Annotated in this window: 31 protein-coding genes and 1 riboswitch; of the genes, 18 read left to right on the forward strand and 13 right to left on the reverse strand. The window is 57.5% G+C overall.

What is annotated here, in order from left to right; translation table 11 throughout:
• Positions 1–281, forward strand: a 281-nt coding sequence (locus GHO03_RS12235; protein ID WP_153399879.1) for a DUF1853 family protein, incomplete at its 5' end; no start/stop codon positions are given.
• A 94-nt stretch (positions 282–375) separates the two neighbouring features.
• A complete protein-coding gene (locus GHO03_RS12240; RefSeq protein WP_095000388.1) occupies positions 376–924 on the forward strand; it encodes a cytochrome b in 549 nt (182 codons plus the stop codon).
• On the opposite strand, the gene GHO03_RS12245 is transcribed toward GHO03_RS12240, so the two are convergent.
• Positions 921–1,844 carry a 1-aminocyclopropane-1-carboxylate deaminase/D-cysteine desulfhydrase gene (locus GHO03_RS12245; RefSeq protein ID WP_095000389.1) on the reverse strand — a complete coding sequence of 308 codons (924 nt, stop codon included), beginning with the start codon at positions 1,842–1,844 and terminating at the stop codon, positions 921–923. The genes GHO03_RS12240 and GHO03_RS12245 overlap by 4 nt on opposite strands.
• Positions 1,845–2,094: 250 nt before the next feature.
• Between GHO03_RS12245 and GHO03_RS12250 the strand changes: the two genes are divergently transcribed.
• From GHO03_RS12250 to GHO03_RS12260, 3 genes are all read left to right on the forward strand, one after another.
• Positions 2,095–4,026, forward strand: coding sequence for a M60 family metallopeptidase (locus GHO03_RS12250; RefSeq protein WP_176464262.1), 1,932 nt, complete (start codon positions 2,095–2,097; stop codon positions 4,024–4,026).
• Between the two features lie 274 nt (positions 4,027–4,300).
• Complete coding sequence (gene mrdA / locus GHO03_RS12255; protein WP_095000391.1) at positions 4,301–6,196, forward strand: penicillin-binding protein 2; 1,896 nt, start codon at positions 4,301–4,303, stop codon at positions 6,194–6,196.
• 106 nt (positions 6,197–6,302) lie between these two features.
• Positions 6,303–7,358 (forward strand): tetratricopeptide repeat protein, encoded by a 1,056-nt coding sequence (locus GHO03_RS12260; protein WP_095023583.1) that lies wholly within the window; start codon positions 6,303–6,305, stop codon positions 7,356–7,358.
• 120 nt (positions 7,359–7,478) lie between these two features.
• Here GHO03_RS12260 and GHO03_RS12265 read toward each other — a convergent pair whose 3' ends face one another.
• The 5 genes from GHO03_RS12265 to GHO03_RS12285 all read right to left on the reverse strand — a co-directional run bounded on the left by GHO03_RS12265 (position 7,479) and on the right by GHO03_RS12285 (position 14,007).
• Entirely contained in the window at positions 7,479–7,856 is a 378-nt protein-coding gene (locus GHO03_RS12265; RefSeq protein ID WP_095000393.1) for a response regulator, read from the reverse strand.
• A gap of 66 nt (positions 7,857–7,922) precedes the next feature.
• The gene (locus GHO03_RS12270; RefSeq protein WP_095000638.1) at positions 7,923–9,116 is read right to left on the reverse strand and encodes a hybrid sensor histidine kinase/response regulator; all 1,194 of its coding nucleotides are present in this window, start codon (positions 9,114–9,116) and stop codon (positions 7,923–7,925) included.
• A complete protein-coding gene (locus GHO03_RS12275) occupies positions 9,110–9,697 on the reverse strand; it encodes a chemotaxis protein CheB (RefSeq protein WP_095000639.1) in 588 nt (195 codons plus the stop codon). Before GHO03_RS12275 ends, GHO03_RS12270 begins: the two co-directional genes overlap by 7 nt.
• A gap of 17 nt (positions 9,698–9,714) precedes the next feature.
• Complete coding sequence (locus tag GHO03_RS12280) at positions 9,715–10,530, reverse strand: protein-glutamate O-methyltransferase CheR (RefSeq protein WP_095000394.1); 816 nt, start codon at positions 10,528–10,530, stop codon at positions 9,715–9,717.
• On the reverse strand, positions 10,531–14,007 hold the full coding sequence (locus GHO03_RS12285; protein ID WP_095026521.1) for a response regulator: 3,477 nt from the start codon (positions 14,005–14,007) through the stop codon (positions 10,531–10,533).
• Positions 14,008–14,171: 164 nt separating this feature from the next.
• Between GHO03_RS12285 and GHO03_RS12290 the strand changes: the two genes are divergently transcribed.
• From GHO03_RS12290 to cobM, 5 genes are all read left to right on the forward strand, one after another.
• Entirely contained in the window at positions 14,172–14,537 is a 366-nt protein-coding gene (locus tag GHO03_RS12290) for a response regulator (RefSeq protein WP_095024740.1), read from the forward strand.
• A gap of 147 nt (positions 14,538–14,684) precedes the next feature.
• Positions 14,685–14,896: riboswitch (cobalamin riboswitch) on the forward strand.
• A gap of 95 nt (positions 14,897–14,991) precedes the next feature.
• Positions 14,992–15,180, forward strand: coding sequence for a CbtB-domain containing protein (locus tag GHO03_RS12295; RefSeq protein WP_095000396.1), 189 nt, complete (start codon positions 14,992–14,994; stop codon positions 15,178–15,180).
• A gap of 11 nt (positions 15,181–15,191) precedes the next feature.
• Positions 15,192–15,893: a CbtA family protein gene (locus tag GHO03_RS12300; RefSeq protein ID WP_150629004.1), complete on the forward strand. Its 702-nt coding sequence runs from the start codon at positions 15,192–15,194 to the stop codon at positions 15,891–15,893.
• A complete protein-coding gene (locus GHO03_RS12305) occupies positions 15,890–16,303 on the forward strand; it encodes a cobalamin biosynthesis protein (protein WP_095000398.1) in 414 nt (137 codons plus the stop codon). The genes GHO03_RS12300 and GHO03_RS12305 overlap by 4 nt, the downstream gene beginning before the upstream one ends.
• Before the next feature lie 76 nt (positions 16,304–16,379).
• Entirely contained in the window at positions 16,380–17,126 is a 747-nt protein-coding gene (gene cobM, locus GHO03_RS12310; protein WP_153399881.1) for a precorrin-4 C(11)-methyltransferase, read from the forward strand.
• A gap of 86 nt (positions 17,127–17,212) precedes the next feature.
• Here cobM and nfuA read toward each other — a convergent pair whose 3' ends face one another.
• Positions 17,213–17,797 (reverse strand): Fe-S biogenesis protein NfuA, encoded by a 585-nt coding sequence (nfuA, locus tag GHO03_RS12315; protein WP_016781101.1) that lies wholly within the window; start codon positions 17,795–17,797, stop codon positions 17,213–17,215.
• A 112-nt stretch (positions 17,798–17,909) separates the two neighbouring features.
• On the reverse strand, positions 17,910–20,207 hold the full coding sequence (locus tag GHO03_RS12320; RefSeq protein ID WP_095023580.1) for a fatty acid cis/trans isomerase: 2,298 nt from the start codon (positions 20,205–20,207) through the stop codon (positions 17,910–17,912).
• Positions 20,208–20,361: 154 nt separating this feature from the next.
• Between GHO03_RS12320 and metH the strand changes: the two genes are divergently transcribed.
• Positions 20,362–24,072, forward strand: a complete 3,711-nt coding sequence (gene metH / locus GHO03_RS12325) for a methionine synthase (RefSeq protein WP_153399883.1) — start codon at positions 20,362–20,364, stop codon at positions 24,070–24,072.
• 95 nt (positions 24,073–24,167) lie between these two features.
• On the opposite strand, the gene GHO03_RS12330 is transcribed toward metH, so the two are convergent.
• Positions 24,168–30,689 (reverse strand): NEL-type E3 ubiquitin ligase domain-containing protein, encoded by a 6,522-nt coding sequence (locus GHO03_RS12330; protein ID WP_153399885.1) that lies wholly within the window; start codon positions 30,687–30,689, stop codon positions 24,168–24,170.
• 145 nt (positions 30,690–30,834) lie between these two features.
• Between GHO03_RS12330 and GHO03_RS12335 the strand changes: the two genes are divergently transcribed.
• The 3 genes from GHO03_RS12335 (at position 30,835) to GHO03_RS12345 (ending at position 33,717) form a co-directional block, all read left to right on the forward strand.
• Positions 30,835–31,053, forward strand: coding sequence for a DUF2970 domain-containing protein (locus tag GHO03_RS12335; protein ID WP_095000403.1), 219 nt, complete (start codon positions 30,835–30,837; stop codon positions 31,051–31,053).
• 527 nt (positions 31,054–31,580) lie between these two features.
• On the forward strand, positions 31,581–33,239 hold the full coding sequence (locus GHO03_RS12340; protein WP_016781107.1) for a nitrite/sulfite reductase: 1,659 nt from the start codon (positions 31,581–31,583) through the stop codon (positions 33,237–33,239).
• A complete protein-coding gene (locus GHO03_RS12345; protein WP_095000404.1) occupies positions 33,223–33,717 on the forward strand; it encodes a DUF934 domain-containing protein in 495 nt (164 codons plus the stop codon). The genes GHO03_RS12340 and GHO03_RS12345 overlap by 17 nt, the downstream gene beginning before the upstream one ends.
• A gap of 55 nt (positions 33,718–33,772) precedes the next feature.
• Here the strand turns inward: GHO03_RS12345 and GHO03_RS12350 are convergent, their stop codons facing one another.
• Complete coding sequence (locus GHO03_RS12350; protein WP_153399887.1) at positions 33,773–38,869, reverse strand: NEL-type E3 ubiquitin ligase domain-containing protein; 5,097 nt, start codon at positions 38,867–38,869, stop codon at positions 33,773–33,775.
• Positions 38,870–39,048: 179 nt separating this feature from the next.
• Entirely contained in the window at positions 39,049–40,068 is a 1,020-nt protein-coding gene (gene sohB, locus GHO03_RS12355; RefSeq protein WP_095000406.1) for a protease SohB, read from the reverse strand.
• Positions 40,069–40,275: 207 nt separating this feature from the next.
• Between sohB and GHO03_RS12360 the strand changes: the two genes are divergently transcribed.
• The 4 genes from GHO03_RS12360 to GHO03_RS12375 all read left to right on the forward strand — a co-directional run bounded on the left by GHO03_RS12360 (position 40,276) and on the right by GHO03_RS12375 (position 43,418).
• Positions 40,276–40,986, forward strand: coding sequence for a histidine phosphatase family protein (locus tag GHO03_RS12360; RefSeq protein ID WP_095000407.1), 711 nt, complete (start codon positions 40,276–40,278; stop codon positions 40,984–40,986).
• Between the two features lie 57 nt (positions 40,987–41,043).
• Entirely contained in the window at positions 41,044–41,358 is a 315-nt protein-coding gene (locus GHO03_RS12365; RefSeq protein ID WP_095000408.1) for an SCP2 sterol-binding domain-containing protein, read from the forward strand.
• 201 nt (positions 41,359–41,559) lie between these two features.
• A complete protein-coding gene (locus GHO03_RS12370) occupies positions 41,560–42,627 on the forward strand; it encodes a phosphotransferase family protein (protein WP_153399889.1) in 1,068 nt (355 codons plus the stop codon).
• A 23-nt stretch (positions 42,628–42,650) separates the two neighbouring features.
• Positions 42,651–43,418, forward strand: coding sequence for an SDR family oxidoreductase (locus tag GHO03_RS12375; RefSeq protein WP_095018034.1), 768 nt, complete (start codon positions 42,651–42,653; stop codon positions 43,416–43,418).
• A 140-nt stretch (positions 43,419–43,558) separates the two neighbouring features.
• Here the strand turns inward: GHO03_RS12375 and GHO03_RS12380 are convergent, their stop codons facing one another.
• Entirely contained in the window at positions 43,559–46,531 is a 2,973-nt protein-coding gene (locus tag GHO03_RS12380; protein ID WP_153399891.1) for an RHS repeat-associated core domain-containing protein, read from the reverse strand.
• Between the two features lie 120 nt (positions 46,532–46,651).
• The coding region (locus GHO03_RS12385) for a nitronate monooxygenase (RefSeq protein ID WP_178110309.1) at positions 46,652–47,201 on the reverse strand (550 nt) is incomplete at its 5' end.

A 47,201-nucleotide genomic window follows, 5' to 3' on the forward strand; every position in this document is an offset into this window, starting at 1 on the left:
GGTTGCATCAGCGCGACTGGCCGGCGTTTATCCGCCAGAGCGCCACCGGTTGCTGGCAACCCCTGCCCCGGCATGCCTGGCTGGCTCCGGCGCGCTATGGTCCTGAGGGGATATGGGCGGCACAACAGCTGGATATCTGGCTGGCAGAACTGCACCCGCAAGCACCGGCGCAGCTGCTGGTTCGCCTGACTGAAAACGATGAGGGCGACTGGGAAGAGGCTGAACGCCTGTTTCTGGTTTCCGATCTTTGGCCTAATGTGCCGGGAAGCCCTGAAAACTGACACATCTCAAGTGCAAGATTGCTCAAGCCACTTAGAGTAAAGGAACTCCGTCAACAAGAACGGGGGCTTTAGACCTGAACCGTGAGGAACCACCATGACCTGGAAAAGCACCGCCCATCACTACAGCCGGATGTCCATCGCCCTGCACTGGCTGATGGTGCTGCTGTTTATATTGATCTACGCCTCGATCGAGTTTCGCGGGATCTTCCCCAAGGACAGCGACGGGCGCAACCTGATGAAGGATGCGCACTTCATGCTCGGGTTGACGGTGTTTGCACTGGTCTGGCTAAGGCTGCTGGCCCGAACCCTGGGCGTTGCGCCGAAAATCACCCCGACACCACCCGCCTGGCAGACCGCTCTGGCCACTTTGATGCACTGGGCGTTGTACCTGTTCATGATCGCCATGCCGGTGCTGGGTTACCTGGTGCTGAGCTACAACGACAAGCCGGTGTACTTTTATGGTTTCGATATCCTGCCCCTGACCGCCAAGGACCCGGACTTCGCCAAGCAGATCAAGAGCTGGCATGAACTGGGCGGTACCATCGGTTACTGGCTGATCGGCCTGCATGCCGTGGCCGGTCTGGGGCATCACTACTTGATCAAGGACAACACTTTGCTGCGCATGTTGCCCGGGCGTTCTTAAAGCCCCAGGTCAAACCCCCGGCGGCCTTGCAGGCCGCCGGTGTGAACAAACACCACACGCATTCCCCGTGTAATGACCCCCTTTTCAACCGCCTGGGCCAGTGCCATCAAAGCCTTGGCCGTGTAAAGCGGCTCCAGTGGCATGCCACTGGCCACTTCATTGGCTCGCATAAACGCCAGCAAGGCGTCGTCCACCTTGGCAAAACCGCCACGACTGGCATCGACCAGCTCAAAATTTCGCTCCTGCAACCCGCCAGCCTGCAAAATGGCCTCAACCTGCGGGGCCACGCCGTGGTCCTCGGGAACCGCCAGCGCGCCATATACCCGACGCCTACCCTCCTCGCCCAGCACCAGCCCGGCCAGGGTGGTGCCGGTCCCCGCGGCCAGCCACCAAGCGTCGTAATCTTGCCAACCTATAGTCGCCAATTGCTCGCGCACCCTGCTTACCAACGGCATGCAACCCAGGGCACCCGCCAGCCCGCCGCCCCCCTCGGGCACCTGATGCAGGTTCGGGTACAGGGCCTGCCACGGTTGCCAAAAGTCCGGCTCATGCCGCGCCCGATACCCGGCAAATCCCAGCCAGTGCAGCTGCATGCCAAAGCGCTCAAGGTCGAGCGTGGTGGGGGTTTGTTGAGGGTGACCGCGCAACAGCCCCACGGTGGCAAAGCCAAAACGCTTGCCGGCAGCTGCCAGGGCATGCAAATGATTGGAATGGGCACCGCCCAGGCTGATCAGCCCGTCAGCCCCTGCTGCCCGTGCCCTGCGTAAATGGTCAGTGAGCTTGAACCACTTGTTGCCGCTGATCAGCGGGTCGATAAGGTCCAGCCGCAATACGGCTGCTTCGATCCCGGCCTGTTGCAGCCACTCTACGTTTAAAGGCTGCAAAGGTGCATGAGGGTACCAGTCGATCAGAGACAGCATTAAGGGTCGATTTCCTCTAAAAACAGGGATTTTACTTCATAGCCCCGTATTCAACATGCTTTTTGATACAGGCCGCTTACATATCAAGCCTGGCTAACTTTACCTACAACTTACGACTACAACATTAAAATGCCTACTAAATCACAAGAAAAAAACTCTATTTCCCAAGACCAAGCTCATGCAATCTGAGGGAGCTGGCAGACTACGCCGGTATCTTTCCCTACAAACAACTATGAAAAGACCGAAAGATATGAACATCAACTGTATTAGCGCAATGTTACTTGGCAGCCTATGTTCCTTGAGTGCATTCACCCCTGCTCTAGCGCAGGAGCAAACACTGTGGTGGAGAAGTCACGAGTCAAAGCCCGGATTCGTCGAAGCCCTGGCAGAATTCAACCTTTCTCCACAATTATTGAACAGCGATCCCGACAAGGCCCTCACAGACAGCAATGATCCTCTGACACCCCTCTACTGGATCCGCAAAACACTAGAGCAATATACTGGCGACACCTCAGGAAATTACAAAGTACCTGTAACCGAAGGTCATACTAATGGACGAAACAGGACAAGCATGCATGGCAGGCATGGTTTTTTTACTACCCCAGTATTTTTGAGCACCTCACAGTCTGTAGAAATCACAAGAACCCCATCCGACAGCAATATAACTTGCAGTGCCTGGACCATCCCAGACTTCAATGTGCCTTCAAGTTTACATGATGAGCTCAGGCTCCCTGCTGCCCCGACCGAGTACACGGTCACTTACACAGCCTCCAGAAATGGGACTCTGCTGCTTTCGTGCCAAGACCCGACACGCGACATGCAGAACGCCGGAAAAATGATTCCCCTACACGTCAACAAGGGCAATGCACAACATGTACCGATGTTTATTTTTGGCATAACAACAAAAGAAGAATGGAAAACAACCCTCAGCCAACAGCCCAATCCATCAGGAGAGGTGCTGTTATTCGACGGGCGGACCCGCTTCTACATGCCAGCTAAAGTCGCTAACCGCAACAAGAACATTGACATTATGCGGTTAATGCGCGAGCACCTGCTCATGACACTGGTAAACGACCGGCTCAATGGATTTGACAGTCAGTCGATAGCGGCCCCGCTCGACTTGCCCACGCCAGGCTTGATCAATGCTTCTTATGCTGCATGTTGCAGTGCATCAGGTGGCCAGGGACTCATCAAGATCAACTTTGGCGGAGCTGCCGTTCCCACCTCATGGGGTTACTGGCATGAATACGGCCACATGAATCAGGTCGGATGGACGTGGGGGGGGCTCTCGGAAGTCACGGTCAACCTTTACTCAGTCGCCGCTTGCCGTCGCCTTCAAGGGTCGTATGAATTGAAGGACTGTCATCCGGGCGCTGCCTACTCGGACAAAACCTGGGATCGGGAATCCGTGGGCAACTATTTAAAATCAGGCAAGGCTTATAACTTTGACGGCGCAATTGAAGGAGGAGACTTTAATCGCTCGGTCATGTTCAACCAATTGGCGGCCTCCTATGAGAACCTTTACCCCCAACTTGGAAAAGCTTTTCGTAAAGAGTTCAACTATGCAGACAACGCGACTGCTTTCAATACCAACGCCAAGAAAAAAGATTGGTTCGTTGTCAATGCCAGTCGTTTTTCCGGCCGTGACTTAAGAAGCTTTTTCGATAAATGGGGGGTGGCTTACTCAGCCGAAGCCAGCAAGACCATCGCAAACATGGAACTGGCACAACCTTTACAACCTGTAGGAGCTGACACCCGCAATAACTGGGCTATCGCGGCAAACAGTGCAAGTTCAACACATGGTCAGATGCAGGATGGTAGTGCAAAAAATATTGCATACGTCGCATACAACATCAATGAAGGCCCTGTGGACTTGACATGGGCAGACTCCAACTACACGAAACTGATCGTGCCTGCCTGGGATCAATCAAATAAAATCAGTTACCTCACCTTCCGGGGCACACGAAGCAACGGGGGCTGTGCAAAACGCTCTTTAAACTCCGCGACTGGCTGTGCTCAACCGGGTTACAGCTATTGGAACATCGAATACCACCCTCAAGACAATCCTGGGCTTAAAGGCAACCTAAGAGGCCGTATTCAACTCGCTGCAAGGGATTGGAAGTTACCTGCCTGGGGCGCCCAACTGGATATCCCGTTTACAGTGGCTGATACATTTCAATAAATGCATTAACAGTCTACGGGCACGTGTATCCCTGCCAGCTTAAGCGTGGCTTGGCTGTAGTCCTTTTCGCTCGAAGGGAGGAGAGGACTACACGCTTTCTTGGTCGGAGTCCAAAGCCACTCAGCAGGCCCACTGCCCGTCGGCTTTCATCCACATTTCGGCCAATAAACTGACTCAAGCACAGGCTTCTTGGTAAGGTGTGCGCCGAATTTCGTAGCCAGCTAACGACCTGCTGGCTGCTGCTATCTGTTTTCTGACGCGAGACACCCCGGATATGCCTGAGCCGATCCCTCTTAAAGATCACGATTCCGAAAAACGGCTGGTCAATAAAAGACTGATCGCCTGTGCGGCGCTGGTGCTGGCTATCAGCTGCGCCCTGATCGGTCGCATGTATTTTCTGCAAGTCACCGAGTTCGACTACAACTCCACGGTCTCCGAGAACAACCGGGTGCACGTGTTGCCCATCCCCCCGGAGCGCGGTTTTATCTATGACCGCAACGGCGTGCTGCTGGCCGATAACCAGCCCAGCTTCAATATGACCATCACCCGCGAGCGGGCTGGCGATACCGCCAAGGTGCTGGATTCGGTGATCAGCATCCTGCACTTGCCCGAAGAAGATCGCGCCGTATTTGCCAAGGCGATGAAACAGGCGCGCCATCCGTTTGACCCTTCAACCCTGCTGTACGAGCTGACGGAAGATCAGATCGCCCTGCTGGCCGTCAACCAGTTCCGCCTGCCGGGTATCGATGTCGAGGCGCAATTTGTACGCCACTATCCGCAGGGCGATCACTTTGCCCACTCAGTCGGTTATGTCGGGCGCATCAACGAGAAAGAAGCCAAGCAGCTGAATGCCACTCAATACCGTGGCACCCAATCGATCGGCAAAACCGGCATCGAACGCTTCTATGAGAACGAACTGCACGGTCAGGTCGGTTTTGAAGAAGTCGAAACCAATGCACAGGGCCGGGTCATGCGCGTGCTGCGCCACACCGATGCGGTGGCGGGCAAGAACATCGTGCTGAGCCTGGATATCAAATTGCAGGAAGCCGCCGAGGATGCCCTGGGCGACCGCCGTGGCTCGATCATTGCCCTGGACCCGAAAACCGGCGAGGTGCTGGCGATGGTCAGCAAACCGAGTTTCGACCCCAACCTGTTCGTGACCGGTATCAGCTCCAGGGACTACTCGGGCTTGCGCGATTCCATCGACAAACCGCTGTTCAACCGGGCCCTGCGCGGGCTGTATGCACCGGGATCGACCATCAAGCCCGAAGTGGCGATTGCAGGGCTGGACAGCGGCGTAATTTCCGCCTCGACCCGGGTGTTTGACCCCGGCTATTTCCAGTTGCCCAATGTCGACCACAAATACCGCAACTGGAACCACAGTGGTGACGGCTGGGTGGATTTGAACGCGGCGATCATGCGCTCCAACGACACCTACTTTTACGACCTGGCATCCAAGCTGGGCATTGACCGCATGCACGATTACATGGCCGAATTCGGGCTGGGGCAAAAAGTCTCGCTGGACATGTTTGAAGAGTCATCTGGCCTGATGCCGTCCCGCGAGTGGAAGCGCAGCACCCGCCGTCAAGCATGGTTCCCTGGCGAAACAGTGATCCTGGGCATCGGCCAGGGTTATATGCAGGTTACCCCGCTGCAACTGGCCCAGGCCACCGCGCTGATTGCCAACAAGGGCGTATGGAACCGTCCGCACCTGGCCAGGACCGTGGACGGTACGCCGCCGGTGGATGAACACCCGATCCCCAATCTGGTGCTGCGTGATCCGCGGGACTGGGATCAGGTCAATCACGCCATGCAGTTGGTGATGCACGACCCGCGCGGTATTGCCCGGGCAGCAGCCCAGGGCGTGCAATACCGGATTGCCGGCAAAAGCGGTACGGCGCAGGTGGTGGCAATCAAGCAGGGCGAGCGTTACAACCGCCTCAAGACCGCCGAGCGCAATCGGGACAACGCCCTGTTTGTTGGCTTTGCCCCGGCGGAAGATCCGCAGATCGTGATTTCGGTGATGATCGAGAACGGAGAAGCCGGTGGCCGGGTGGCCGGCCCGGTGGTGCGCAAGGTGATGGATGCCTGGTTGCTGGACAACCAGGGCCTGCTCAAGCCGCAGTACGCCAGCCCGCAGGTCAAGGGCCATGCCACGCCGCATGTTTGAAAGCCGCACCCTCGCCCTCAGGGTGAGGGTGGCCATGGCGATTTGACTCAAGCTCGCGAGTCACCCACTCTTGCACCCCATATGCATGCCTGTTTCTGGATATTGGATGACCCAGCCCCGCCGTTACCTCGTAATCAGCCTTGTGTCAGCACTTGTTGCCGGCGGCCTCTGGTATTCGATGCGCCCTGATCCTGCCGCCCCTACTCCTTCGGTAAACCAGCGCTACTCCATCGCACTGGATATGGCCCATAACGGCAAACCCGGTGCCGCCCGCGTGCTTTACCAGCAACTGGCTCGCACCGACTTGACCGATACCCGCCGCGCGGGCCTGCATGCCGAACTGCCCAACTACCCGAGCCCGCAAGCGCTCAAGCTGGCCGACGCCGATTTGCATAATCCTTCACCCCTGGTACGCAAAGCCGCGATCCAGAGCATAGTCGGGCTGGTGCCCAACGCCCAGCGCACGCTATTGCTGGGACCATTGCTCGATGACAGTGAACAGAGTGTGCGTTTTGCGGCTGCCAATGCCCTGCTTGGTCTGTCGCCAGATGAACAGGGGCTGTACTTCGGCCCCTTGCAGCAAGTGGTCGACGAATTCGAACGCGACCTCAAGACCCGCCCCGATGATCCGCAGGCTCAAGGCCAACTTGCCCGGCTGTACCTGCATGAAGGCCAGCTGGACGACGCCCAGGCTGCACTGGAACAAGTCACCCGCCTGGACCCCGACAACCTCAAGGCCGTCGTCGCGCAAATCGAACTGCTGGACAAGCGCGGTAAAGCCGACCAGGCCCGGCAATTGCTGGCCAGACAACTTCAAGCCCATCCTGACTCAGCCTATCTGCAGCATGCCCTGGGCATCTGGCTGCTCAATCACGGCCAGACCGAGTACGCCCTGCTTGGCCTTGCCAGGGCCGTTGAGCTGGAGCCCGACAACAGTGATTACCGTTACAAACTGGCCACAGCCCTGCACGACCTCGACCAACTGGAAGCCGCGCAACGTCAGCTCGAAGAGCTGCTGCAACGCCAGCCTGCCAATCGCAAGGCACGCGTGTTGTTGATTCGCTATTGGAAGGAGGCCGGGCAATTGCAGAATGTGCAGGTGCTGCTCGCGCAACTGGAGCAGCAAAACCCGGATGACCCGGCGTTGCAGCAGGGCTTGTGAAGCACTGAACCTGCAGTGGCGGGCTTGCTCGCAATGCAGGCAAGCCGGCCTGTCTGAGGGGCGCGGGTGATGCCATCGCGAGCAAGCCCGCTCCCACAGGTTTCGGCATGAATCAGATGCTCAGGCCAGCAGCTTCTGGATCTGCGCCTGCAAGGTATCGAGGTCGAACGGCTTGGCCAGGATCGGCGCCGTCAGGGTAATGGGGCTGCCCGTGTCGCGGATCTCGGCCGGGTAACCGCTGATAAAAATGACTTTCAGGTCCGGGCGCAGCTTGAGCGCAGGCTCGGCGATCTGTACCCCGGAAATCCCCCCCGGCAAACGGAAGTCGGTAACCATAAGGTCCAGATGCGGCTTGCTCGCCAGGATCTCGAACGCCTGTTCGCCGTTTTCGGCCTGCAAGACCCTGTAGCCCTCGCCCGACAGATAGGCGCTCAGGACCATCAGGATTGAAGGATCGTCTTCGACAATCAAAACAACATCTTGCGCATCTTCACTCATAGGAAACCTTAATTCATGCCATCGCTGCCAGTATGACCCCAGGCGCGGTCATAGGTTGCGCCCAATTTATGTCTTTTGTACCAACGGCAAGCAAACCCTGAATAATGCCCCCTCACCCAATGTACTCTGCACGCTGATGGTGCCGCTGTGCGCAGCCACAATCTGCTCCGAGATAAACAGCCCCAGGCCTAGACCTGCAGTGACATGGCTGGCTGAAACCCGTTCGAATTGCTGAAAAACCCGCTGCTGGTTTGCTTCGCTGATACCGATGCCCTGATCGCGCACATCGACCACGGCTTGATCGTCGTCAATGTAAACAGATACCTCAATGGGCTTTTTCGCACCATAACGTAGGGCATTAGTTAGCAGGTTGCTGATTACCTGCTCGATCCGGAACTCATCCCACTGCCCCACCACCGGCTGCACCGCCGTGAAGTTGACGCTTGATTGCGCTGCGCTGATCTGTGCGGAGAAGCTCTCCAGCAACTGTGCAACGACCTGGGCCAAATCAACCGGCGCAGGGCGGATAGACAGCTTGCCGGTGCGAATACGCGACACATCGAGCATGTCTTCAATCAAGCGAATCAGGCTCTGGATCTGGCGTTCGTCACGCTCGACCATGGCCTGCATTTTGTCCAGGGTAAATGCCGCGGCGTTGTCGCGGGCCAGGTGCATCTTGCGCAGCTGGGTCTCGAGAATCAGCCCGTTGAGCGGCGTTCGCACCTCATGGGAGACGATCGACATAAAGTCATCACGCATTCGCACAGCATGCTCCAGCTCCACCTGGGTCAACTGGAGCTGCGCCAGCAGGGTCTCCTGCTCGCGGCGGCTCTGCTCCAGCGCTTCGACCTGCTGCTTCATGGCCTTGCTCTGACGATACAGCTCAACGAACACGCTGACCTTGCTTTTGACCGCATGGATATCCAGCGGCTTGTGCAGAAAGTCTACCGCACCGCTTTCGTAGCCCTTGAAGGCATAGTTCATCTCACGGCCGGCGGCACTGACAAACACGATGGGGATGTTTTTGGTCTTGGCCGTACCACGCATCATCTCGGCCAGTTCAAAACCGTTCATCCCGGGCATCTGCACATCCAGAATGGCCATTGCGAACTCGTGCTGCAACAGCAGCGACAACGCCTCGTCGGCAGACAGGGCCTTGTAGACGAGGCGATCCTCACGCTTGATCAGCGCTTCAAGGGCCAGCAGGTTTTCCGGCAGATCATCGACGATCAGCAGTTTGGCTTGAATATCATTTAGCAGCATTGGATATGTTCCAGCTCGACAAGCAGACGGCCAATGCCGCGCAAGGGAAGGATGCAGTCCGGTTGAAAAAGCTCCAGGGCTGCGCGGGGCATGGTCGATACATGGGCTTCGTCCGGGTCCTGGATAATGGTCAGGCCGCCCGCCTGCTTGACCTGGCTCAGCCCCAGCGCACCATCGCGATTGGCACCTGTGAGCAATATCGCGGCCAGGCGTTGTTGATACACGTCGGCCGCAGACTCAAAAAGGTAATCAATCGCAGGTCGCGAAAAATGCACCCTCTCCTCCTGGCTCAGGGAAAAACTCTGATCCTGCTCCACCGAGACATGGTAGCCGGGCGCGGCAAAATACAAGGTACCCGGCTCGATCGGCTGCTTGTCCTGAACCTCCCGCACCGGCAGGGCCACGCGCTTGGCAAACACTTCTGCCAGCTGGCTGCGGCGCTCGTCAGGCAAGTGCAACACCACGATGATCGGCAGACAATAGCCAGGTCGCAAATCGCCCAGCAGGGCCAGCAAGGCTTCGACCCCGCCCGCCGAGGCACCGATCACCACGGCTTCTACTGGTCTGTGTGCAGCCATCAGGCTGTACCGGGCTGTCATAGCTTGCGGTAGATCCGTTCTTGCTTGAGCACCGGGGTGAACTGTTTGCTGTAGTTCGAAAAATCCAGGGTTTCCTTGCTGCCCAGCATCAGAAAGCCACGGTGGCAGAGCGATTCATGAAACAGGCCAAAGGCTCTGTTTTGTAAATCTTTATTGAAGTAAATCAATACATTACGGCATGAAATTAAATTGGTTTCTGAAAACACGCTGTCCGTTGCCAGACTGTGGTCGGCAAAGGTCACGTTCTCACGCAGCGTCTTGTCAAAAATCGCGTAGTCGTAGGCGGCGGTGTAGTAATCGGCAAACGAACGCTGACCACCGGCCTTCTGGTAGTTGTGGGTATAGGCGCGAATGTTCTCCAGGGAAAAAATCCCCTGCTTGGCTTTTTCCAGAGACCGCGGGTTGATATCAGTGGCGTAAATGATAGTGCGATCCAGCAAGCCTTCTTCGCGCAACAGGATGGCCATGGAGTAAACCTCCTCACCGGTGCTGCACCCCGCAATCCAGATTTTCAGCGACGGGTAGGTCTTGAGGATGGGCACCACCTCCTGGCGAATGGCCAGGAAGTGTTCCGGATCGCGAAACATCTCGCTCACTGGAATGGTCAGGAACTGCAATAACTGCATAAAGGCCGTAGGGTCATGCAGGATGCGCTCCTGCAAGGCCGAAATGGTCTGGCAATCGAACTGACGCAATGCATGATTGACCCGGCGCTTGATCGAAGCGCCGGAGTAATCGCGAAAGTCGTAACTGTATTTGAGATAGATCGCTTCAATCAGCAACCGTAACTCGATATCGGTGTTTCGTTGCACTTAGAGTCGTTCCATTTTCGGTAGCCAGACCCGGATCAACGAAAACAGTCGATCCAGATCGATAGGTTTGGCCAGGTAATCATTGGCGCCTGCCTGCAGGCAACGCTCCTGATCGTCCTTCATCGCCTTGGCCGTCACCGCAATGATTGGCAGCTTGCGCCAGCGCGGGTTCTTGCGAATTTCGACGGTGGCCTCGTAGCCATCCATTTCCGGCATCATCACGTCCATCAACACCAGGTCGATGTCTTCAACTTCATCCAGGCGTTCGATGGCTTCGCGGCCATTACGGCCGATCACCACAATGGCGCCTTTTTGTTCCAGTGCGCTGGTCAGGGCAAAGATATTGCGGACATCGTCATCCACCAACAGAATCTTGCGCCCTTCGAACACCTTGTCGCGACTGCGGGCGGTCTTGAGCATTGTTTGCCGCTCATGGGACAACTGAGATTCAACTTTGTGCAGAAATAATGTCACTTCATCGAGCAAGCGCTCCGGTGAGCGGGCGCCCTTGATGATGATCGAGCGCGAATACTTGCGCAGTTCAGCCTCTTCATCGCGGGTCAGGTTACGCCCCGTATAAACAATAACCGGCGGGAACGAGCAGATTTCCTCGGTGGACATGCGCTTGAGCAAGTCGTTGCCGAGCATGTCCGGCAGTTTGAGGTCGATGATCATGCAGTCGTAGATCGTGTCGCGCAGCAGGTCCAGTGCCTCCTGGGCAAAACCTACGGCGGTGATTTCAATGTCATCGTCGCCGATCAGGCGGGCAATGCTGTCACGCTGCAGGTCGTCGTCTTCTACCAGCAGCACGCGCTTGACCTTCTGGGTCAGCTTGGCTTCCAGGCGGGCGAAGACGTTTTTCAGCTCTTCACGGGTGGTCGGCTTGACCGCGTAGCCCACCGCGCCCATATGCATCGCGGCCTCGACCCGATCCTCGACGGAAATCACATGCACCGGTATATGCCGGGTCGGCGCAAGGGCCTTGAGGCGCTGCAACACGGTGAGCCCCGAGTGGTCCGGCAGGCGCATGTCCAGCAGGATGGCATCGGGAATAAACTGTGCGGCCAGGCTGAAACCTTCGTCGGCACCGTGGGCGACCAGGCAACGATAGCCAAGTTCATGTGCAAGATCGAAGAGGATATGCGCAAAGTTGGGCTCATCTTCAATCACCAGGATGCAACGCGTGGCAAACGGCGCCTGCTCGCGATCATCCATAAAGCGCGCAATCTCTACCGGTGGCACAACGACGGGTAACGGCTGAGACCTGAGGGCCGCGGGTGCTGGCCGTGGCGCGGCAGTGGCGGACAGTTGCGCCAACTCCTCGGCCGACTCCACATATTGCTCCGGCAGCACCAGGGTAAAAGTGCTGCCCTGCCCCGGCTCGCTGCTGACCGTGATCGAACCACCGAGCAAGGTCGCCAGGTCGCGGGAAATCGACAGGCCCAGGCCAGTTCCGCCGTAGCGGCGGTTGCTGGTGCCATCAGCCTGGCGGAAGGCTTCGAAAATGCTTTCCTGCTGATCCGCGGCGATGCCTATGCCCGAATCGGTCACAGCAAAGGCCACTCCTTCTCCCGGCTCACGGGACACGACCAGGCTGACCTGGCCTTTCTCGGTGAATTTGACCGCATTGGACAGCAGGTTTTTCAGGATTTGCTCCAGACGCTGACTGTCGGTGTAGATCATCGGCGGCGTGCCGGGTTGAACTTGCACGTCAAAGCCCAGGGACTTTTCACCTGCCAGTGGCTGAAACATCCCGCGCAAGCCTTCAACCACACGCCCGACGCTGGTGTTCTCGGGGCGCACTTCAAGCTTGCCGGCTTCGACCTTGGAAATATCCAGAATGTCGTTGATCAGGTTGAGCAGGTCATTGCCCGCCGAGTAAATCGACTCGGCAAACTTCACCTGCTCTGCGCTAAGGTTTTGCTGCGGGTTCTCGGACAGCAGCTTGGCCAGAATCAGCGAGCTGTTCAACGGCGTGCGCAGCTCGTGGGACATGTTGGCGAGGAACTCCGACTTGTACTTGCTGGAGCGCTGCAACTCATCCGCGCGGTCTTCAAGCTGGATCTGGACCCGATTCAGCTCGGTGTTCTTGCGATCCATCGCGTCACGCTGGCCAGCCAGCTCTTCGTTGGTCTGCTCAAGTTCGGCCTGCTGGGTTTCGAGGCTGGTTTGCGACTCTTTGAGGATGCGCGACTGCTCTTCGAGTTCTTCGTTGGCGGTTTTCAATTCTTCCTGCTGGACTTGCAGCTCCTCGTTGAGCTGCTGGGTTTCGGCCAGCACTTCCTGCAGGCGCTGACGATAGCGGGCAGCTTCGATCGAGGTGCCGATATTGTCGGCAATCAGTTCGAACAGCTCGATATCGCGCGCGCTCAGCGGGCGCAGAAACCCCAGCTCAATCACCCCGTTGACCCGGTCATCATCACTGGTCGGTATCACCAGCACACTGTGCGGGCTGCCCTGGCCCAGCCCGGAGGTTACTTTGAGGCTGTAGTCGGCAGGCACATTGTCCAGACGAATCAGCTTGTCCTGCTGCGCGGCCTGCCCGACGATGCCTTCGTCGTTGTGAATCAGCTGGTCCTGTACCTCTTGCTCACGGGAAAAACCGTAGCTGGCCACACGTTTCAGGCCGCCATGATCTTCACGCACGTAAACCGCCGCCACCACCGACCCCAGATACTGGGCGCAGAATTGCAGGATATTGCGCCCCAGCATATTCAGGGTCAGACGCCCCAGCACCTGTTCGGCCAGTTCAGTCTGACCGTTGCGTAACCACGCCTGCTGCTCCAGGCGCTGCGCAGTCTTGATCTGCGACTCGAAGACATTGTTGTAACTATTTGAAAGCTCTATTAAATCTCGACGCCCTACATAGGCCAGAAAGCCGCTCAAGCCCAGTACAAAACACAGGTACAGGGCGATACAGATAATCGTGGTACGGCTGACGTCTTCACTGCGCGCCATGCGCAGCTGCTGCTCCATTTGAATAAAATCGTCATATTCCTTACGGATTTCATCACTCAGGCGCTTGCCGCGTCCGGCCTGCACTGCCGAACGGTAGTCACCGTCCTGGCGGCGCAGGTCGACCATCGACTGTGCGTAGACATTCCACTCATCCTGCAACGCTTCAAGACGCTTGAGGCGGTCAATCTGCTGGGGGTTATCGCTGACCAGCTCCTGCAAACCTTTTAATTGCACATTGATTTGCGGCTTGGCGACGGCATAGGGGTCGAGGAAATGCTCATCACCGGTGATGAGAAAACCGCGCATGCCGGTTTCGAGGTCGACCGTCAGGCGCACCGCGTCATTGGCATTGCTGATGACCCGATCACTGTGCTCGACCCACCTGATCACCGACAGCAAATAGCTGACCATAACCACAAACAATGCAGCACTGAGCACACCGACGGCCAAAGGCAAACCGACGTTGCGACTCAGGAGCTTGCGAAAGCTTCGCTCGTCGATTGATGCAGGTGCGTTCATTTTCAGGCCCGTGACAGTCATAAAAAACTGGAGTTTGCCGGATTATCGAGCAATAGTTCTAATTTCTTACCTTTAAATACGTTTTTACACACATAGGGAGGCAGGTGAAGGCTATGCTTACTCGCTGTGGCAACTGCGCTTAAATTTTTATCGAGATCATGATTATGTCCGCAACACCCTCCACCATCCTTGTGGTCGAAGACGACGCCATTGTTCGCATGCTGATCGTTGATGTACTGCAAGAACTGGAGTTCAGCGTGCTTGAAGCCGATGGCAGCGAGCGCGCTCTGGAACTGCTTGAGGACACAGCCCGTAACATTGACCTGCTGATGACCGACGTTGGCCTGCCGGGAATGGACGGCCGCACATTGGCTGCCAAGGCCCGCGAACTGCGCCAGACATTGCCAGTGCTGTTTGCCAGCGGCTACGCCGAGACCCTGGAGATTGCAGAAGGCATGGCGGTGATCGGCAAGCCTTTCTCCATTGACCAACTGCGCGCAAAAGTCAAAAGCATGCTGATCAATGCATGAGAAGTCTGTGGGAGCGGGCTTGCTCGCGATCGCGTCACTGCGGTGCCCCTGAAAGACCGCGTTACCCGCATCGCAGGCAAGCCACACACATGAAAATCAAAAGCCAGGCATACCTCTGCAATTGACGGCCCCACAGGGCTGTGGTTTCCTACACATCTTGTATCAGGTGCCCTTCACAGGGTGAAACGGGAAACCGGTGCGTCAGGCTTTTGCCCTGACAAGTCCGGCGCTGCCCCCGCAACGGTAAGCGAGAGAAACATCACGTCCACTGTGCCACTGGCATGGGAAGGAGATGTTTGCAGGTTCAGCCCATGAGCCCCTCGCAAGCCCGGAGACCGGCCTGATTATTTCGAATAACAAACCCGCGGTGGGCGGGCGCTGTTAAACCCTGCGAGCTTCGTTCGCGGGGTTTTCTTGCGCTTTGCTGCCCGTCGTCCGACCCGAGGCAAGCGCCATGTCCATCAGCACCAGCCGTACCCACTCCGCTGCAAGTAGCACCACCCAAAGCCAACGTATCGTGGCCGCTGTCGGCGCTGCCGTACTGGGCGCTTTCCTCGTTTACTTCGCCGGTTTTTCGCATATCGATGCCGTGCACAACGCAGCTCATGACACCCGTCACAGCTCCGCCTTTCCGTGCCATTGAGACTGCCTGCCATGATCACGCGTATCGCTCGAACGGCAGGCTTTACCGGCCTGCTGGCCGCCCTGCTGCTGACCCTGCTGCAAAGCTTTTGGGTTGCCCCGCTGATTCTGCAGGCCGAAACCTACGAAAAACCCGCTGCTAGCGAAGTGCACGAACATGCCGACATGGCCATGCCTGCACATGAGCATGACGCCGAGGCCTGGGAGCCGGAAGATGGCTGGCAGCGCGTGCTGTCCACCACCGGTGGCAACCTGGTGGTCGCGGTGGGTTTTGCCCTGATGCTGGCGGGCCTGTACACCCTGCGCGCACCCGCCCGCACATCCCAGGGCCTGCTCTGGGGCCTGGCCGGCTATGCCGTGTTCTGCCTGGCGCCGACCATGGGCTTGCCGCCTGAACTGCCGGGCACTGCCGCGGCGGATCTGTTGCAACGCCAGCTCTGGTGGGTCAGCACTGCAGCCTCGACGGCCGTGGCCATTGCCCTGCTGGTATTTGGCAAGCATTGGGCACTCAAAGTGCTGGGGGTGGCGATTGTGCTGGTGCCGCATCTCTTTGGCGCGCCGCAGCCGCTGGTGCATTCAAGCCTGGCACCTGAAGCACTGGAGTCGCAGTTCAAGCTTGCCGCACAACTGACCAACCTGGCTTTCTGGCTGGCACTGGGCGTGATCAGCGCCTGGCTGTTCCGGCGCAATCCTGCAGGTCAGTACTCTGCATGACAGCGACCGGCGCAGCGCCAAGCCTGGTGATTGGCCTGGGTTGTCGCCGGGGTTGCAGCGCACAAGCGTTATTGGCGTTGATCGAAGACAGCCTGAGCCAGGCCGGCATTGCACTGAGTGCGATCCGTGCCCTGGCCAGTATTGACCTCAAGCGCCACGAGCCCGGGCTGCTGCAACTGGCAACAGAGCTAAACCTCGAACTGGAACTGTTCAGCGCCGCGCAAATGGCCGAGTTTTCACCCCGGCTCAGCCATCACTCGGCTACCGCGTTCGCTCAAACCGGTTGTTTTGGCATTGCCGAAAGTGCTGCCCTGGCCCTGGCCACACAGCTGGCCGGGGCACCGGCGACTTTGTTGATCACACGTAAAAAAACCTCCATGGCCACCTTTGCGTTAGCCTGCGCCCGGTAAAACCCGCGATAATCCCCCGCCTCACTATGAGCGTTGTTCACGAACAGCTCTATCTCGACCTTTTCAAGAGACTGCCATGACCGTTTATTTCATCGGCGCCGGGCCCGGCGATCCAGAGCTGATTACTGTCAAGGGCCAGCGCCTGATTCGCAGCTGCCCGCTGATCATTTATGCAGGTTCACTGGTGCCGCAAGCGGTCCTGACAGGCCACCAGGCCGAGCAAGTGATCAATAGCGCCGAGCTACACCTTGAACAGATCATCGAGCTGATCAAGGTGGCCGACGCCAAGGGTCACGACGTGGCCCGCGTGCACTCCGGCGACCCGAGCCTGTATGGCGCGATTGGTGAACAGATACGTTGCCTGCGCGAGCTGGGCATCGCTTTTGAAATCATTCCGGGAGTGACAGCCACGGCGGCCTGCGCAGCCATTTTGGGGGCGGAACTGACCCTGCCTGATATTTCCCAGACCGTGATCCTGACCCGCTATGCGGAGAAAACCGTGATGCCCGCCGGCGAAGAACTGGCCAGCCTGGCACAGCACAAGGCAACCATGGCGATTCATCTGGGGGTCAAGAATCTGGACAAAATCGTTGCCGAGCTGATTCCGCACTACGGTAGCGACTGCCCTATTGCCGTGATTCACCGTGCCAGTTGGCCAGATCAGGACTGGGTGCAAGGTACGCTGGCGGATATTGCGGCCAAGGTTCAGGCCAAGGGCTTCCGCCGTACCGCGCTGATTCTGGTGGGCCGGGTGCTGGCCAATGACAGTTTCGCCGAGTCGTCGCTGTACCGGGCGGGGCATGCACACTTGTATCGACCTTGAGTGCGGCCTGAGGGCTTTTAAACAACCATAAAAAAACGGTGCTCACGGGGCACCGTTTTTTCTTCAGCTTCGCAGCGAACGCCCTGTTAGTAGTAGGCGTTTTCTTTCTGCGAGTGGTCGGTTACGTCACGTACGCCTTTGAGCTCCGGCACACGCTCCAGCAAGGTGCGCTCGATGCCTTCACGCAAGGTCACGTCCGCCTGGCCGCAGCCCTGGCAACCGCCACCGAACTTGAGCACCGCGATACCGTCTTCAACCACTTCGATCAGGCTGACCTGACCACCGTGGCTGGCCAAACCGGGATTGATCTCGGTTTGCAGGTAGTAGTTGATGCGCTCGTTGATCGGGCTGTCAGCGTTGACCATCGGCACTTTGGCGTTTGGCGCCTTGATGGTCAGCTGACCACCCATACGGTCCGTTGCGTAGTCCACCACGGCATCGTCCAGGAACGGCTCACTGAAAGAATCGATCCAGGCCGTGAAGCTTTTCAGGCCAATGGCGGTGTCTTCAGGTTTGACTTCAGCCGGCTTGCAGTAGGCAATGCAGGTTTCAGCGTACTGAGTACCGGGTTGGGTGATAAAAACGCGGATACCGATACCCGGGGTGTTCTGCTTGGACAGCAGATCAGCCAGGTAATCGTGGGCAGCGTCGGTAATCGTTATGGCGCTCATGGAATCTCCTCGCAGACATGGGACGCAGTTTACGCCAATCGGCGCGCCTGACAAAGTCCTAGTATTTTTGTCAGGAAAGCTGCGTCCCATTCGTTCAATTTCAACCGCCCCTTTACAGGTTTTCGTAGCGGTTCATGTCCAGTACGCCCGCTTCAACCGGGTCGGTTTCATTGATGTACTGGCCTATATCATGGAAGTACTGCCAAAACTGCGGGTGGCTGCGGCGGATGCCCCAACGCTCGACGATGGTGTCGAACGTTGCCTGATCCTTGCATTGCTCCATGGCCTCGACAAAGGCTTCGACCTGATCCGCAGGGATGTTGAACATGAAATTGGGGTAGCTGCTCAGCACTCCCGGGTAGATGGTCAAGGTGTCCAGCCCCGGCTCCAGGCGGTATTCCTCGCCCAGCATAAAGGCCACGTTGGTGTGAGCACGGTTGCGCAACATGCTGTACATCTCGCGCTTGCCGTCTGCAGCTTCGATACGCAGCATGGTGGCTTCAGGCAATTGATTGATCACGTCCAGCCCGGCAGCAGGCCGCGAGGTCAAACGGCTGAGCGCTTGCTCGGCGTATTTGAATTCCTGCGCAATATTGGGCCGTGAGCAGTATGCACCCGAGCAGCGGTTGATCGGGTCGGGGCGCGCATTCAGGGTGCCGGTGCGCTCAATCAGCTTGAGGGCGAAGTCACGCTTGGGGTCGGCCGGGTCGAGCTTCATGCCGGTCGGGGTGTCTGTGTCAATTTTCTGGTAGTCCATCCACATCTTCAGCTTGCCGCTGTTCTGATACCAGTCGCTGAGGATCGACGCTCTGGAATCGGCGGGCATCAGGCGCAGGAAGTTGACTTCGGCACCGTTGCGGATCAAGTCAAAGTACAGACGGGTCTGAGCCTGGTGCGAGACATTGCCGAATACGTCGAAGTTGACTGCCAACTGGTAGTAGGTGCGCTCCAGCAACGGGTAGTCGAACAGCCACATGGTTTGCGGGATCTCGCCGATCAGGCCCTTGCTGACACTGGCGCTGTCAAAGTGGCGGAATACCGTCAGCAAAGCGTTGTCGTTGCCCGCCCACAGGGTCGACCAGCTTGGAGGCGGCATATCGGCATAGGCCTTTTGCCGCAGCTTTTCATAGTCGTTACGCTTGTCGCGGTAGTTGTGCCACAGCGAAATAACGCTGCCAACGTCGTCGATCTGCCCGGGCATTGCCAGCAAGGGCGTTGCCAGACCGCGATACACCGCGTCGGTGACATAACGGTCGCGGGCAGGCTCCTGAAACACGGTCCAGAAGTTGTCGCGGATTACATCAGTAGCAATTTGCCCACGGCATACCGGCCCGCGGATAAAGGTGCGCACAAAGTATTCAGCGTTATCGAGCATAAATTGATAGCGCGCGACTGCCGGGATAGCCTCAAAGGTTTCAAACGGATTGGCACGCCCGCGTGGCCCGTAACCCGGCAGTTTGGTGGCATGCCAGTCGCCGCTGTAGAACAGCTGCTTGACCCGCGCCAGCTTATGCGCCCCCATCGGGTAGGTGATATGGGTCTTGTGCACGATCACGCCCTGCACCGGCTGCAAGCGATAGTAAAACGCCGTGCCCGGGTCATCGTTGGGGCGACGGGTGGCGATCAGGTCGACAGGTTGCCCGCTGGGCGTGCGCGAGCGCACCCATTGGAAATAATGCCCCGGCACACCGTTGTCAAAATAGGTATGGGCAAGAAACAGATGCTCGTACAACCAGCGCGCCACCAGTGCTTCGGTAGAACCCGGACGGTTGAACAGCTCTTCCCACTCGGCAATTTGCGCAGCCTCGACCGCTGTGGGCTTGATGGCCTGCTGATCAACTTTAGCGCCCTGCGCCAGCCAGGTCTGCACGGTGCTGTATTGCTGGTCGGTCAGGCCGGTAACGGCCAGCGGCATACCCTCCCTGGGATGGCTCTGGGCATAGGCATTGAACTCACCGGGCGCGGGGCAGACGTTTTCGCGGTTCAGGCCCAGGACGATGTCTTCGGGCAATTTGGCATTCGGGGTCAACGGCGTGCTATGCCCCAGCTCCAGCATGCGGGCCATCAGGGCTGCTTGAGCGCCCTGGGCGTCGAGTACCGAGTAAAAGCCCTTGTTGCGCCATTCATTGGGGCCGCTGGCATCGTAGAAAATCCGCGTTGGTGCCACGGCATCCACCCGGTCGCCCTTGTAGACCGGTACCTTGCTCGCACCGCGGGTCGCGCCCTCTGCACTGCCGAGGTTGAGCTGGCAGGCCGCATCATTGCAAGCGTGGCAGGCAACGCATTTTTCGGTGAGGATCGGCTGGATATCCCGCGTATAGGAAATAGCCGGGCTGACCAACGGGGCCTGTGCCAACGCTGTACTGCACACCACCAGCGTCACGGCGCTGGTGAGTAGGCGAAAAAACATGTGCCATTGTCCTGATATCAAAAATATGTCGCGATTCTACCTGTCGAACAAACGTCGGAACATGAATCAAATTCATGTAAAACAGCAGACGCTCAAATCCCACGCAGGTTTGTTATGATTTCGCATCTTTTGCATGGCTCTAACAGGTAGTCCTATGTCTGACCGCAGCGCTCGTCTCCAAGCACTTCAGCAAGCCCTCAAAGAGCGCATTCTGATTCTCGATGGCGGCATGGGCACTATGATCCAAAGCTACCGTCTAGAGGAACACGACTATCGTGGCACACGCTTCGCCGACTGGCCGAGCGACGTCAAGGGTAACAACGACCTTCTGGTGCTCACCCGCCCCGACGTGATCGGCTCGATTGAAAAGGCCTATCTGGATGCCGGTGCCGATATTCTCGAAACCAACACCTTCAATGCTACCCAGGTTTCCCAGGCCGACTACGGCATGCAGGCACTGGCCTACGAGCTAAACGTAGAAGGCGCCCGCCTGGCGCGCAAGGTGGCTGATGCCAAAACGCTGGAAACCCCGGACAAACCACGCTTTGTTGCCGGTGTACTGGGCCCGACCAGCCGCACCTGCTCGCTGTCCCCGGACGTAAACAACCCCGGCTACCGCAACGTGACTTTCGATGAACTGGTGGAGAACTACACCGAAGCCACCAAAGGCCTGATCGAAGGCGGCGCCGACCTGATCCTGATCGAGACCATCTTCGACACCCTCAATGCCAAGGCCGCGATTTTCGCCGTACAGGGCGTTTTCGAAGAGCTGGGTGTCGAGTTGCCGATCATGATTTCCGGCACCATTACCGACGCCTCCGGGCGTACCCTGTCGGGCCAGACCACCGAAGCATTCTGGAACTCGGTGGCCCACGCCAAACCGATTTCCGTGGGTTTGAACTGCGCCCTGGGTGCCAGCGAACTGCGTCCGTACCTCGAAGAGCTGTCGAACAAGGCCAGCACCTACGTCTCGGCGCACCCCAACGCCGGCCTGCCCAACGAATTCGGCGAGTACGACGAACTGCCGGCGGAAACCGCCAAGGTCATTGAAGAGTTCGCCCAGAGCGGTTTCCTCAACATTGTCGGCGGTTGCTGCGGCACCACGCCGGGGCATATCCAGGCCATCGCCAACGCCGTAGCCGGTTATGCTCCGCGCCCGATCCCGGACATTCCAAAGGCCTGCCGTCTCTCCGGGCTTGAACCGTTCACCATCGATCGCAGCTCGTTGTTCGTCAACGTCGGCGAGCGAACCAACATCACCGGTTCTGCCCGCTTCGCCCGGCTGATTCGCGAAGACAACTACACCGAAGCCCTGGAAGTGGCCCTGCAACAGGTTGAAGCCGGTGCGCAGATCATCGACATCAACATGGACGAGGGCATGCTGGACTCGAAGAAGGCCATGGTGACCTTCCTCAACCTGATCGCCGGCGAGCCGGATATCAGCCGCGTACCGATCATGATCGACTCCTCCAAGTGGGAAGTGATCGAAGCGGGCCTCAAGTGCATCCAGGGCAAGGGCATCGTCAACTCGATCAGCATGAAAGAAGGCGTCGAGCAGTTCATTCATCACGCCAAACTGTGCAAGCGCTATGGTGCCGCCGTGGTGGTGATGGCTTTCGACGAAGCCGGCCAGGCCGACACCGAGGCGCGCAAAAAAGAAATCTGCAAACGCTCCTACGACATTCTGGTCAACGAAGTGGGCTTCCCGCCGGAAGACATCATTTTCGACCCGAACATCTTTGCCGTGGCCACCGGCATTGAAGAACACAACAACTACGCTGTGGACTTCATCAATGCCTGTGCCTATATCCGCGACGAACTGCCCTATGCCCTGACCTCGGGCGGTGTATCCAACGTGTCGTTCTCGTTCCGTGGCAACAACCCGGTTCGTGAGGCGATCCACTCGGTGTTCCTGCTGTATGCGATCCGCAACGGCCTGACCATGGGTATCGTCAACGCCGGCCAGCTGGAAATCTATGACCAGATCCCGGCCGAGTTGCGCGATGCCGTGGAAGACGTGGTGCTCAACCGCACCCCCGATGCCACCGACAATCTGCTGGCAATTGCCGACAAGTACAAGGGCGATGGCAGCGTCAAGGAAGCCGAAACCGAAGAGTGGCGCAGCTGGGACGTCAACAAGCGTCTGGAACATGCACTGGTCAAGGGCATTACTACCCATATCGTTGAAGACACCGAAGAGTCGCGCCTGTCGTTCAAGCGCCCGATCGAAGTGATCGAAGGCCCGCTGATGTCGGGCATGAACATTGTCGGCGACCTGTTCGGTGCGGGCAAAATGTTCCTGCCCCAGGTGGTCAAGTCTGCCCGCGTGATGAAACAGGCCGTGGCCCACTTGATCCCGTTTATCGAACTGGAAAAAGGCGACAAACCGGAAGCCAAGGGCAAGATCCTGATGGCCACGGTCAAGGGCGACGTGCATGACATCGGCAAGAACATTGTCGGCGTGGTGCTTGGCTGTAACGGCTACGACATCGTTGACCTGGGCGTGATGGTGCCGGCAGAGAAAATCCTGCAGGTAGCCAAAGAGCAGAAGTGCGACATTATCGGCCTTTCCGGCCTGATCACGCCGTCGCTGGATGAAATGGTGCATGTTGCCCGCGAGATGCAGCGTCAGAACTTCCACCTGCCACTGATGATCGGCGGTGCGACTACATCCAAGGCGCACACCGCAGTCAAGATCGAACCCAAGTATCAGAACGATGCCGTGATCTATGTCACCGACGCTTCTCGCGCCGTGGGCGTGGCCACGCAATTGCTGTCCAAGGAACTGAAACCGGCCTTTGTTCAGAAAACCCGCGAAGAGTACGTTGAGGTCCGCGAACGCACCGCCAATCGTAGTGCCCGCACCGAGCGCCTGAGCTACCCGGCATCGATCGCCAAAAAACCGCAGTTCGACTGGGCCGGCTACCAGCCGGTCAAACCGACCTTCACCGGCGCCAAGGTACTGGACAATATCGACCTCAAGGTACTGGCCGAGTACATCGACTGGACGCCGTTCTTTATTTCCTGGGACCTGGCTGGAAAATTCCCGCGCATCCTCACCGACGAAGTCGTCGGCGAAGCGGCCACGGCGCTGTATGCCGATGCCCAGGAAATGCTCAAAAAACTGATCGACGAGAAGCTGATCAGCGCCCGGGCAGTGTTCGGTTTCTGGCCGGCCAATCAGGTTAACGATGACGACCTGGAACTGTACGGTGACGATGGCCAGCCATTGGCCAAACTGCATCACTTGCGCCAGCAGATCATCAAGACCGACGGCAAGCCGAACTTCTCCCTGGCCGACTTTGTCGCGCCCAAGGACAGCGGCGTGACCGACTACGTGGGCGGTTTTATCACTACCGCAGGCATCGGTGCCGAAGAAGTGGCCAAGGCGTATCAGGACGCGGGGGACGACTACAACTCGATCATGGTCAAGGCCCTGGCCGATCGTCTCGCCGAGGCCTGCGCAGAGTGGCTGCACCAGCAGGTGCGGACCCACTACTGGGGCTACGTCAAGGATGAGCAGTTGGCCAATGAAGAGCTGATCAAGGAGCAATACAGCGGTATCCGCCCTGCTCCCGGCTACCCGGCTTGCCCGGACCACACCGAGAAAGCCACCCTGTTCAAGCTGCTGGATCCGGAGACCGAAGAGATGCGTGCGGGCAAAAGCGGCGTGTTCCTGACCGAGCACTACGCCATGTTCCCGGCGGCAGCGGTTAGCGGCTGGTACTTCGCACATCCGCAAGCGCAGTACTTTGCGGTGGGCAAGGTCGACAAGGACCAGATCGAAAGCTACACGGCGCGCAAAGGGCAAGATTTGAGCGTGACCGAGCGCTGGCTGGCGCCAAACCTGGGGTATGACAACTAACAGGTAGCAACGCTCCCGACACCCTGCAGTCGCTGCCGGATGCGATCGATGACCAATCGATCGCAATGTCCGGCAACGACGACAGTCACTATGGGTTAATCAGGCTGCGTGGACAGCGTTGCGAGAACCTCTCCCGAGAGACGTTCACGCAAAAGTTGCTCTTCGCTGCGCTTGCGCTCATCCAGAGCGCCAAGCTCCTGTTGATACACCTCCCCGAGATCGGCATGTCGGTCTTCCAGCGCTTTATGCTCCACTTCAAAACGTTCCTCCAGGGCCAGGAATTCCTCTGGATACTGGCGCTTGAGGTAATTGATCCAGTAGCCCTGCAGGATCAACTGCTCCATAAAGGCCGGCGAATTTTCGGCTGCCTTTATTTTCAAATAAGCACTTTCAATCTCTTGCTCAGTGACTTTCGCCGCATGGCTGTATTGCATGCCCCTGGGCTGCGCAGGCAGGTCGAGGCGCTCGCTCAGGCTAATGCGATAGGCCAGTCGAACCTCCGCAGCGTCCGCTCCACGGCGTGATTGATAGGCAAATTGCGCGACCTCCTCCACTTGCCCCAAGCGAAACAGGCGCCGGCCCAGCCCGAGCAACGCAGGCCCTTCCTGGCCAGCCACCACTGAGCGCAGGGCATTGAACTCAAACACCTTCACTTCCAGATCGCTGAACAGCAGGATTCGACCATCGCCACAGGTCACATCGGAATGACCGATGATAAATAGCTCGTCGCGTAACTGGCTATCGGATGCAGCTGCCTGCAGCACATTCCAGACCCGCCGGGTCAGGCCCGGTCTGTCCTGGATATAGTCCTGGGTGAATTGCAGCTGATCCAGCAAATAGAACAGCCCCCTGCTCTCCTTTTGCGCCAGCAGGTCGTCCCAGATCACTGGCCTCGGCGAGCCTTGCGGCTCCCCCACACACCAGCGGGCCTTTTGCTCGACCAGTTGCTCGGGTGTCAGGTGCTCCAGATGATCGAGGTTTTCGTCGACACCAGCGGCCCCGTACTCAGGCTCATCACTGCTGAGCGAAGCGTTATCGGAGAAGGCCAGGCCGTCTTCAATGTCCTCAAGGGAGCATCCGAGGTCATTGCCCGAAAAGCTCCTGTAGTCTCTTAAGGTTGCATAGCCTGATGTGGAGAGCAGGTTATGGGACAAATCAGTATGAGCCATCAATGCGTCGTTATCGCCCTCAAACAGCTCAACAGGGATCGTATCGATCTGGTTGTTGCTCAGGTTGAGGGTTCTGAGGGTCGGGGTTGTGAGTACCCGGGTCGGCCAGCGCATCAGCCTGTTCCCCCTCAGGTTCAGGGTTTGCAATTCGCTCATGCCAGTAAGGTCAAATGTGTCGAGCCTGTTGTAGCTCAGATCCAGCCATTCCAGGTGCGCCAGTGATTGCAACTGGCGACTCAAGCCCTCCTCGTCCTGCAAGCGGTTGTGGGCAGCCTCCAGCCGGGTGAGGTTTTCAAGCGAGCCGATACCCTCCGGCAAACGGGTCAGCTCATTATTGTTGAGGTGCAAGGTGCGCAAGCCGGGAAATTCGCGGATAAACCCTTGCGAGCCCCCGGCAGTAATGCGTACACCGCTGAGGTTCAGTGTGGTGATATGCGTCTGGAACACATTCAGCGGCGGTATATCCCCTAGGCACAGGTCCGAGAAGTCCAGGGTATGCACAGACTCGGGCTGCGCCGTTGTGACGGCCTCCAGCCCATCGCGCCAGGCCTGCATGATCCTGTCAGCCGCACGCCTGCGATCGACGGCACTGACCCAGCGTCCGCTTTCCCTGTGGCCCGGAATATTGATCCAGCTATTCAGGCGCTGGACCAGAGCGTCGTATTGGTGATTCCACTCGGCAAGCCGGGAGTCGATTTCCAGCACACCCATGCCACGGGCCTGCATCTGTTCAAGGCATTGCACTGCATCATGCAGGCTCAGATCGGGATGGACCCTTTGCAGCAGCGTGGTGCGGTTCAATTCCGGGGCACCGGGCTGAAATATCGGTGCGGGGGTCAACAAGACTTCATCCGTCTTCAACACTGGAGCGGCCGCCAACAACAGGTCCGGCCTGTCAGCGACAATGGCAGGGAAAAACTCGGGCGTTCCCCCGGTCCTGCGTGCTGCCAGTAATCCGATCGCTATATTGCCTGCCGTGTCGCGTCCCGAACGCTGGGCATAAGCCCGCAAATCGGCACAGCTTTGCGCATCCAGCTGGCAACCATTCAACTTCACCCCCTGCATCAGTGCCTCATGACCCACGAGAGCCGTCGCAGGGACCGTCCTGATTGCGCTGTTGCTCATATCCAGAAACCGCAACCTGGGCAGATCAAAAACCCCGGCTGGCCAGCTGCGAATGGCTGTATGACTGAGATCAAGCGACTCCAGCTTGGTCAGCGCCCCGATATCCAGCGCTGTCACCCGGTTGCCATGCAGATTCAAGCGCACGAGCCCACGCAGGCCACTCAACTGCATCTGCAACGAGGGGCTCATCACCAACTCGTTGTGCGCCAGGTTGAGGTCAGTGAGCTGGCGCAAATCACCCAGAGCATTTGGCAGCAAATCCAGGCCGTTGCGGCTCAGGTCCAACTCCCGGAGCTGGCCGAACGCCTGCAGAAATCGATCCACTTCCTCGACAGCCACCCCCAGATCGCTCAAGTTGAGGCGATGGACATGGGCAAACGCCTGCCCCCCCGGCACAGGTGGCAGGGAACTGATTATTTCGTCTGCCAGATCCAGCTCCTGATTTACAGTACTGACCCGCCAGGAAGGCCCGGCGCCAGCATCCTCCAACCCCAGTCGGGGTGAAATTCCAGCACGCCAGCAGCGCTGAATCTTGTCAGCCGCTTGCCTGCGCAACAGCGTTTGCGTCGTCTCAGGATCCTGAGATACCCAGGCCTCCAGAGCCTCGGCAAACCTGTAGTGCTCTTCATGCAAGCCGTTAACGCGCCGCATCAGCTCAGCCACGGCTTGTTCGCCAAGGGACCAACGCGTAATTACCGTACTGGCAAACAGTCGGTCATGGGGCATGAAACGGGTCAGGCAACCTGTGCAGTAAGCGATTGTCCATTTCTCCAGATCCACCGTTCGCACAGGATGGGTACGCAGGCGCTCGTAGGCTCTTATGGCCGTTGACGGCTCAATGCCTGACCAATCCAGAAGCAAGCCCGCCCATAACTGCTGATGTCCGGTGAACAGCTCATCGGGCAACGTTGTTATCGAGGTTCCAAACAGGTCCAGGGTTTCAAGATCAGTGAGATCGAACAGGCCTGCTGGCCACTGAACAAGTCGTCCTTTGACCTGCAATTGCCGCAGCCGCGGCCAGCCACTGACATCCAGCGTTTCCAGTGCCCCCTGCACAGACAGGCATTCGATCTGCCCAAGGGTTGTCAGCCGGTCCATGAACTCACGGGTCAAGCCCTGCCAGTCGGCTTCCAGTGACAGCTCGCTGACCGTGGGCAACTGCGCCAATGCATCGGCAACGGGCATCATCTGTGATCGCTGAAGGCTTATTTCCAGGCGCTCCACGCTGGGGAAGCGCTTGACAAATCCGGCATCGGGCTCGCTCACCATCAGGTCGGCGCTCAGCCGCAATGTCCGCACATGGGAAAAGTCAGCGTCCAGTACAGGAAATTCACTCGCCCAGCTAAGGTCAAATTCAAGATCCAGATAAGCAAAAGGTTCAATACGACTCAGTACACCCTCCCGCCAACAACCTACCAGCCGGTCAGCCGTCAAGCGCCGCATCCGTTGGTTAAAGGGCCCGCTGGCTGTGCTCGACCACAGTTCCAGTGTGCTACGCAATGTGTCCAGCTCACGTTGGCGACGGGCTAGAAAGTCGAATATATGCTGGGCAGACTCTCCGTCGTCGATGCGCTTGCGCACATAGGCCTCGGCCTGTTCGTCGCTGATTTGCGGGCAAATATCGCGCACACGGCTAATCAACGACGGACTCACGTCAAAGGCTGCCCCTTTGCCCGACAAGGCATAGCCGATCCGACCATTGATTCTCTGCAAGGCGGGTCTTGCTGCCACAGGATGCAATTTCAGCGTGCGGGCCATTTCCCTGCGATGCGAAGTGGCGTAGCGAGCCACTGCAGCCGGGCTGACGACGTTTTGACTGGCGCTCAGGTGCAACATTGCCTCAATGGCCAGACGCTCACTGTCGACATTCGCCAGCCCCGGCACATACAGGCCGGCCAGCGCACGGTTCAAACGGCCCTGTTGCGCGTACTCACGCGCCAGCCGGTCCAGCCGCCTCGACCCCCGACCTGTCCGGCGCAGGCGTGCCACATCATTCTCACCGGCAAGCTCAAGCACTTCCTGAGCCGCAGACTCAGACAGCATGGGAAATCGTCGACGTACTAATTCGACATTCGCTTGAGCCGTCCGGCCTGTGCCGGTCAGTCGGGCAAGCAGTGCGTGCTTGCCCGCTCTTGTGCCATCGACCAGCATGCCCAGCTCCCGCTCAACCCGCCATTGTTGCAATGTGTCCCTCAACAAAGCAGGCACGGGCAGGCAGTCCACATGCACCCTGCGCAAGGTTTCGTCACTGACCGCACTGATGTCGCCGATCTGCCCCAGTTCTTCATCATCGAACATGCGGGTCACGTGCCCCAGTCGACGCAGCAAGGTCGGGCGCTCCCATTGCAAGGGCTGTTCATGCTCGAGACGCCAGGCTCCTTCATGGTTATGCATGAGGATTGGCTGATAAGCATTTTCGTCGCTCGGATGCTTTATCCTCCAGGCATTAAGCTGCTGATCGAAGGCCTGCTCGTAGAACTGTCGGCCCACCTGGACCCAGGTTTTGCCGTCTGCCCGATACTGGCCCAGAGCAGTGGGCTCAAGCCGGGTATTGAGCGGCAACTGGCATTGATAGGCCTCGATTTCGGGCCGCCACAGACGGGTTTCACCGTTGGGCAGGACGATTTGCCTGAACCTGTCGATCCCGGCGGGGTCAGTCGCCAACCTGCCACTGGCTACGTGGCCTGCAACCCCAGTTGCACCACTCAGCACGATATTCAGCGCAACGGACTCCACATGCGACCAGGCATCCTCGACATCGCCTGCCTGCCACGACTCAATGCCTTGGTAGATGTCCATACTCATCTGTAGAGCCATCACTGCCATCATGACCTCCCCTGCACCGGGGATTAAAAACGCTGCCACGTTCAACACATCAAGACCAAGGCCAAGGTAGTCATCAAGACGCTGCTGCAAGCGCTTGCTGTCGGCATCGGCTGTGGGCACTGCAAGTGCCCGGGCATTGGCTTTGAGCCTGTCCAGATGAAGGGTATTGAGGGCCGTGAACAGCCCTGCTGATGACGTTTCGATGCTTACCAGCTCCAGCTTCAGGTCCACCTCATCAACATAATCTGCTGGCTCGATACCTCTCGGATCAGGCATGGTCTTGTACAACTGATGATTCAATCGCTGCATAAAAAGTGCGGCGTTCCCTTGGGGGACCAGACTGGCAAACAGCTGCTGATACGCAGGCAGACGCAAATTCAGACCCAGCTCATACTGAAATGCTTCCAGCGAGGGGTATTCTTTGAGTGCCGAGAACGGTGCCCCCGGGATATAGACCACCACGGGTTCAACCTCAGGTTTTTTCATCAGCGGCACACCGCTCAATCCGGTGCGCTCCCATTCCAGAACCGGCCACCTGGAACGATCGGGGCCGATAATCAACACCTCGTCCAAGACCTGGCCATAGAGCTGGAGCTGGCTGAACACTACAGGTTTTGCATATAACGACACGCGCGGTTGCTCCTCCAGCAACGCACTGATCATGGCAAAACCAGAGTCAGTGATATGCCGTTGCAGCAGTGCCCGATGCAAGCGTACGGCCAGCAGTGCTTTTTGCGCCCGGATCATAAGGGCGCGCACCGCTGGCGGGGCAAAAACCGCCTGCAGATGGGCCTGGTACTGCTGCCCCAAATCCAGGGATCTGCACAGCTGTGAGAACACTTCGGGTGACATGGGTAATGTTTCGCGGTAAGCAAAACCGGGAACCGGCCGAAGACTTTCCCACTCCTGTCGGAATCTGTGTGCCACAACCCCAGAACCATGCACCAGGGTGTCCGACACAATGGCCAGTTGATCAGGGCCCTTGTCTGGCTGGAACCGTTCGACAGGTAAAGCGCCCTGCGGCGCCAACGCGCTAAGTTGTCCTGCGACCCTTTGGGAAAAATCTTCACTGGCGTCAAAGTTGAGCAGCGCAGCCTGTAACAGGCTGTGTTGGCGCACGGGCTGATTGCGACGCAGATAAAACAGCCGGTCTGTATTGACGTCCATTGCCCGGCCTTGGCCAAGGTGACTGTGCAATGCCTCCTGCAAGCGGGGCTCGGCAAACTGGGTGATCCCCTGCAGGCCTTTCAGTGCCCTGGCCAAGGCCTGATTGGCAGCCCGGCTGCGAGCCTGGCTGTCGAGCAGGGCCTGACGCAGCCACCGTGGTGCGCGGCCGAGCCCATCGGCTGCTCCAGCCTCTGAAGCATGCGCCGGAAACAATCCCGGCTTGAGGCGTTTGATATCTGCCACAGCGCTGTGTTTGACCCAGGCGGGTATTCTGGATTTTATGAAGGCTGCGTGGGGCCCCGGCCCCGAGACAATGTACGAACTTTCCATGACCGGCTTCTTCCTGAAACGCGTGTGAATGAGCGCCTCAGTACAACCGACAGTGCCCGGGCATGGGTGGTAGATAGTTAATGGGCCTTGAAGTTGACTACGCTATGGGATGTAGCCGTTCCAACCTCAGACAGCCGAGGCATCTATGAACGATCCTGCCGACAACAAGCCGCCGAGCTTCTGGCAAATGCTGCACAGCGTCATGGCCGCTGCCTTTGGCGTGCAAAGCGGAAAAAACAGGACTCGGGATTTTTCCCACGGAAAAGCCTCCCACTTCCTTATCATGGGGCTGCTATTTACCTTGGTGTTTGCCTTAACCCTGTACGGGATCGTCACGCTGGTGGTTCATCTGGCGGGGGTTTAGGGACGCAAATTGGCAGCGCGTACCTGAGTGCCGGGCACGCAAAGGCCTGGGGGGGCCATGCACAACGTTGGCATTGTTGAGCATGCCAACGGCAGCGAGGGCGGCACCAGGTAATGTCGACAAGCTCTTTAGCGGCTACATCCGCCTGATCAGCCTCGACCTTGCACGCTTGCTACTGGTGGCTGACCCAGTACACGGCAGTAGAAACCACCAGAATGATCAGAAAGAAAATGGCCCATGCATCGACCTTGCTGTCGCTTTTACGCGCTTTGACTGGAGTACTCATCGCATCGCCTTTTTTCGGTTTTATGGGTGATTGCTTGAAGTCCTTAAAACAGTTAAGTCCAGCAATGCCCTTCCCACAAGTAAGGGATTGAGAATCAAACGCTTATAGTCGTTTTGGTTCTTTGCATATGCTTAAACATCACTTTTGCGCATAACTACAAACTGGTATCGTGCCCCGCTCCTTGGGGAGTGCGCGGCCGTGCGCGCAGATAAGCTGTTAGCAGCCTGAGAACAGGACCTATATGTACGTATATGACGAGTACGATCAGCAGATCATCGAGGACCGCGTCAAGCAGTTCCGGGATCAGACCCGACGCTATCTGGCAGGTGAGCTGAGCGAAGAAGAGTTCCGCCCCCTGCGCCTGCAAAATGGCCTTTATGTTCAACGCTTTGCCCCAATGCTGCGGGTCGCTGTGCCTTATGGCCAGTTGACTTCGCGTCAGGCGCGAATGATGGCCAAAATCGCTCGTGACTATGACAAGGGCTATGCCCACATCAGTACCCGCCAGAACGTGCAATTCAACTGGCCTGCGCTGGAAGACATCCCGGACATCCTGGAAGAACTGGCCACCGTGCAGATGCACGCCATTCAGACCAGCGGCAACTGCCTGCGCAACGTCACCACCGACCAGTTCGCCGGTGTTGCTGCGGATGAACTGATCGATTCGCGCCCTTGGTGCGAAATCGTGCGTCAGTGGACGACTTTCCATCCGGAATTCGCCTACCTGCCACGCAAATTCAAAATTGCAATCAACGGTTCGACATCTGACCGTGCAGCCATTGAAGTGCATGACATCGGCCTGGAGCCGGTGCTCAACGACGCCGGCGAAGTGGGCTTCCGTGTACTGGTAGGTGGCGGCCTGGGCCGTACCCCGGTAATCGGTGCCTTCATCAATGAGTTCTTGCCGTGGCAAGACCTGTTGAGCTACCTCGAGGCCATCCTGCGTGTCTACAACCGCTATGGCCGTCGTGACAACAAGTACAAGGCGCGGATCAAGATTCTGGTCAAGGCGCTGACGCCTGAAGTGTTCGCCGAGCGTGTTGAGGCCGAAATGGTTCACTTGCGCGGCGGTTCGAACACCCTGACCGAAGCCGAAGTGCAGCGTATCGCCAAGCACTTCGTCGATCCTGACTACAAAGCCCTGCCCGACTTCGGCGCCGAACTGGCCGAACTCGACAAGCAGCATCCGGGTTTTGCCCGTTGGCGCGTACGCAACACGTTGGCCCACAAAAAACCGGGCTATGTCGCCGTTACTTTGTCGCTCAAACCTACAGGTGTAGCCCCGGGCGATGTGACCGACAAGCAGTGGGATGCCATCGCCGACATGGCCGACCGTTACAGCTTTGGCCAACTGCGTACTTCCCACGAGCAGAACATTATCCTGGCCGATGTCGAAGAGAGCCAGCTGTTCACCATGTGGGGCGAGTTGCGCGAAAATGGGTTCGCCACGCCCAACATCGGTTTGCTGACCGACATGATCTGCTGCCCTGGTGGTGACTTCTGCTCCCTGGCCAACGCCAAGTCGATCCCGATTGCCGAATCGATCCAGCGCCGCTTTGAAAACCTGGACTACCTGTTCGATATTGGCGAACTGGATCTGAACATTTCCGGTTGCATGAACGCCTGTGGTCACCACCACGTCGGGCATATCGGTATTCTCGGCGTAGATAAAAAAGGCGCCGAGTTCTATCAGGTATCCCTGGGTGGCAGTGCCAGCCGTGATGCCAGTCTCGGCAAGATTCTGGGCCCGTCCTTTGCCCAGGACGCCATGCCGGATGTGATTGAAAAGCTGATCGACGTCTATGTTGAAAAACGTACCGAAGACGAACGTTTTATCGATACCTACCAGCGTATCGGCATTGACCCTTTCAAGGAGCGCGTCTATGCAGCGAATAATTAAGAACAACCAGGTCATCGATGAAACCTGGCACTTGCTGCCCAAGGAAACCAGCTTTGACGAAATCTCCAACTGCGACGACTTGATCGTACCGTTGGTAATGTGGCGCGAACACGGCCACGCACTCAAGGCCCGCGACGGCGGCCTGGGCGTGTGGCTGGACAGCGACGAAGAAGCTGAAGAGCTGGGCGAGGACGTGGCGAACTTTCAGGTTATTGCCCTGAACTTCCCGGCTTTCACTGATGGCCGCAGTTATTCCAACGCCCGTTTGCTGCGTGACCGCTATGGTTATAAAGGCGAACTTCGCGCCATTGGCGATGTTCTGCGCGACCAGTTGTTCTATCTGCATCGCTGTGGCTTTGACGCATTCGCCATCCGTGCCGATAAAGACCCTTACGAAGCGCTGGAAGGCCTCAAGGACTTCTCGGTGACCTACCAGTCTTCAACCGACGAGCCGATGCCGCTGTTCCGTCGTCGCTGATGCTGCGGCTGGCCCTGGTTACCCAGGGCCAGCGCCTGCATAACCCTGCGCAGGGTCAAGATTGCTCCTGCTCGAAAGGGTGTTTTTCAACTTCTTCACGGGTCAACTGGCTGATCAGTTCTTGCCTGGCCAGCAAACGACTTTCCCCTACAGCTTGGGTTTTCGACACATACTCCTGACTGGACAGCCTCTCCCTAGCCAGGTAAAGCCCCTGCATGCGTTCATGCAGCGGTGAGTCAACCGACTGAAAATGCTCGGGGTATTTCTTCTCCAGAAAGCGCTCCCAGAACCCCTGCTTTTCAATGTAAGCAATCCTCGCTTGCGCTGTATCCTCAGTCAAAACATACAGCTTGGCGGCTTCAAGCTGCTCGAGCGTGACATTGGCGACTCTTTCAAAAATCATGCTCTTGGGCCGCGCCGGCAAGCCAAGGTCAGCAGCCAGTTTGACCTGATAAAACATCTGTATCTCCAGCGGATCAACCTTTGCAATTCGCGCCTGCAAATCAGCCGGGCTGAGCCTCTGCGCCAGACGCAGCGCTTGTGCCGAACCCAAACGATAAGCCACTCCCTGCTGTTCCTCCGCCGTCATGTTCGCCAAGGGCTCAGATGCAAAATCCGGGCTGACCTCATCGATCAAGCCCTGCAATTGGCGCACGTACTCTGATTGCTCGGCATGGACTGCAGCAATTCGCGCCTCAACAACCCCCTGTACATGTTTATCCAGCAGTTCGATCCGCAGAAGTCCTTGTGCCAGTTGCAGCAGCTCTGCTTCGGCATTGACCGAGCTTTGCGCAATAAAGATCCGGTAACGAAGTTCAAGATCCGAAAAAATCATGGGAATCCCATCGGCGCAGGTATTGGGATTGGCTGAAACCTCAAACAGCTGGTTACGTAATTCGCTGAAATCGTGCATGGCATTGAGAACTTGCCAGACCCGTTGGCTTAAACTTTCACGTCCATGCAAATACTGGGAGGACGCACTGAGGTCTTCCAGCACGCGAAAAAAATCACTCGACCCGGCGATATCCCTCAAGCTGTTCCATACACGCGTCTCTGTGAACGTTGGCCGGGACGCCCAGTGAAAGATGCCGCGTACCTGGTCAACATGCCGACGTCGCGGAGCAATACCAAAACTGATGCCGTACTCTCGCCGATAATTATCAAGGCGGCGTAACGAGTCGGCACTCAAAGGATTGTCATGCAGGTGAGTAACACTATTGATCGCTGTTCTGCCAGGTGACAAAACCTCCAGTGGAATGCGACTAATATTGTTGTCACGCATATCCAGGGTCTGCAGGTGGCTGAGCGACTCAACCCCTTCAGGCCAAGTCAGCAGACCACTGTAGCGTAGATACAAACGCTCAAGGTCAACCATGCGAGTCACCGAAATACGCCTGCCCAAGGGATTTCCCGTTAAATTCAAAGATTTCAACCGGGTCAGTCCCGCCAGAGCCGAAGCGGTTCGCCCGCTCAATACAATATGATTGTCCTGCAAGTTCAAGTTGACCAATTCGGACATACCGGCAATTTCCACGGGCAACTCACTGAGCTGGTTACTTTTCAGGGACAGGATGCGTAAGTTGGGAAACTTTTCCAAAAATGAACCGGGAAACTTTCCATTGGGTGAGTTGCTCAAGTGCAGTGCACTGACATGGGAAAAATCTGCCGATATCTCAGGCAAGCAATCAACTGGCCAACTATTGAGGTTCAGCACATATCCGGTGTGCTCACCCACGCTCACGGTTGCGGTCTGTCGGCGCCAGACATGGAGCAAAGCCTGGCTGATTGCACGCTTGTCCTGGGTCGTCACCAGTACCCGCGGGCCATTGCGCCGCTGACTCCAGACCGGCGAGTCCACCCAGCGCTCAAGATCGCTACGCAAGGTTTGAAGCTCGGCCTTGAACCTGGCCAGTACCCGGGTTGTCAACGCAGGTGAAAGTTCAAGATGGTATAAAAACTGGCTGACCGTTTCCTCACTCATTAACGGAAAAAGATCCATCACAAGATCCTTTATCACCAATGGCCTGCTCGCTTGCGCGGCATGGCCTGAGCGACCGCTGAGCCTGTAGCCTGCCCGCCCATCGGCCAGGCGCATGGGCGATTTGAACCAGGGTTTAACCTGCTGCATCCCCAGCGCATTGGCACTTTGCGCGCGATGACTGGCCGCATGGGATGCAATTTTCCAGCTTAAAAACAACCCTGGGTCAGTGTCGGAAAGCCCAAGCGACATACGCGCGGAAGACGGCAAGGCTTTGGCCACACATCTGCAAAGATAAGGGCTGCTGTATATATCATCTGTCGCGAGGCCCAAAAAATGGTACTCGCCCGCGCTTTTAAAAATCTCCTGGCTGTATCTGGACAACGGATTACCTACGGAGCTCAGTACTTGACCTGTGGCTCTGTCGCGCAATAGCAAGCGCTGACTGGGTGGCCAATCAGGCAAGTGGGTAAGGGTTTGCCATGCCAATGTATTGCTATCAACGTTACTTAGAGCCTCGAAATAGAGTCCCTCCAGTGCCCGGTTCAAACGCAATACCTGCGTGTAGCTGCGCGCCTCTTCCAGGATATGCAGCGGCAGGCGCCCGGTGCTCTGCACTGTTGCCATTTCGGCCGGGGCAAGTTGATCCATCAACTCGCCCATCACACTTGCCGGCAAACTCGGAAACTGTTTTTGCAACAGTTCCATCCGGGCTGTCACCACCTCGCCCCGTTTATACAGATGCGAGAACAAGTCAGACTTTGTAGCTTGGGCAAAGCGACCCAACTGGCGCGCCAATGCCTGTTCCTGTTGCTCAAGGCCATCGACAGATTGCCCCAACAAAACCTCGATTTGCGCCGAGGAGAAAGACTCCAGCGTGGTCTTGAGCAATTCTGCGTTCTTGATCTGGGCTTCGGTAACTTGCAGGCGGGGATGCGAAGACTCCACTTCAGGCCCGTACTCCATGACCATGGACCCGCGCATGTTCACCACGCGTAAAACTCTGTCCGCAGGCCAGCCATCAAGACGAGTCAACAGCTCCAGTTGCAATTGCGCAGTATCGGTAGACACTTTGCCCCCCTGCTGCATTTGTACGATGAAACGTTCGATCATTTGACTCAACTGCACGCGCCTCATGCTGTCTGCCAACGCAGGAGGTGGCGGCAGGTTATCCATGTGCAGCCTGCGCAACGCATCATCACTGGTATTGGATGCAGCCAGCACACGCTCGACCATAGCGTCCGATAACCCTTGGGCCGCAGGGCCCAACCGACGGAACAACTGCATGCGCGACATTTGCATCGGATCATCGAGTTCATGCACCCACGCACCGCTGCCGTTATGCCTGACGCGTGGTGTGTAGGTGTACGGCTCGGTTGGGTGCTGGATATGACACCTTTGTGTCGCAGCATCGATTTTGACCTGGTACACCTTGTCTTCCAGCTTGATAAACTGCTTGTTACCCATGCTATAGAGCCCTCGCGCATCGGGCTCGGCATCACCCAGCGCAAGGTTTGGGTATTGGTAGGGCCTGAGATCCGGCCGCCACAATCGTTTTTGACCTTTAACTGACGTGACTGCAACCAGTGCATCCACGACCGGCGATGGCCTGAGTGTTTTTGCCGCTGCAGTGCTGCTGGCAGCCAGCGCAAAATTCTCGGCAACATCGAACAAGTACTCCAGCGCGGCTGCCCGGTCTCCCCGCTGCCACGCCTTGATGCCGTCATACACCTCAACCCCCAGTTGCATGACACTGGTTACCAGCAAGATCTCACCCAGAACCGGGACAAAACCCAACGCAACCATCAACAAGCTCACCCCCAGATTCAAGAAAGAGGCCTGACGTGCCAAACGACTTTTAGAGTCTTCATCTTCCGTGGGGACGATCAGCAACCTGGCATCATCTTTAATCTTGGCCAGCTGCAGCCCCCAGGCAATCAAAAATGGATCGTCAAACTTGGGCAGATGCCGGGTTTCGGACATCAATGCAGGCTCATTGATGATCGGTGGGCGGCGTAACAACAACGAATCCCAGGTTATATTTTTCAAGTCCGTGCGCCGCATAAACTCGGCGCGGTAACGCAAGGGAACCAAGTGAAAGAAATACGTGGCAAAGACGCTATTTTTTAACCACTCGCGCAGCGTCGCCTTTAATAAATCAAACGACTCGAATTCGTGAAACGCCGTGCCGGAACTGTTCGGCAAATACAGCACGCAGGGCTGCGCCTCTTCGGCCGGTTTTCTCTGCGGCCAAAAAACAATAACTCCGGGAACTTCAAAGCCCATGATTTGAAGCGTGCTATGACCTGAGTGAATATACGAAAAGAGAGCACCAGGCGGAATCAAAAAATTCAATATATAGTTATATGATTGTGTCGTGACCTCCGCCTTCATATAGGCCACATGCAAGGCGCAGGCAAATTCCTGGCGCAGATTCTGCACAAATACAGCTTGCAACTTATACGCCTTTGAATTGGCATTGTCGGCAGGCCAATTATCATCCGCCGGTTCAAACACACGCGTCAAATGCCATTGATATTGCATACCCAGGTTCAGGTCGCGGCAGATCTGCGCAAAACCTTCGGGCTTTAATTCGGCCTGTTCAATCTGCTGCGTACCTCTGAGTGCATAAATGCACGACCCCTGGTCGAAGCCGCCTTCAACAGCCTCAAAAGCCTCATAGTTCTGCAACGCAGCTTGCAGCAGGCTGTGATGACTGACGCTCGATACCAGGTTCAGCTCCAATGACTCAGGTGTGAACTTCTCGGGCAAGGCAAGCTGGATCAGAGAATCAACTAGCCTGAATTGTTGCCGAGCAAAAAACAGCAACAGATTACTCAACAAGCGAACCTGTTTTATGCCATACCTCTTGGGGTCAGCATCTGTCCAGCCACGTGCCTTCAGCGCCTCCTTGAGCAACGGCTCGGCGAACGACTCTATCGGCTTGATTTGGGCCAGCACGCGCGCGACCTCGCGCTGAGCCATTTGCCCTAATTTGAAACTGTTAAGTAATCTTTCGCGCAACGTCGGCGACGCATATTTAAACCAGGGTGCAAGCAACCCCGCAATATAGGTTTCATGCTGGTTTTCAACCGGCACATTCGCCAATCGACGGGCATAGTCGACAACGGATCGTTCAGACTCTGATAACGAATAACTAATAGCATCGGTCATGGTAAAGGCTCGATAGGGATTCGTGCCTTCAGCTTATAGACAACACTAAAAAATAGTCGGCTGAATACTTGATAAAGAATCAGGTTATTTATTAAAAAACATGCTTTAAACGATAATTAACTACCGCACCAGACACAGACGCAGGCGCTGTTGTAACACTTACAACAGCGCCTGACTAATCACCAGAAACGTGATTGGGTCAAACGACTCCACAATGAGTCAACAACATGTTCCGCCGAACTGCTGGCAGCCAGACCCACACGCTCCTGCAAACTTTTGCGCTGGGCATAGTGCAGGTGATACAGCTGTGCATTCGCGGCCCGCTCGGACAAATACTCATCGCTGGTTTTCAATTCGTCGACCAGCTGTTTATCGACCGCAGCAACGCCCAGCCACACTTCGCCGGTCGCCACTTCATCAATCGCCAGCTGCGGGCGGTACTTGGACACGAAGTTCTTGAACAGCTGATGGGTGATATCCAGGTCCTGCTGGAACTTTTCACGACCTTTTTCAGTGTTTTCGCCAAATACCGTAAGCGTTCGCTTGTACTCGCCCGCCGTCAGCACTTCATAATCAATGTCGTGCTTTTTGAGCAGGCGATTGACGTTGGGCAACTGCGCCACCACACCGATGGAACCCAGAATTGCAAACGGTGCACTGATAATCTTCTGGCCGATACAAGCCATCATGTAGCCACCGCTGGCAGCAACTTTATCGATGCAGATGGTCAGCGGAATGCCTGCCTGACGGATACGTGCCAATTGCGACGACGCAAGGCCATAGCTGTGCACCATGCCACCACCACTTTCCAGACGCAGCACCACTTCGTCAGTCGGTCTGGCCAGGGTCAGCAAGGCAGTAATTTCATGGCGCAGGCTTTCTGTCGCCGAGGCCTTGATATCACCGTGAAAATCCAGCACGAAGACATTTGCCTTGGTTTCTGGCTGTTTTTTCAGTTTTTTGTCGGCCTTGGCAGTCTGCTTGCGCAGTGCCTTGAACTGGTCTTTGGACAGCAGCGATTGCTCCAGGCGTTCACGCAGGCCCTTGTAGAAATCATTGAGCTTGGTGACCTGCAATTGCCCGGTAGAACGGCGCCCTTTGCCACGCAATGCAGCAACAGTCACCAGCACCACCACAATGGCGACCACCAGAGTCACGGTTTTAGCCAGAAAACTGGCGTACTCGGCAAGAAATTCCACAGCCTCTCCTTGAAAACGATTGCAGCCCGAGGGTCAGGGCCGCGCAATGATAACCAGCATACCGACGCCAACCGGGGCCTGCCAGCCGTGAAACACCTTGATCAGGGGCATTGGCAGCAATTCAAACAAGCGTATGTTTTTTCATTGACAGCCACTTGCCATCCTCCTAACCTCGCCTGACTTTCAGTGCTCAGGAATGACGCGCACGTGGGCAGCATCTATTTGATCAGACATGGCCAGGCCTCCTTTGGTGCAGATGACTACGACAAGTTGTCACCACTGGGCGTGCACCAGGCGCAAATTGCCGGTAAGCATCTGGCCGAACTGGATTTGCGCTTTGACCGTTGCCTGGCTGGTGATCTGACACGTCAGCAAGACACCGCACGCCATGCCCTGGCACAACTGCACGCCGCCGGGCTGCCCGCCCCTACACTGGAAACAGACGCTGCCTTCAACGAATTCGATGCTTACGCCATCCTTGATGCCCTGCTTCCCGGCTTGCTGCCGGACGAGCCAGAGGCCCTGACGGCGATGAACAATGCCGCCCACAATCCGGCCGAGTTCCAGCGCATTTTCGAACTGATCATCGAGCGCTGGCTCAGTGGCACCTGGGACACCCCCGGCCTGGAAACCTGGCTGGGCTTTGTCGAACGGGTGCAGGGCGGACTGAACCGCCTGCTCGACCTTGCCAAGGGCCAGCAGAACATTGTCGTGTTCACTTCTGCAGGCACCATTACGGCCCTGGTCCACCTATTGACCCGAATTCCGGCCACCGATGCCTTCAAGCTCGGCTGGCAAATCGTCAATACCTCGCTCAGCCAGCTCAAGTTTCATGGCCGCGAGGTCACCCTGGCTTCCTTCAACAGTCATGTGCATTTGCAACTGTTGAAGACGCCGTCACTCATCACCTATCGTTGAGCGTCGGCAACCGTGGCCTTCGGGCCGCCGTACTCCACCCTATATAAGGATCGAACCATGACTTCTGTAGCTGATGCCGTTCAAGCAATGAAAGCCAAATTCAACCCAGCCGCTGCTGCAGGCCTGGACCTGGTTTTTGGTTTCCGCATCGATGAAGACAAACACTTCTCGCTGATCGTCAAAGACAGCACTTGTGAACTCAAAGAAGGTGAAAACCCTGACGCCCAGGTCACCCTGGTGATGGACGGCGAGACCCTGGAAGGCATCGTTAGCGGCGAAACCGATGGCATGCAGGCATTTATGGGCGGCAAACTGCGCGCTGAAGGCGACATGATGCTGGCCATGAAGCTGAGCGAACTGTTCCCGGCCTAAGCCACACGCAGCACCGAAAACCGAAGCCCACGCGCTTCGGTTTTTTTTGCCCTGCGGTTTATTGAGGCAGTGGCCATCAAAGACGCTGATCCCCTGCTAACAGCCCTGCCTATTAAGGCAGCAGCCGACTTGTCGAGACCCGGGCCGCCCATTAGATTAGCGAATGTTGTCAGGCCTCAACTATAAACAGAAGAGATAAACATGGCGCTTACCGACTCGTCCACCCGCATCCGCACCGGCGAAGAACTCGACGCCAGCCGCATTGACCCTTACCTCAAGGCAAATATTCCTGGCCTTGTGGGGGAACCTGCGATCAGCCAGTTCCCCGGCGGCGCCTCGAACCTGACCTACCTGATTGAATACCCGGGTCGAGAGCTGGTGCTGCGCCGCCCGCCTTTTGGCCAAAAGGCCAAATCGGCGCACGACATGGGCCGCGAGTTTCGCATCCTCAATCAGCTCAAGGACGCCTTCCCCTACTGCCCCAGGGCCTACGCCCACTGCTCCGACGAAAGTCTGATCGGCTCCGAGTTCTATGTCATGGAACGGGTCAGGGGCATCATCCTGCGCTCGGATCTGCCGCAGGAACTGGCATTGGGCGCCGACGCCAGCAGAACCCTGTGCAAGAGCTTTATCGACAAACTGGTCGAGTTGCATCGCGTTGACTACAACGCTTGCGGCCTGGCCGATCTGGGTAAGCCGCAAGGCTACGTGCAGCGCCAGATCAGCGGCTGGAGCGAGCGCTACGAAAAGGCCCTGACCCCGGATGCACCCCATTGGCACGCAGTAAAAGACTGGCTGCACGCCAAAATGCCAGCCGACTACCCGACCCCGGCTATCGTTCACAACGACTACCGCTTTGATAACGTGATCCTCGATCCCGCCAACCCGATGCAGATCATCGGCGTGCTGGACTGGGAGCTGACTACGCTGGGTGATCCGCTGATGGACCTGGGCAACACCCTCGCCTACTGGATCGAGGCGGATGACCCAGCACCGGTGCAACTGATGCGGCGCCAGCCGAGCAACGCTCCGGGTATGTTGACCCGCCGCGAATTTGTGGATTACTACGCCGAGCGTTCCGGGATTCAGATAGACAACTACGATTTCTACTACACCTACGGCCTGTTTCGTCTGGCGGGTATCGTTCAACAGATCTACTACCGCTACTACCACGGCCAGACCGCAGACAAACGTTTTGCCCAGTTCATACAAATGAACGCGCTGCTGGAGCAGATGAGCCTCAACGTCATTCGCCGCTCCAGCCTCTAAGCCCCAGATAACAGGGAATCAACATGTCCAGGACTCAACTGTTCGACCTTGATGGCAAAATCGCTTTTGTTTCCGGTGCCAGCCGCGGCATCGGTGAAGCCATTGCCAGGCTGCTGGCCCAACAAGGTGCCCACGTCATTGTCTCCAGCCGCAAACTCGAAGGCTGCCAGCCAGTGGCCGATGCAATCATCGCCGAGGGCGGCAAGGCCACTGCCATCGCCTGCCATATTGGCGAAATGGAACAGATCACTCAGACCTTTGCGCGCATACGCGCAGACTTTGGCCGCATCGATATTCTGGTTAACAACGCCGCGACCAATCCGCAATTCTGCAACGTACTGGACACCGACCTTGGCGCTTTCCAGAAAACCGTCGATGTAAATATTCGCGGCTATTTCTTTATGTCCGTGGAGGCAGGGAAGCTGATGCGTGAGCACGGCGGCGGCAGCATCATTAACGTAGCCTCGATCAACGGCGTATCGCCGGGAGTGTTCCAGGGTGTGTATTCGATGACCAAGGCAGCGGTGATCAATATGACCAAGGTGTTTGCCAAGGAATGTGCAGGGTTCGGCATTCGTTGCAATGCGTTACTACCGGGGCTGACCGACACCAAGTTTGCCTCGGCGCTGGTCAGCAACGACGCCATTCTCAAGACCGCCCTGCAACACATCCCGCTCAAACGCGTCGCCGCCCCCGGCGAGATGGCCGGGGCTGTGCTGTATCTGGCAAGCGATGCATCGAGCTACACCACGGGTATATCGCTGAATGTAGATGGCGGATTTCTGTCCTGATGCCAAGCGCTGCCACGATGATCTGGCAAGCCTCAGACAGCGTGGGCAGCACAATGCCTGCGGTGCAGGCAGCGTGGCGTATCACACCAAACCGGAGCACTATCATCGCGAACAGGCCCGCCGCCGCAGGTTATCCATCATCAGTGCTTGACCGGTCTCCAACGCTTGAACAGGCTGTTGTAACCACTTCTGGCCGTTTGCAGCAAAAGCCCACGCACCTCGGTCAGTGCCGATACCGCCCCTTTGGCAGCCCCCACCCAGGCCCTGGCCCGTGAACTTTGCTGCGCTATCGGCGAACCTGTGACATACGCGGCGATGGCCTCGATCCCGACCCCGGCCCAGTAAACCCACGTCTGATTGAACATCCTGCTCATGCCTCCATGAAACGTGGCCATCCCTGGCGGGATCTGCAGCGTATTGACGTGACGATCCAGCTGAGCAGATTGATGGCCCGCGCGAATGTACGTCCCCGCCGCCCCGTCATAAGCCTCGATCACAGGCGCTATATTCGGCTGCAGTGGCCCTGGCACAAACTGACCATAGACCGCGTTGGGAACAGTAGCCAGGCCATAGGCACCTGCACTCATCATCGTTCGCATGATTCTGGAACTTACCGGGGTCTGCCCCCAGGACACGCTGTCACCGTAACCTCTCAAGGCCTGCTGCAGGACTTCACGTGTAAGTGAGCGCACATGCCCCGCCAGCCTCACTCGAGCCACGGGATCCCAAACCTCATCAGAACCCGCCCCCTCGCTGGCACCTCGCATTTCAAAGCCCCTGTGCGTAACGTTTGCGGCAATAAAACCGATAAAGGGGCTCCAGTGAGTCAAGTTTGCAAAAAGCCCGGTCCCCATGTGCATGACGGCCAGTGCATCAATGGCATTTACCGTACTTCGCAAGGCAACATTGAGCCCGTGAGTCGGTTGACGACCCTCAAACAGGGCCAGGTCGACCCCCACCCCGACAACATTACTGATCCAGGTTGCCAGCCCATCACGAATCGCGGCGGCACTCGAAGCCTGCCACCGCGACCTGATCTGCCTGGACAGCCCGGAGATGGCCGAGTGCAATCCGGCAAACCGGCCAATAGCCGCCTCCGAACTCAGCAGGCCCTGCTCGTCGACCCTGCCGACGGGATTGCCCAGCGCCATCGCGTACAGGTTCATGCCATCAATATCATCGCCCGGATCGGCGCTGATCCAGCGCGCCAGCCACGGTGCGTAATACCGCATGCCGTAATAGTAAAGCCCGCTGGCATCGCGCTCCTTGCCCGAATAGCGAATAAATTTATAACGGGCTTCAAGGGTATTTTTCGTCGCCCACCAGGCAGTGGCTCCATAGGGGTAGTAGCTTTCCTGACTGAGTAACCGCCCAGAGCCATCCAGCTCCAGCATGCTGCAGCCCAAATGGTCCGAGAGGCTCAAACGCATGTGTTCGTTATCGATGCTTTCGGGGCGCCCCTTCTCCCACTGCAATATGCTCGCGCTATTGAGATCACCGGCCACCGTCAGCACATTCAACCATTCACCCGTGGCGCTGTTGCGCCGGACTTCGAGACCGGGCAAGTAATACACCTCTTCACGACGGAGCTGACGATGGCCATGGGACTGTCTGATTTTAAGCGCCCTTGCCCCGCTGCTGTCGTAGACATAGACCTCATCATCGTTGGCACCGTCCTGGCGTGTGACACGGGTAACTCGCTGCAATTGATTGCGCAGGGTCCAGCTCAGCCACTGCCCCGGTTCGAGTACCTGCTGGTTGCCATTCGCGTCAAAGCCACTGGCCAGCCCGGGGCGGGCGGGCAGCCCCGACTTTTGTTCAAGGCCGTGATTGCTGTGGTCAGCCACGTTCATCTGTCGCGTATAGCCGGAACCGTGGCTGGGCATGTGTTGCAGCCGGGCAAGATTGCCGCCTGCATCGTAGGTATACGACTGACGGTAGTTACGCATACGCTGACCGTTGGCCGCACCCAGGCCCGCAGCAACGGGCAGCTGCGGGCCATTGAGATTGCTGGCGTTTTCACGGCCCGTGGCTTCTATCAGTTGGTAGAGCGAGTCGTAGGTATAAGTGCTCAATGCTTGCAGCCGGGTATTATCAGACCACAGCACAGGTTGCGCTGCATCACGGATATTCAGCACATTGCCAACCCGGTCATAGACATAGTTCAAGTCCTGCAAGGCTTCACCCGGATTACTGGTGCGCCATGTTTTCAGTTGCTGCAGGCGGTCATCCAACGGGCTGTAGGCCAGGGCACGCACTACCCCGTTGCCCGACCGTTCAACTTCTATCTGGCCGCTCGCGTTATAGGATCTTTGCTGCACCACACTGTGCTGGCGACCGCTGCCGAGATTGACCATCACCGCAGCCAGCAGACCGTCCACATCATGGCGCATACGCTGCCGATTGCCCTGGGCATCGATTTGCTCAACCAACTGGCCCACAGCATCACGGCGCCATTGAGTGCGCCAGCTTCGGGATTCAAGGTGCTGCTCACGCAACCCGGCCTGCGGCGACCAGTTGGGCGCTTGGGATGCGTCACGTACGAATCGCCGTGACTGACTCGTCACCTGCCCCAGCAGGTCATAGCCCTCAAACCACAGCGTGCCGGCAGGGTCGTCATGACGGATCAGCCGGGCGCAGCCATTTTGGCGCGCATGCACAGCGCTGTTGTCGGCATAGGTCAGACGCTCGACACAATGCGCACCCTCAGTTCCGGCGCCTTGTTCGAATACGGCGCTCAGGCGCAGCAGTTCATCGTATTCCCAGATGCTGCGGGTACCCCGGGCATCCCAACTAAAGCGCAGTTGCCCGCCCGCCCCTGCCAGGCTGATACGCACGCCGCGGTCAACACTGTCGCTGCGCAGCAGGCGCCCCGACAGCGAAGATCGATTGCGCTGATTGGGCACCGTAGTCGGATTTTTACGGCGCAATGCCACCAGACGCGGATCCCACTGTTCGGTCAAAAAACCGCTGGGGCCAAACACCTGGCGGCTGATCCGCGCTTCAGGTTCCTGCGCCGCAGTGCGCCGATGACAGGCCACCGTGCAGATGGCCAGCCCGCGAGGGTCATAAGCGGTTAGCAAGGGAGTATGGCGATGCAAGGCTTGGGGCATAAATCAGCTTCCTGAACTGCACAATAATTAAAAAGTGTAGTGATCAGAATGCTTGCCCCACGGGCCAGAGCGGACAGGCTTTGTATCCAGATAAGTTAAATTACAGCAGAGCCAGCCGTTTCAGATGGCTGCCGCTTCCCCCGCCTTACAGCGCGCTGCCTGATGACGTGCATTCACCGCTATCAGGCAGCGCTCGGCCTCTTGCACCATCTCGTCGATCAGGCTCTGGCAACTTTTCAGTTCGCCAATGGCAGCGGCCACCTGCCCGCTGGACAAAATCCCCTCATCCGGTACGCCATCCACCATCGAGCGCTGCAACAGCACCGGCTGATTGGCCGCCATCACCGTCTGCGACAGCGCAGCAGGGTCTTCTTTTATTGATTTGGCAAATACACCGAGCATATGCCCAAGGCTCATGCCGGTGTGTTGCTTCCAGTGCCAGGCGCTGCCCAGGGCAATGCGCAGGCGGCCAAAGGCACCGGCTTTTTCCAGACGATTGATAAAAGCGTTTTCGATCATGCGGTGGCGCATGCCATCCACTGCCGTCGTCACGCGAATCTGCTGTGGGTCGGTCACTTTCACGTAGCGCTCCAGCGTCGCGATCGGGGTTGGCGACTCCTGGGTCATCAGGAACCGCGTGCCCATGGCCACCCCGGCCGCACCTGTGGCC

The organism is Pseudomonas sp. FSL R10-1339 (genome assembly GCF_009600545.1).
Taxonomy (GTDB): domain Bacteria; phylum Pseudomonadota; class Gammaproteobacteria; order Pseudomonadales; family Pseudomonadaceae; genus Aquipseudomonas; species Aquipseudomonas bubulae.

Bases quoted from the DNA above. Each gene is read 5' to 3' on its own strand.
- GHO03_RS12240 (WP_095000388.1), top strand. From the start codon at position 376: ATGACCTGGAAAAGCACCGCCCATCACTACAGCCGGATGTCCATCGCC.
- GHO03_RS12245 (WP_095000389.1), bottom strand. From the start codon at position 1,844: ATGCTGTCTCTGATCGACTGGTACCCTCATGCACCTTTGCAGCCTTTA.
- GHO03_RS12250 (WP_176464262.1), top strand. From the start codon at position 2,095: ATGAACATCAACTGTATTAGCGCAATGTTACTTGGCAGCCTATGTTCC.
- mrdA (WP_095000391.1), top strand. From the start codon at position 4,301: ATGCCTGAGCCGATCCCTCTTAAAGATCACGATTCCGAAAAACGGCTG.
- GHO03_RS12260 (WP_095023583.1), top strand. From the start codon at position 6,303: ATGACCCAGCCCCGCCGTTACCTCGTAATCAGCCTTGTGTCAGCACTT.
- GHO03_RS12265 (WP_095000393.1), bottom strand. From the start codon at position 7,856: ATGAGTGAAGATGCGCAAGATGTTGTTTTGATTGTCGAAGACGATCCT.
- GHO03_RS12275 (WP_095000639.1), bottom strand. From the start codon at position 9,697: ATGGCTGCACACAGACCAGTAGAAGCCGTGGTGATCGGTGCCTCGGCG.
- GHO03_RS12285 (WP_095026521.1), bottom strand. From the start codon at position 14,007: ATGAACGCACCTGCATCAATCGACGAGCGAAGCTTTCGCAAGCTCCTG.
- GHO03_RS12290 (WP_095024740.1), top strand. From the start codon at position 14,172: ATGTCCGCAACACCCTCCACCATCCTTGTGGTCGAAGACGACGCCATT.
- GHO03_RS12295 (WP_095000396.1), top strand. From the start codon at position 14,992: ATGTCCATCAGCACCAGCCGTACCCACTCCGCTGCAAGTAGCACCACC.
- GHO03_RS12300 (WP_150629004.1), top strand. From the start codon at position 15,192: ATGATCACGCGTATCGCTCGAACGGCAGGCTTTACCGGCCTGCTGGCC.
- GHO03_RS12305 (WP_095000398.1), top strand. From the start codon at position 15,890: ATGACAGCGACCGGCGCAGCGCCAAGCCTGGTGATTGGCCTGGGTTGT.
- cobM (WP_153399881.1), top strand. From the start codon at position 16,380: ATGACCGTTTATTTCATCGGCGCCGGGCCCGGCGATCCAGAGCTGATT.
- nfuA (WP_016781101.1), bottom strand. From the start codon at position 17,797: ATGAGCGCCATAACGATTACCGACGCTGCCCACGATTACCTGGCTGAT.
- GHO03_RS12320 (WP_095023580.1), bottom strand. From the start codon at position 20,207: ATGTTTTTTCGCCTACTCACCAGCGCCGTGACGCTGGTGGTGTGCAGT.
- metH (WP_153399883.1), top strand. From the start codon at position 20,362: ATGTCTGACCGCAGCGCTCGTCTCCAAGCACTTCAGCAAGCCCTCAAA.
- GHO03_RS12330 (WP_153399885.1), bottom strand. From the start codon at position 30,689: ATGGAAAGTTCGTACATTGTCTCGGGGCCGGGGCCCCACGCAGCCTTC.
- GHO03_RS12335 (WP_095000403.1), top strand. From the start codon at position 30,835: ATGAACGATCCTGCCGACAACAAGCCGCCGAGCTTCTGGCAAATGCTG.
- GHO03_RS12340 (WP_016781107.1), top strand. From the start codon at position 31,581: ATGTACGTATATGACGAGTACGATCAGCAGATCATCGAGGACCGCGTC.
- GHO03_RS12345 (WP_095000404.1), top strand. From the start codon at position 33,223: ATGCAGCGAATAATTAAGAACAACCAGGTCATCGATGAAACCTGGCAC.
- GHO03_RS12350 (WP_153399887.1), bottom strand. From the start codon at position 38,869: ATGACCGATGCTATTAGTTATTCGTTATCAGAGTCTGAACGATCCGTT.
- GHO03_RS12365 (WP_095000408.1), top strand. From the start codon at position 41,044: ATGACTTCTGTAGCTGATGCCGTTCAAGCAATGAAAGCCAAATTCAAC.
- GHO03_RS12370 (WP_153399889.1), top strand. From the start codon at position 41,560: ATGGCGCTTACCGACTCGTCCACCCGCATCCGCACCGGCGAAGAACTC.
- GHO03_RS12375 (WP_095018034.1), top strand. From the start codon at position 42,651: ATGTCCAGGACTCAACTGTTCGACCTTGATGGCAAAATCGCTTTTGTT.
- GHO03_RS12380 (WP_153399891.1), bottom strand. From the start codon at position 46,531: ATGCCCCAAGCCTTGCATCGCCATACTCCCTTGCTAACCGCTTATGAC.